The sequence below is a fragment of the Escherichia sp. AM3 genome, assembly GCF_032029835.1.
Lineage (GTDB): Bacteria > Pseudomonadota > Gammaproteobacteria > Enterobacterales > Enterobacteriaceae > Escherichia > Escherichia coli.
The window spans coordinates 1-57,671 of the sequence record NZ_JAVUPQ010000001.1 but is presented as its reverse complement, the minus strand read 5'-3'; the positions used below and the strand labels follow the sequence as shown (position 1 = coordinate 57,671).

Genomic DNA, 57,671 nt, shown 5'->3' with positions numbered 1-57,671 from the left:
ATGTTTGCTCAAACCACCAAAGGTGTTCTGGAAACAGGTATCTACCGTGGCGTAGTAAGCATTTATCTGTCTCAGGATATCTAATCCGGATAACAGAATTAACACATAACAAAGGGGGGCTAGCCCTCCTTTATTTTAACTGTTTTAGTATTTGTTATGGATTTCAGGATTGCCATGGATAAAAAATTACTGGCTCTTTTGATCCTGGCGAGTCTCAGCCCGGCAGAGGCGGCATTAACCAAAATCCCCGCAGGGTTTGAGGTTATTGCTCAGGGACAGCAGGAGTATATCGAGGTTTATTTTTCAGGGAAAAATCTCGGTAAATATTATGCAATGGTTAATCTTGATACCGTAACATTTCTTGATCCAGCAAGTTTATATAACAAGCTGGAACTGGATGTCGACGATCAGAAAATCGCGCATATAGTGAAAGAAAAATTATCGCAGCCGCTAGCTCGCCACGGTGAATTGGCTTGCGGTTATGTACGTACTGACTCAGGGTGTGGTTTTCTGAATACCGATACGCTGGAAATAATCTATAATGATGAAGAAAGTTCGGCAACGTTGTTTATTAATCCGCAATGGAATTCAGCTTTCGATGCGAAGTCATTATATTTAAATCCAGACAAAAATACGGTTAACGCTTTTATACATCAGCAAGACATCAATGTTCTGGCACAGGATGATTACCAATCGTTGTCTATTCAGGGAAACGGTGCGCTGGGAATAACAGAAAATAGCTATATTGGTGCACACTGGAATTTCAACGGTTATGATGCAGATGATGTCAGTGACAGTAATGCTGATGTCAGCGATCTCTATTATCGTTATGATTTTTTACGTCGTTATTATGTGCAGGCGGGGCGCATGGACAACCGCACGCTATTTAATGCACAAGGCGGGAACTTTACCTTTAACTTTTTGCCACTCGGTGCAATCGACGGGATGCGTATCGGGTCGACTCTTAGCTATTTAAACCAGGCGCAAAGCCAGCAGGGAACCCCGGTAATGGTCCTGCTTTCGCGCAATTCTCGTGTTGACGCTTATCGTAATGAGCAACTTCTGGGATCGTTTTATCTCAATAGTGGTTCGCAATTTATTGATACCAGTTCCTTTCCGCCGGGTAGCTATAGCGTAGCGTTAAAAGTCTATGAAAATAACCAACTCACCCGCACCGAGCTAGTACCGTTTACCAAAACAGGCGGTCTGACGGACGGAAATGCGCAATGGTTCTTACAGGCAGGTAAAACTACATCACAGGCTTCTGATGATGAAAGTTCAGCTTATCAACTGGGGGTACGCCTGCCATTACATCCGCAATATGAGCTCTACGCAGGGCTGGCGAATGCCGATAATGTGAGTGCTTTCGAGTTAGGTAATGACTGGACGGCAAATTTAGGCGGGGCAGGGAATCTTGCAATCAGCGCCAGCGTGTTCCGTAACGATGACGGCGGCAAAGGTGATATGCAACAGGCCAACTGGAGTAATTCGGGATGGCCGACGTTGGGCTTTTATCGGACCAACTCTGACGGCGATGCTTGTGCAACCGACAGCAGAGAGAGCTATAACGCCTTAAGCTGTTATGAAAGTATTTCCGCGACGGTTTCACAGAATTTTGTCGGCTGGAATATGATGCTGGGTTATTCCCGCACACAAAATAACACTGATGATAGTTTGCGTTGGGATAAACAGCAGAGCTTTGAAAATAACTATCTTCGCCAGACAACTGCGCAAAGTATCTCCGAAACTGTACAACTTAGCGCTTCCCGCGCTTTTGTGATGCGTGACTGGATCTTGAGTACTTCGGTTGGTGTTTTCCATCGTAATGACAACGGTGGCGATAACGACGACAACGGCTTGTACTTATCGTTTTCGTTATCTGACACGCCAACGATGGACAGCAATAACAACAGCCATTCAACCAATGTTTCTACGGATTATCGTTATAGCGATCAGGATGGCGATCAAACGTCATGGCAGTTATCCCATACTTTTTATAACGATTCATTCAGCCATAAAGAACTTGGCGTAACCGTTGGGGGCCTGAACACCGATACCATAAACAGCGCGGTTAACGGGCGTTGGGATGGTCAATACGGAAATGTCTACGCTACCGTATCTGACAGTTATGACCGTAAGAATCATGATCATCTCTCGGCCTTTACGGGGACTTACAGCTCTACACTGGCTGTCAGTCGCTATGGCGTTAATTTGGGTGCCAGTGGTACAGACGATTTGCTGGGTGCGGTATTGGTGGATGTGAAAGGCTTCTCTGAACAGGATGAAGAGAGTCAGGATCTGCAACTCGAAGCGCGGGTGGCAGGCAGCCGAACGTTGCAGCTTGGTCAAAGCGACAGTGTGTTGTTCCCTTATCCTGGATTTCAGTCTGGTTTTGTTGAGGTTAACGACAGTAGCCAGGGCAATCAACAAGGGACAACAAACATCATTAACGGTGCGGGGAATCGTGAATTAATGTTGTTGCCTGGCAAACTGCGCTATCGCGAAGTGTCTGCCAGCTTTAATTACAACTATATCGGTCGCTTGTTATTACCAGCATCGGTAGAGAAATTCCCGCTGGTTGGTCTGAATAGCGCCATGTTACTGGTAGCTGAAGATGGCGGATTTACACTTGAAATTAACGGTAGCGAAAAAGAGCTATATCTGCTTTCCGGGCAGCAATTCCTTAAGTGTCCGCTGAGTGTTGTAAAGAAACGCGCCAGCATTCGTTACAGCGGAGATGTCACATGTAGTGTGGTGACTTATTCACAATTACCGGAGTCCATTCAGGTTCAGGCACAGTTGAAACAGCCTAAATTACGTGGAAACGTTCAGACGGCGCAAAGGGAGGTTGCACCATGAGAAATCGATTGATTGCGGCGATATTGGGCTTGTGTGGTGCGGTTACTGGCGTTCAGGCAGCTCCTAACGTGACCAGTGAAATTACGTACGATTTGGCATCTGGCAGAGCGGATTATTACTTCTGGAATGAGGAGCCCCCACCGGAGGTGAGTTACAGTACAACATTTTCATTTTTTCAATGTAGCTACCCTGATTCACAGCAGACTTGTACATCAGCAGGTAATACTTCTGTCGTGCAAATTTATCTAACTGAAAAACGCAGCGGTATGCGCTGGCCGGTTAAACTGAAAGGGTATATGACAGTTCAGGTGTGGGAGGACGGACCGTGTAAGGGGTGGTACGATAAGAAAAGGCTGGATGATGGGACGGGTTATCAATGTAAAGATACGATTAATAACGTTGGTTATCTGGCTAAAACAAAAGTTTTAACTCTGTATATTGAGCAAGAAGAAATGAAGAAACTGCCGATTGGCGGTTTATGGGAAGGGAAAGTTAAACTCCATTTTAGCTACCCGGCAACAGATTATCAGGCTGATATTAAGCTTAATGTTCTCGACCCCAACCATATCGACGTGTTCTTCCCGGAGTTCGCCCACGCCACGCCACGGGTGCAGTTAGACTTGCATCCAACAGGGAGCGTTAATGGCAGCAACTACGCGCAAGATCTGACCATGTTGGACATGTGCTTGTACGATGGTTTTAACGGTAATGCCATCAGTTATGAAATCATGCTCAAAGATGAAGGGCGACCCGCCGCAGGGCGCAGAGACGGTGACTTCTCTATCTATCGTCAGGGAGGAACCACCACCGACGAGGGAGAACGCATTGATTACCGGGTCAAAATGTACAACCCGGAAACCGGTGGGCAAATTGATGTGCGCAATAATGAAAATATGGTCTGGAACAGCATTAACCTGAAACGTGTGCGTCCGGTCGTATTGCCAGGGATCCGCTATGCCGTAATGTGTGTGCCAACGCCATTAACGCTGGCAGTAGAAAAATTTAGCGTGATGGACAAACAGGCTGGATATTACATGGGGAAATTGTCGGTAATCTTTACGCCTTCCTTGCCAACCATCAATTAACCCTGCAAACCGGACAAACGCTTTTGTCTATATAAACAACGAAGCCGCCTGATAAGGCGGCTTCGTCATTACAACTTACGTTAAATGTTAATGTTGCGGTGCGGGATCGTTATGTGTTTCCTGCGCCACCTCAATCGCCGGTTTGTTCTGCAACACGGTCCAGATAACCAGCGCACCTAACAGGTCGAACACTGCCAGTACTGCGAACAGCGGGCTGAAGCCGATGGTGTCAGCCAGTGCACCGACAACCAGCGCAAATAGCGTACTTGCCAGCCATGCGGACATCCCGGTTAAACCGTTCGCCGTTGCCACTTCGTTACGACCAAACACATCGGAAGAGAGCGTAATCAGCGCGCCAGACAGTGCCTGGTGGGCAAAACCACCGATACACAGCAGCATAATTGCGACATACGGGTTGGTGAACAGGCCGATCATACCCGGGCCAATCATCAGCACTGCACCCAGCGTTACGACCATCTTACGGGAAACGATCAGGTTCACACCAAACCAACGCTGGAACAGCGGCGGCAGGTAACCACCGAGGATACAACCGAGGTCAGCAAACAGCATCGGCATCCAGGCGAACATCGCGATCTCTTTCAGGTTAAAGCCGTAAACTTTAAACATGAACAGCGGGATCCACGCGTTAAAAGTACCCCAGGCCGGTTCTGCCAGGAAACGCGGCAGCGCGATACCCCAGAACTGACGGTTACGCAGGATCTGACCAACGGACATTTTCTTCGCCGTGCTCACCTGGTGCTGGGCTTCCTGACCATTAATAATATAGTCGCGTTCTTCATCGGTCAGATGCTTCTGGTCGCGCGGATGTTTATAGAAAATCAGCCATGCCATCGCCCAGATAAAGCTCAATGCACCGGAGATGATAAATGCCATCTGCCAGCTGTGCATTACGATTGCCCATACCACCAGCGGCGGCGCAATCATCGCACCAATCGAAGAACCTACGTTAAAGTAGCCTACTGCGATGGAACGCTCTTTCGCCGGGAACCATTCGGAGCTGGCTTTCAGACCCGCCGGGATCATCGCTGCTTCCGCGGCACCGACCGCACCACGAGCAACAGCCAGGCCACCCCAGCTACCTGCCAGCGCGGTTGCACCACAGAACACGGCCCACAGCACAGCAAACATTGCATAACCGATTTTCGTACCCAGCACATCCAGTACATAACCTGCTACCGGTTGCATGACCGTATAAGCAGCAGAATAGGCTGCGATGATATAGGAATACTGTTGGGTGGAGATGTTTAACTCTTCCATCAGAGTTGGCGCAGCTGCCGCCACAGTGTTACGCGTCAGGTAACCAAGCACGGTGCCGAGCGTCACCAGTGCGATCATATACCAACGTAACCCTTTAATTTTACGCATGTAAAACCTCATCGTTTTGTTATATCCGCAGGAAGCGCGGCCATCATCCCGCCAGAGGCTGAAGATGTTAGTTACGACCGGGTAACCGAAAAAAAACCGGCACGCCCCGAACGTTGCCATGAAAGTTTCGTGCTAATTCGGCTTCCGTACCGGTTAACCCGATTCATCTAACAAATGAATGAATCGGCAATTTGCATTCCGTCGACTTATGATTTGCGACGGCAGAAAGATAACTTGTCATACAACTTTAAAAGGTGAGAGCCATCACAAATGTGCGAATATTTGTAGGGACATTACCTGACGACAGCGAGGCCAGTACTGGCGCGGCCTGCAGCGAGATTTACCACTTTGAGAGTAATTTTTTTAACTACGTTTATTGATCTAACTCACGAAAATATCTTCGGACTCTGGAAATTGGTGTGATAACTTTGTCAGCATCGCACCATAAGCAAGCTAGCTCACTCGTTGAGAGGAAGACGAAAATGACTCCGTTTATGACTGAAGATTTCCTGTTAGATACCGAATTTGCCCGCCGTCTGTATCACGACTACGCAAAAGACCAGCCGATTTTCGATTACCATTGCCATTTGCCGCCGCAGCAGATTGCGGAAGACTATCGTTTTAAAAACCTGTATGACATCTGGCTGAAAGGCGATCACTACAAATGGCGCGCTATGCGTACCAACGGTGTGGCCGAGCGTCTGTGTACCGGTGATGCGTCTGACCGTGAAAAATTTGACGCCTGGGCGGCGACTGTTCCGCACACTATCGGCAACCCGTTATACCACTGGACGCACCTCGAACTGCGCCGTCCGTTTGGTATCACTGGCAAATTGCTTTCTCCGTCAACTGCCGATGAAATCTGGAACGAATGTAACGAACTGCTGGCGCAGGATAACTTCTCCGCGCGCGGCATCATGCAGCAGATGAACGTGAAAATGGTCGGCACCACCGATGACCCGATCGATTCTCTGGAGCATCACGCAGAGATCGCCAAAGACGGCTCTTTCACCATCAAAGTGCTGCCGAGCTGGCGTCCGGACAAAGCCTTCAACATCGAACAGGCGACCTTTAACGACTACATGGCGAAGCTGGGCGAAGTTTCCGATACCGACATTCGCCGCTTTGCTGACCTGCAAACTGCCCTGACCAAACGTCTGGATCACTTCGCCGCTCACGGCTGTAAAGTGTCTGACCACGCGCTGGATGTGGTGATGTTTGCTGAAGCGAACGAAGCGGAACTGGACAGCATTCTGGCGCGCCGTCTGGCTGGCGAAACCCTGAGCGAGCACGAAGTGGCGCAGTTCAAAACTGCGGTACTGGTGTTCCTTGGTGCCGAATATGCACGTCGCGGCTGGGTACAGCAGTACCACATTGGCGCGCTGCGTAATAACAACCTGCGTCAGTTCAAACTGCTGGGGCCGGATGTAGGCTTTGACTCCATCAACGACCGTCCGATGGCGGAAGAGCTGTCTAAGTTGCTGAGCAAGCAGAATGAAGAAAACCTGCTGCCGAAAACCATTCTCTACTGCCTGAACCCGCGCGATAACGAAGTGCTGGGCACCATGATCGGTAACTTCCAGGGCGAAGGTATGCCGGGCAAAATGCAGTTCGGTTCCGGCTGGTGGTTTAACGATCAGAAAGACGGTATGGAACGTCAGATGACCCAACTGGCGCAGCTCGGTTTGCTGAGCCGCTTTGTCGGTATGCTAACTGACAGCCGTAGCTTCCTGTCATACACCCGTCACGAATACTTCCGCCGCATTCTGTGCCAGATGATCGGTCGCTGGGTGGAAGCGGGCGAAGCACCGGCGGACATCAACCTGCTGGGCGAGATGGTGAAAAATATTTGCTTTAACAATGCGCGTGACTACTTCGCCATTGAACTGAACTAAGGTCTGGGGTTGATATGCAATACATCAAGATCCATGCGCTGGATAACGTCGCGGTCGCTTTAGCGGATTTGGCTGAAGGCACAGAAGTCAGTGTCGATAACCAAACTGTTAGGCTGCGCCAGGATGTTGCTCGTGGACATAAATTTGCGTTAACGAATATCGCAAAAGGGGCCAACGTCATCAAATATGGCCTGCCGATTGGTTATGCATTGGCGGATATTGCGGCGGGGGAACACGTTCACGCCCACAATACGCGCACGAATCTGAGCGATCTGGATCAGTATCGCTATCAACCTGATTTTCAGGATCTGCCTGCGCAAGCGGCAGATCGTGAAGTGCAGATCTATCGTCGCGCTAACGGCGATGTCGGGGTGCGTAATGAGCTGTGGATCCTGCCAACCGTGGGCTGTGTCAACGGCATCGCGCGGCAGATCCAAAATCGTTTCCTGAAAGAAACCAACAACGCCGAAGGTACCGACGGCGTGTTCCTCTTCAGCCACACCTACGGCTGCTCACAGCTGGGCGACGATCACATTAATACCCGCACCATGCTGCAAAACATGGTGCGCCACCCGAACGCAGGCGCAGTGCTGGTGATTGGTCTGGGCTGTGAAAACAACCAGGTTGCCGCATTCCGTGAAACGCTGGGCGATATCGATCCTGAACGCGTTCATTTCATGATCTGCCAACAGCAGGATGATGAGATCGAAGCCGGAATCGAGCATTTGCATCAGCTGTATAACGTGATGCGCAACGATAAACGCGAGCCAGGCAAACTCAGCGAACTGAAGTTTGGTCTGGAGTGCGGTGGTTCTGACGGTCTTTCTGGTATTACTGCGAACCCGATGCTGGGGCGTTTCTCTGACTACGTGATTGCTAACGGCGGTACTACCGTACTGACCGAAGTGCCGGAGATGTTTGGCGCAGAGCAGTTGCTGATGGACCATTGCCGCGACGAAGCAACGTTTGAAAAACTGGTCACCATGGTCAACGACTTCAAACAGTACTTTATTGCCCATGATCAGCCGATCTATGAAAACCCATCGCCGGGGAACAAAGCGGGCGGTATCACCACGCTGGAAGACAAATCACTTGGCTGTACCCAGAAAGCGGGTTCCAGCGTCGTGGTTGACGTGCTGCGTTACGGCGAGCGTCTGAAAACGCCAGGGCTGAACTTGTTAAGTGCGCCGGGTAACGATGCCGTAGCGACCAGCGCCCTGGCGGGTGCGGGCTGCCATATGGTGCTGTTCAGTACTGGTCGTGGCACGCCGTATGGTGGATTTGTGCCGACGGTGAAAATCGCCACCAACAGTGAACTGGCGGCGAAGAAAAAACACTGGATCGACTTTGACGCGGGTCAGTTGATCCACGGTAAAGCGATGCCGCAGTTGCTGGAAGAATTTATCGACACCATCGTTGAGTTTGCCAACGGTAAGCAAACCTGTAACGAGCGTAACGACTTCCGCGAACTGGCGATCTTCAAAAGCGGCGTAACGCTATAAAGTCGAAATGAGTTGTTAATAAAAAACGGCGTTTCATAATGTGAAGCGCCGTTTGCTTTTCCATACCTGCTAAGGATTTATCATGACCGCGTATTGGCTGGCCCAGGGCGTGGGTGTCATCGCCTTTCTGATTGGTATCACAACATTTTTCAATCGTGACGAACGTCGCTTCAAAAAGCAGCTTTCGGTCTATAGCGCCGTTATTGGCGTACATTTTTTTCTTCTGGGCACCTATCCCGCTGGTGCCAGTGCCATCCTTAATGCCATTCGTACATTGATTACCTTACGCACGCGCAGCTTATGGGTAATGGCGATTTTTATTGTGCTGACTGGCGGAATTGGCCTCGCGAAGTTCCATCATCCTGTCGAACTATTGCCGGTTATCGGCACGATTGTCAGTACCTGGGCGCTATTCCGCTGTAAAGGGCTGACCATGCGCTGCGTAATGTGGTTTTCAACGTGTTGCTGGGTGATTCACAACTTCTGGGCGGGGTCGATAGGCGGCACGATGATTGAGGGTAGTTTTCTGCTTATGAATGGCCTGAATATCATTCGTTTCTGGCGGATGCAGAAAAGGGGAATTGATCCGTTTAAAGTTGAGAAAACCCCTTCCGCCGTAGACGAAAGGGGTTAAACAATTAATTACGCAGGGCGCTATTTGCCAGACGATCGTCTTCTGCCTGGCAAGCTGCCGCAGTGAACAGCACGTCAGTTGAAGAGTTCAGCGCGGTTTCGCAAGAGTCCTGCAATACGCCGATGATAAAGCCGACGGCAACCACCTGCATGGCGATATCGTTCGAAATACCGAACATATTACAGGCCAGTGGGATCAGCAGCAGAGACCCCCCCGCCACGCCGGATGCGCCACAGGCACACAGAGAAGCCACCACGCTCAACAGCAGCGCCGTGGGCAGATCGACCGGAATACCCAGCGTATTAACCGCAGCCAGCGTCAACACGGTAATAGTGATTGCTGCGCCCGCCATATTGATGGTGGCTCCCAGCGGAATAGAAACGGAATAGGTATCGCGATCCAGATTCAGCTTTTCACACAGCGCCATATTCACCGGAATGTTCGCTGCAGAGCTGCGGGTGAAGAAGGCATACACACCGCTTTCGCGCAGGCACAGCAGCACCAGCGGGAACGGGTTACGACGAATTTTCCACCACACCAGCAATGGGTTAACCACCAGCGCCACCATTAACATGCAGCCAACCAGCACGAACAGCAGTTGCGCGTAGCCCCACAGTGTGGAGAAACCGGTGGTTGCCAGGGTAGAAGAAACCAGACCAAAAATACCAATCGGTGCGAAGCGAATGACCAGTTTCACCATAAAGGTGACGGCATTCGACATATCGTTGACCAGGTTTTTGGTGGTCTCGTTACCGTGACGCAGTGCGAAGCCGAGGCCGATCGCCCACACCAGAATCCCGATGTAGTTACCTTTCAGCAGCGCGTCGATGGGGTTGGAAACCATGCTCATTACCAGCCCGCGCATCACTTCGACAATGCCTGACGGCGGCGAAATATCACCCGCGCTACTGGATAAATGCAGGGTAGAAGGGAAGGCAAAGCTGAAGACTACTGCGGCCAGAGCAGCAGAGAAGGTGCCCAGTAGATAGAGGAACAAAATAGGGCGGATATTGGTTTTCTGACCGTGCTGGTGGTTAGCAATAGATGCCATTACCAGCATCAACACCAGGATGGGGGCAACAGCTTTCAGTGCGCCGACGAACAAAGTACCTAACAGACCAACAGCTTCCGCCGCGGGTTTTGAGATCCATGCCAGAAGAATCCCCAGAACAAGGCCGACCAGGATTTGTTTTACCAGGCTGCCATGAGCCAGACGCCGGAATAGCCCCGGTGAACGTTGCGTAGTCATTTTTCGATCCTTTCATTGTGTTGTCGCACATCCCTGGTGCGTTCTGTCGACGCATCTTTCAGGATGTAACAAAGTGTTTGCAAGGTCGAGTATAAGGAAAGTTACAGCTTCGGGAAGCGAAAAATGCTGGATTTTAAAGAGAGGTCATGTTTTGCAACTTAATTGTTACATTTGTTTGACATAAACAGAGGGAAGGACTGGCTACTAAGGCTGATTAGATAACATATGGGCAAAACTATTTGGAATATGAGAACGGTTGCGCTCCTTTAATGTGCTATGCCATATAAAGTCACTGGCGCAGGGAGCGCGCAGGGGGCGGCCAATCGCCGCCGCCCCCTGCGCCCCCAGGCTCTGGCGAACAAAATCGCCGCTGCGCGATTCCCTCAGCTTATCCCTTGCGGCTACCGGGTCGGGCGCAAGGGAACGTCCCTGTAAGATGCGCCCTCGCCGCGCATCCATGCGCGTCGCCCCGGCCTCCAGGGAACGCTTCGGCGATTTTGACGCCACCAACACCCGTGCGGTCTTTTTGTAAAGAGCTACAAGCCGATTACATAATTAATAGCTCACCTTTGTCTGGAATGAGTTATCTCTAGGAATGGCTTAATATACAGCGAATCATTCTCCCCGCTGCTTATCATGCCGATAATTCACCCAGGCGTTGATAATAAACGTCATCACCAGAATGCCAAACACCACGCCCAGCGAGACGGCGATTGGAATATGGTAGAAGTCGACAATCAGCATCTTGATACCGATAAACACCAGAATCACCGCCAGGCCATATTTGAGCATCGAGAAACGCTCTGCTACGCCCGCCAGCAGGAAATACATCGCACGCAGGCCGAGGATCGCAAACAGGTTTGAGGTCAGCACAATGAACGGGTCAGTGGTCACGGCGAAGATAGCCGGAATGCTATCCACGGCGAAAATCACGTCGCTCAATTCCACCAGAATCAGTACCAGCATCAGCGGTGTGGCGTACAGCAATCCATTCTTACGCACAAAGAAATGCTCGTTGTCGATGGTGTCGGTCATGCGCAAATGACCGCGTAGCCAGCGCACCAGCGGCTTGTCGCCAATGCCTGATTCATCTTCATGGGCGAGCGCCATCTTCACGCCGGTAAACAGCAGGAAGGCACCGAAGATATACAGGATCCAGTCGAACTGCGAAATTAGCCAGCTGCCAGTGAAGATCATGATGGTACGCAGAACAATCGCCCCGAGCACGCCATACACCAGCACGCGGCGTTGTAATGCCGTCGGAACAGAGAAATAGCTGAACAACATCAGCCAGACAAAGACGTTATCGACCGCCAGCGATTTCTCAATCAGATAACCTGTGAGAAAGGCCAGTGCCTGTGGATCGGCAACGGCGCGACCTTCGGTTTGCACCAGATACCACCAGAAAGCGGCGTTAAACAGTAACGACAGCGTCACCCAGACCAGCGACCAGGCCGCAGCCTGTTTCATGGTCATGGCATGTGCCCCACGACGCCCCTGCAACAACAGGTCGATAGCCAGCATAATGGCGACAACAACAGCGAATCCGCCCCATAGCAACGGCGTGCCGACAGTATTCATAGAAGTTCCTTACACATAAAAAAACGGCCAACGTCGGAAGACGTCAGCCGCTGCTTTTTATGCATAGACCTCGCCTTCCGGCAAGGTCTCACTTACAACAAAAAAGGAATACGTCTGCGTATTCCTTTCGGGTTGCCCGGTGACCGGATGTGGTTTTTCACACATCGTAATGACGATCGACCGGCAATGAAGTTACTCCCCTTTGCAGGTAACAAAGTATGACAGACCATTCAGCCAGTCAATGGTCTGTTACATACCTTTTACACTGTTTTACTTTGGCAATTATAGTTTTACGCTATCTGCCGGAAAAATCACCCCAGTCTGGCGGCGGATCTCGGTCAGCAGTTTGGCGGTGATGCGACTGACCGCCAGCCCTGGATGATCCACCAGATGCTCATCCACCAGGGTAGCGAACAGCTCTGCTTCGTAGAGCATGGTATTAATATGCTGCGGCTGGGTGAGATCCTGCATTTGGCTGCCACGCGGCACGAAGCACACTTTCTGGCATTCAGACAGTTTTTCAATCACCAGCGATCCTGCTTCGCCCTGAATCTCGCTCGCCAGGACAGAATCACTGACTTTTGAGTGCTGCAAGGTGACGCTGAAATCACCGTAATCCATCACCACCACGCCCTGGGCGTCAACGCCGCTTGCCAGCAAACTGGCGGTTGCCTGCACGCTTTTCGGCTCACCAAATAACGCCACCGCCGACGCCAGACAGTAAAAACCGATATCCATAATTGAACCGTTAGAGAATGCCGGATTAAAGGTGTTGGGATTCTCACCATCCAGGTAACGTTGATACCGCGAGGAATACTGGCAATAGTTGAAAAAGACTTTCCGCAGTTTGCCGACTTTCGGCAGCGCCTGGCGCAACAAATGAAAGTTCGGCAGGCAGGCGGTTTTAAATGCCTCAAACAGCACCACCTGATTTTCCCGCGCACAGGCAATGGCGGCATCCACTTCCGCCAGATTCGACGCCAGCGGTTTCTCGCAAATCACATTAATTTTATGGCTAAGGAAAAGTTGTGTCTGGGAAAAATGCAGGGAATTCGGGCTGGCAATATACACCGCGTCAATGGCATCGCTTTCCGCCATCGCTTCCAGCGAGGTAAACAGATGCTCGACAGAAAAATCATTGGCGAAGTGCTGGGCCTGTTCAAGGCTGCGGGAATATACGGCGGTTAACTTGTATTTACCGCTCTCATGGGCGGCCTCGACGAACTGGCGAGTGATCCAGTTCGTACCAATCACAGCGAAACGTATCATAACGCGTGGATACTCCATAAAGGGATTCTGTCGTCAATGTAGCACGCCTTTTTCATCTTCGACGTGCGCAGATACGCATTATTTCTGCGCCGGACAGCCATGCTCACTAAACGGCCCAATCATGACCGAAGGCCCGAGATATTTCGGCTGGCGATGGAGGATTTTGGCGTCAATCACGGCGCTGACACGAGCGAGTTTCTCCCGCAGTTGAGTATAAAAACCGTGCTTCATATTGAGGTCTGGCGCGTTAAAACCGATAGCGTCGATGCCGTACTGTTTTGCCAGCCAGATGGCGCGTTGATTATGAAATTCTTGCGAGATAATGGTGATATGGTTTTCACCAAAAACCTTTTTGGCACGCACTACCGAATCCAGCGTTGAGAATCCGGCATAGTCGCAGAAGATCACTTTTGCCGGTACGTCTTTAGCGATCAAAGCCTGCTGCATACCTGAGGCTTCATCGTAATTTTTACGTCCGTTATCGCCACTTACCAGTAGCCATTTCACTTTTCCGGCGTGGTACAACGCTGCTGCGGTATCAATACGTCGGGTAAAGTAGCGATTACCCGGCCTGGCCCCCAGCAATAAGCCCACGTTACGCGCCGGAACTGCGTTGACATCGCTCCAGGTCAGCTGTTTGCTGGCGTTGACCATAACGCGATCGGCAATAAAAATGGTCGCTCCTGCTATAAGCAACAACAAACAGCCAATCTTAAGAGTCCGGCGAGAAAAACAAATACGGAGAAGAAGGCGGGGCTGCATGGTCGTTATCCTTAACGAAAGGGGGGAGGTCGATTTTAGGCGCTAAAGAAAGAAAAGATAACGCCTGACATCATTTTCAGATTTTGTCCTGCCCAAGCGACAACTGCGTTAGCCACAGCCGGGTGTCGAACTCAAGCTGGTGGTACTGCGGCTCCATATGGCAGCACAACTGGTAAAACGCTTTGTTATGCTCTTTCTCCTTCAGGTGCGCCAGTTCGTGCACCACGATCATACGTAAAAACGGTTCCGGCGCGTTGCGAAACACAGTAGCGACGCGGATCTCTGCTTTTGCTTTCAGCTTGCCGCCCTGCACACGAGAAACAGCGGTATGTAACCCGAGCGCGTTTTTTAGCACATGGATCTTATTGTCATACATCACTTTATTGATCGGCGGGGCATTGCGCAGAAACTGATTTTTTAGATCCTGAGTATATTGCCAGAGGGCTTTATCGGTGGCGTAGTCGTGTGTTCCCGGATAGCGTTTTGCCAGCACATCGCCCAGACGCTGTTCGTTAATCAGCGTTCGCACCTGGGAAAGTAGCTGCTCGGGATAACCCTGAAGATAAGTAAGATTGCTCATAACCACCCACGAAAAAGAGAAAAAGGGTATACTCACGCACCCTTTTCAGGGGCAACGTCGAAATTTTATCATTCAGGAGGGCCGATGAGCCACTTAGACAACGGTTTCCGTTCACTGACACTGCAACGTTTTCCGGCGACGGATGACGTTAACCCGCTACAGGCGTGGGAAGCGGCGGATGAATATTTGCTGCAACAGTTGGACGACACAGAAATCCGCGGCCCGGTGTTGATCCTGAATGATGCCTTTGGTGCGTTAAGTTGTGCGCTGGCGGAACATAAGCCGTACAGCATTGGCGACTCATACATCAGTGAACTGGCGACGCGCGAGAATTTACGCCTAAACGGGATTGATGAGTCGAGCGTGAAGTTTCTCGACAGCACCGCCGACTACCCGCAACAGCCGGGTGTGGTGCTGATCAAAGTGCCGAAAACACTGGCATTGCTGGAACAGCAACTGCGTGCGCTGCGCAAAGTGGTCACGTCGGATACACGTATTATTGCCGGTGCCAAAGCCCGTGACATTCACACTTCCACGCTGGAGCTGTTCGAGAAAGTGCTCGGACCGACCACCACTACGCTGGCATGGAAAAAAGCGCGCCTGATTAATTGCACTTTCAATGAACCGCCGCTGGCCGATGCGCCGCAGACCGTTAGCTGGAAGCTGGAAGGTACTGACTGGACTATCCACAACCATGCGAATGTCTTCTCCCGCACCGGGCTGGATATTGGCGCACGCTTCTTTATGCAACATCTGCCAGAGAATCTCGAAGGTGAGATTGTCGATCTCGGCTGTGGTAACGGCGTTATTGGCCTGACGCTGCTTGATAAAAACCCGCAGGCGAAAGTGGTGTTTGTCGATGAATCGCCGATGGCGGTCGCTTCCAGCCGAATGAATGTTGAAACCAACATGCCAGAGGCGTTGGATCGCTGCGAGTTTATGATCAACAACGCGCTCTCCGGAGTGGAGCCTTTCCGCTTTAATGCTGTGCTCTGCAACCCGCCGTTTCATCAGCAACATGCGCTGACCGATAACGTCGCCTGGGAGATGTTCCACCACGCCCGCCGCTGCCTGAAAATCAACGGCGAACTGTATATCGTTGCCAACCGTCACCTGGATTACTTCCATAAACTGAAGAAGATTTTCGGCAACTGCACCACCATCGCCACGAATAATAAATTTGTGGTGCTGAAAACAGTGAAGCTGGGGCGTCGTCGGTAAGATTGGGAGTTACCTGCCGGATGCGGCGTTAACGCCTTATCCGGCCTACGTTCAGCACGTTACTCCCAGGCCGGATAAGACGCGGCAAGCGTCGCATCCGGCAATGTCTGCCCAGTTCTGGAATCGCGCTTCCATAAAACAAAAAATCCCTCTCACCATCCTCTACATTCTCTTGTTTAGCGTTTTTCTACGTTTATTCTTCCGTCACACAGATAAATTCATCCGTTGCCAATCTGTCAACGGATGTTATCATATTGCCAATTTGTCAACGGACGTGATGAAGAATGCACCTGATAACTCAAAAAGCATTGAAAGATGCTGCGGAAAAATACCCGCAACATAAAACGGAGTTGGTGGCTCTAGGGAACACGATTGCTAAGGGATATTTCAAAAAACCTGAGTCATTAAAAGCAGTATTCCCATCTCTGGATAACTTCAAATATCTGGATAAGCATTATGTTTTCAATGTTGGGGGCAATGAATTACGTGTTGTAGCAATGGTCTTTTTTGAATCGCAAAAGTGCTACATACGTGAAGTTATGACGCATAAAGAATACGATTTCTTTACCGCTGTTCATCGTACTAAGGGGAAAAAATGATTGCGATTGCCGACATCTTGCAAGCAGGAGAAAAGCTAACTGCGGTGGCACCTTTTCTGGCGGGTATTCAGAACGAGGAACAATACACCCAGGCGCTGGAACTGGTAGATCATCTGCTGCTCAACGCTCCTGAAAACCCCTTGCTGGATCTGGTGTGTGCCAAAATAACCGCGTGGGAAGAATCAGCGCCCGAATTTGCGGAATTTAATGCCATGGCTCAAGCCATGCCTGGCGGTATAGCCGTGATTCGTACCCTTATGGATCAATATGGTTTAACCCTTTCCGATCTGCCGGAAATTGGCAGTAAATCTATGGTGTCACGCGTTTTGAGCGGGAAGAGGAAATTAACGCTGGAACACGCTAAAAAATTGGCAACGCGATTCGGCATTTCTCCCGCCTTGTTTATTGATTAACGCGACGTGCCGGATGCGTTGCATCCGGCGCTTCAAATAACGATTTAAATCTCCAGCGCCAGCCGTGTTCCCTGGGCAATTGCCCGTCGTGCGTCCAGCTCCATAGCCACATCGCAGCCGCCAATTAAATGCACAGTTTTCCCGCTATCAATCAGCGGTTGCGCCAGCGCGCGGTTTGGCTCTTGCCCTGCGCAGATCACCACATTGTCCACTGCTAATACCTGCGTTTCGCCGTTGATCACCACATGCAGCCCGTCATCGTCAATCTTCTGATAACTTACGCCTGGGATCATTTTCACACCCCGCGAGAGCAGGGTGGTGCGATGGATCCAGCCGGTGGTTTTGCCTAACCCCTGTCCTGGTTTGCTGGCTTTGCGCTGGAGCATCACAATTTGCCGTGGGCTACGCGGGATCTGCATTCCCTGCGGGCTTAAGCCACCAGCCTGTTGTAGGCTGCTGTCGATCCCCCACTCATTACAGAACCCGGCGATATTCTGGCTGGTGGATTCGCCCGGCTGACTTAAATACATCGCCGTATCAAAACCAATCCCGCCACAACCGATGATGGCAACCTTGTTGCCTACCGGCGCTTTGTCGCGCAGTACATCGAGATAACTCAATACCTTCGGATGATCGATCCCGTCGATAGGCGGAACGCGCGGCACGATCCCACTGGCGAGGATCGTTTCATCGAACGCCTGTAACTGATCCGCCGTCACGGTGTGATTGAGTTTCAGCGTCACGCCCGTCACTTCGATCATCCGGTGGTAATAGCGCAGCGTTTCGTAAAACTCCTCTTTGCCGGGGATCTGTTTGGCGATATTAAACTGCCCGCCGATCTCGCTGTGGGCATCAAACAATGTTACCTGATGCCCACGCGCCGCCGCGTTAATGGCAAACGCCAGCCCAGCAGGTCCCGCACCGACCACCGCCAGATTTTTTTTCTGCACGGCAGGAAGGATTGGCATTTTGGTTTCGTGGCAGGCGCGAGGATTCACCAGGCACGAGGTGACTTTGCCAACGAAGATCTGATCGAGGCAGGCCTGATTGCAGCCAATGCAGGTGTTGATCTCATCGGCTCGCCCCGATTGCGCTTTTGACAGCAGTTCCGCATCAGCAAGAAACGGTCGTGCCATCGATACCATATCGGCATCGCCGCGCGAGAGAATATCGTCGGCAACCTGCGGATCGTTAATCCGGTTGGTGGTTACCAGCGGCAGCGAGACGTGGCCTTTCAGTTTGCGCGTGACCCAGCTAAATGCGCCGCGCGGCACGGGCGTGGCAATGGTCGGAATACGTGCTTCATGCCAGCCAATGCCGGTGTTGATAATGGTCGCGCCCGCCGCTTCAATGGCCTGCGCCAGCTCTACCGTTTCGGCAAAAGTCCCGCCGTCTTCGACCAGGTCGAGCATCGACAGTCGGTAGATAATAATGAAGTCGTTGCCGACGCGTTCGCGCATCGCACGCACTACTTCTACGGCAAATCGCATCCGGTTGCGGTAATCGCCGCCCCACTGGTCACTACGCTGATTGGTGCGCAGCGTCAGAAATTCGTTGATCAAATACCCTTCGGACCCCATTACCTCTACACCGTCGTATCCTGCCTCCCGTGCCAGTTGCGCGCAGTGGGCGAAATCGTCGATCAGTTGCAGGATCTCTTCATGGGTGAGTTCGTGAGGAACGAAACGGTTGATGGGGGCCTGCAATGCGGAGGGAGCGACCAGATGCGGTTGGTAGCTGTAGCGCCCGGTATGCAAAATTTGCAGGGCTATTTTGCCGCCTTCCTGATGTACCGCTTCGGTAATGGTGCGATGGTGTGGGATCTGGCTGGCGTCGTTGAGCATTGCGCCACCTTCCATGCCAACGCCTGTTAAATCTGGTGCAATGCCGCCGCTGACAATCAGCGCCACGCCGTGACGGGCGCGTTCGGCATAAAACGCTGCCAGCCGCTCGGCACCGTCCGGGTATTCCTCCAGCCCGGTGTGCATTGAGCCCATCAACACGCGGTTTTTTAACGTGGTAAAACCTAAATCCAGCGGGGCGAACAGCGACGGGTAGCTCATAAAATTGTCCAGTATGTAAAATAATTGTTATGTGGTCGGATGAGTTCTAATTTAGCCGTCGCCGGAGAAAAGGGAAAAGGGGAGTGCGGGGTTTGTGATGGGATTCAAAAAGAATACGCCCGGTGATAACGCCGGATGCGACGCTTGCCGTGTTTTATCCGGCCTGGGGGATTGCACATGTAGGGCGGATAAGGCGTTCACGCCGCATCCGCCAGTGGCGCGGTGCAGTTGCCGGATGCAACGCTTGCCGCGTTTTATCCGGCCAGGAGGATTGCACATGTAGGGCGGATAAGGCGTTTACGCCGCATCCGCCAGCAGTTGCAAATTATTGCTTACGGAAAAAATCGTTATACAACATATACAAATGCGCGGCACTCCAGGAGAAATTTGGTGCGCCTTGCTGTGCGCCTGTCAGCGGGTTGTAATTTTCCTGAATTGGTCCATCGGCGGTTAACCCTTTGGCGTGCCGGAAGAACGTATCCGCCAGCTTCAGGGCATCATCACGATAACCGTAACGCTCCATCCCTTTCAGACCAAACCAGAACTGATCCACCCATACGCGCCCACGCCAGTAGATATCAGCGCCAAAAGCCGGATTGGTTAACGCCGCCGTTCCCAGCGGGACAAAGGTGTTGAACTCTTTAGGATCGAGCATCACCTTCACCACCGCGTCGGCATTGGCCTGCGTTGCCGCACCGTTAAACAGCGGCGACCAGCCTTCCGGCCCTTTACCGCGCTCAACAATCGGTTTGCCCGCGCAGCCGTTCGCCAGTGGTTTATCTTCAATACGTACGTCATAGTAGAACTGGGTAGTCGGGTCGAACATACAGGTGTTGATGTAGTCCGCGAGCTGCTGTGCCAACTGGCGATAGCGTTTGGCCTCTTCTGGCTTACCGAGGATGGTCGCCATCTCCGCCAGATAATGGTTATCGCTGTACATATAGCTGGCCTGATCCACCGACTCCTGCAATAGCGAGTAGCCCAGCAACGTTCCGTCCTGACTGCGGTTTTCGGCGAATTTCACCGTCCAGTCGCTACGTTTGCCGCCATTAGCGACATATTTATCCAACTGTTCTTTGTCGATAAAACCAAAGACGGCGGCGTCATCACGGCCCGATTCCCACGATGCAGCAACCTGTGCCGGAATTTCCAGACTGTCGTACTGGCCTTTCTCCACCACGCGGGCGTAGTTGTTCAGCCCAGACTGCGTCTCTTCTTTATCGCCTTTTTTCACCGTAAACAGCATCTCGCCGCTCTCAGTGTTGTGGGCTTTGTCGCGGGTCGCGCCATATTCCGGCACGCCGTTGCCGTTGTGATCGCGGTTACGTAACCACCAGTCGTGATAGGCCACCAGTTTCGGGTACATCTCTGCCAGCCAGGTTTTATCCTGGGTGACGTTATACACTTCCATCACCGACCAGGCGGCAAGGCTGGGTTTGGTATTACGTTCGTTCCAGTTGCCGCCATCGCCACCACGCTCGGGGCTAAGGTTCCACGCTATCAGGTCGGGGACAAAGCCCACATCCTGCGGACGCACGCTGTCGCCGGGCTGGATCTGCCAGGAGAAGACCGCGCGGATATTCTCTTTGGCGATGTCCGGATTGAAATGCGCCATCGCAAACGCCTGCTTCCAGGTACCCCACGGCCAGGTCTGATTGCCGGAGAACCAGCGCCCGGTCACCGACGGCGTGACGGTGTTGTATTTCACCGCGCCGCCAGGCGAGCGCCAGTTACCGTTGAGCGTTTCGATCGCTTTCACCGCGACGCGCGTCTGTTCCGGCGTCGCATCCGGATTGGTTAACCCTTTCTTCAGATACTCTTCCCAGCGTTGCTGCGAGGCGGTGAGATAAAACGCCGGACGCGCCAGAATATCGCGGATCTGCATTTGCTCTTTGCTAACTTCCTGAGCGGTCAGCAGATGGGAATAGGTGGTATAGAGCGTCGTCGAACCGTTGATATGCGCCTTACTGGTAAAGCGATTACCGTTGATTTCAGTCTGCACCGGCAGGGATTTATGCACCTGATATTCCGATTCGCCGGAGGTCAGCAGATCCCAGGTGGCGCGCACTTTGCCAAAGGTGACTTTCAGGCCATCACGGGTGGCGCTGATTTTGCGCTGATAGTCAGGGTATTCGCCAGCAATGGTTTTATCGGAAAGCGGTTTCCCTTCTTTCGCTTCCAGTTTTTCCAGCAGTTCGCCGTCCCACACCAGATCCAGCGGTTTATTGCTGGTGATTTTGGTTTCCAGTAGTGACGTGCGCGGCGTGGCGAAGCGCAGAGTCATTTCGACTTGCACATCTTTTGCTGTCAGTTTTTGCACCAGCGCACCGGGAATACTGTATGCCTCCAGCGTAAAGTCGACTTTCTTGCCGTCCTGCCAGACGGTCAGGCGGTCGAAATTGCTGGCCATAAAGTTGATGTACTCTTCCGTCAGCAGCGCAACGCCCGGAAAGCCGCCCATGGTGTTAGGGCCGTCTGGCAACAGATGACCATGCCAGGCTCCGAGATCGAAAAACGGATTAAAACGCTGGTGATCGTCGTAATCGTAATCCTTCATGTACTGCGGCGCGCCAGTACGGTTAATCACGTTTTTATAATTGTCGGCGTTAGCGGCATGGGCGGAAAAACTTATCAGCAGAGCGCAGGTTACTGGCGTTAAAATAGTTTTTATTTTCATGAAATTACAGTCCTTATTACCAGTAGAAATATTGCATCAGGAAGATTTGGTCGCTGGGATCGTGAGAGGCATTTTTCATGTAGAAGCGGCTATCAAAAGCCGTGGCGAAACGTCCGCCGCCGTATTCGTACCAGATACCAAACTGCATGAAAGAGGTGGTTTCATCGTCAGCGTGGTCAGGGCGATGTTTGGCGTAGGTGTAAGCGGTGGAGAGATAAACGCCCTTTAACGCTTCATACATGGCGCTCACCATCATCCCACTTTCACTTCCCGGTACGTCCAGCCCGTCGGCGCGTCCGGTATGGTGCCAGGCGCGAGCGGCAAAGTTAGGAGTTAGCAGGCCCGTGAGATAGAGCTGTCCTGTGCCGTCGGTGATTTCCAGACCGTTCATCCAGGTGATGCCTTCGGCAAGGTCATACTGGATGTAACCGTTCATCATTGCCGGATAGGTGTATTTGTCGTCATAGCGATCGTACTTGCCAAAATGTAGCCAGGCTTTGCTTTCGTCATGATGTCCGGCAGGTGTGGCGGTGACGCTATAACGAAAGTTGCCGCTTAAGTTCTGCACCTTCAGCGCGGTCATAATGTCGCGGGTATTGGGAATGACGTAGCCCAGATCGGGGGTGAAGTCGCCCCACCATTGCAGGTCATCCAGCGAGGAATCCTGACGCAGACTGAGCATGATTTCGGTGCCATCATTGGTACGATAACCGCCATAGAAACGGTTAATTCCTCCCTCGAAACCACCCCAGCTATGGTCTGGCACCCAGGCATTGCCGTCGTGGTCGGCCTGCACGGTCCAGCCTTCGCCGTAAATCAGGCCGAACCAGGAGCCGTACTTCATCTCCAGGCCACCTTCAATATAGGTGCCGTCGCTGTATTTATGTTTATTCTCACCCTCTAAATCCATATATCCACCAACCCCTAATTCGCCGTAAAAACGAAATGAAGGAGAAGATGTCGAGGTAATTGCAGGTGTTTTTGTGTCGTCATGTTCTGCCGGACGTGCTTCTTCTCCTGCCGCAGAAAAGGCGTAGCAAAACGGCAGAGCAAGTAATGCTCTGCATGGTGCAGTGATTAATTTCATTGTGTTAATCCATGAGCTAAAGAAAAAGTACAGCCTTTTATCGTTGTAATTATAAAAATATAAAGGCAGAAACTATTTTCCCTCTCCTCATCCAGGAAGAGGGAAAATGCCTGCTCATTTTTTATTATTCTGCTTAATCAACATTGCTGGCTGGCGTCGCTTCAATATGGCGCTCTTCAGCCGTTAATCCCTTTATATATTTACTGTATTTCCACCACGCAAAGCCAAGGAAGATAACAATACCGCCGACGTTATAAAAAATGATGGTCAGAATATTCGCGCCAGTCGGGAATGTCGAAGCGACAAACCCTACGGCAAATATCGCAATCAGCATTGAAACAACGATAATACCGGTGCGGCGGGAGCCCATACGGAAATCGCGTGGCAGGTGATCTAATTTGGCGCGTAAATTCAGGTAAGCCAGCATGATGAATAACGGCGGAAGCATGGACGCTGCGGCGGTCATATTAATAATAGTATTCATCAGATCCTGCACGGTATTGGAACCGAGCATCGGGATAATCATCAGCGGGATGACGATCAGGAACTGGATCCACGCTGCGCGCGCCGGAACGCCGTTTTCGTTCAGTTCGACGGTTTTCTTACCAAAGATGCCTTCCGGGATTTCGGAGAAGAAAATTTTCACCGGCGTTGCGGTCCACATCAGCAGGGAACCGAACATCGCGGTAAAGGACACCAGACCGACAAAGCGATTCATCAACGCTTCCGGTAGACCAAAATACGCCGCCATGCCGTGGAATACCTGCACCGATCCGCCGGTAAATTTCAACTCTTTGCTGCTGACGAAGACGTTAATCAGCACCGAGGAGACGGAATACAGTACGCCGATAAAAATCCCGGCGAGGATGATCACTTTAACGAACGATTTCGAACCGCCTTTGACGTCGTTAACGTACACCGCGACGGACTCCGCGCCACCTGCGGCCATAAAGATCCAGGTGGTAACGCCGAGGAACGCCCAGTTGAAGTTCGGGATCATCGCGTCAACGGTGATGGGGTCAGCAGGCTGTACGCCGCCAACCAGCGCCGTACCTGCCAGTAAAATGTAGGAGAGCGTTAACAGCAGCATCAGCGTTGAAGTGACGGAGGTAATTGGCCCCAACATTTTCGCCCCGTTGGTGGAAACCCAGGTGGAGAAGGCGAACAGCACCATACTGATAATGGTGGTGGCAACCGGCGTCATAATATATTCGTAGCCGAGGAAGGCATACGAAGCATAAGCAATAACGCGCGGCAACAGCGAGGTGAAAAAGAACAGGTTTACGAACCAGTAGGTATAGGCAGTAATAAATGCCCAACGCCCGCCCAGCGAACTTTTTACCCACGCGTAGACACCGGCTTCTGAGTTTTTATTTAACGAAACAAATTCTGCGATGATCAGACAGAAGGGAATAAAATAAAAAATCGTCGCGAGGAAAAACATCGGTGCCGAGGCCAGTCCAAGCTCAATATTATTATTGATAACGTTGTTAAAGCTGTAAACGGCGGCAAAAGTCAGCGAGAGCAAGCCGAATTTGCCGATTGTATTACGTTTGGTATCAGACATAACACATCTCCGAAAATGTGTAGGGTAGCGGTGGCGGCAAACTCCTTTTGCCGCCGTAGTTGTTATTTGTTATGGAAATAACCATCTTCGATGGTGACTTTGAGAACCACTTTTTTGACCGCGTTATTGCAGATAAACCGATATGCTTCATGGATATCGCAAATAACGATTTGCCCTTCGTGGACCTCTACGGTTTCTCCGCAGCCTTTTAAATATTCGCGGTCAGTTTCGTCACGATAATATTCCACTACCTGTAATGTCTCTTTCGGCGCATATTCAATTTTTTGCTGCCCTTGCAGGTAGTAATGCACTTCAAAATAGCGTCGATGCCCGGTAAATAGCGCATCGGTCGCGGAGTCTGTCTCCACGCGGTAAGTCAATGAGTCACCGATGGAGTGGGCGACGCCAGGCTGAATGTTGTCGATATTTTCAATCGCTTCAACGCAGCGTTGCCACTTCTTACCAGAGGCGTAAATCTGGCGGAACTGTTCTAAGTTATCGATGATCCTCATTGCTTATTCTCGCTGTGCAAATTTGTGGAAAAGAACCCTGCGCCGAACTCATACGACGCCAGGCTTTGCGCGGTAGCTTCTCCGCCAGAAACCGGCAGCAACGTAAAGCCGTAGCTGAAGTCACGGAACCAGACGCGCCAGGAGTCCAGCACCTCGCTGCCCCAGGAGTTGGAGCCGAGGCCAAGCAGCTGGTGGTCGAGATTCAGGGTGATGTCATCACTGCGCTGCAGCTCGTTACAGTGCTGGGCAGCGTGGATGTTTTCCTGGGGATAGTGCCAGGCGCTGAAGTTAATTGGGCGCTGCGGAACCACCAGCAGACCGTTGCCGTGGCGGTTAGTCAGTGCCGTCCAGCGGACATGCTGACGGTTGCCGTTGTTCTGCGGGAAGGGATAGTTCTCGAACATGGCATCGACGGTGCTGCGCCAGATATCGATGATGTTAGCCTGCTGGCTGTCGGCGTAGTTTTCGCCCGGTCCACGACCGTAATACGCCACCTGATCGTATTCGCCGTTAATCCCCATGGTGAAACCGATGCACGGAATGATGTGCGGATAGTCGCCGTAACGCTCGCCGGAAAGCGCCACGTTAACCTGGCCATCGGCAGCGATGCGCCAGATGTAGGTGCAGCGCATCCCGAAGTCAAACACCGGCGGTGCTATAACCGTGCGGCTGATGATCAACACTTCACCATCGCTCTGTTCTACGGCAAAGTCGCGCAGATGTTCCTGCATGATCTGCAAATGATTCGGCTGCCACAGCCCTTCGTACTCCTGCTTGTGGTTGTCGATCATCGGCTTGAAGAAGTTGATCTTTGGCTCGCGAGTCAGCAGCGACTCGCCATTTACCTGCCAGGATGTCGGTTTGCCACTCATTTTTGAGAAGGTGATCGCGAAGTTGTAGCCGCGAACGGTGCAGCTCAAACGATCGTCTTCCAGCGTCAGCGGACGCGCATTATTTGGTGCGAAAGGCACTGGCTGCGCGGTGTTTTCCTTCAGCGGGAACTGATAAGTGGCGATAGAATGCCCGGCTTCGCTGTAGCGGGTGCGGGAATCTTTGGTCACCGTAATGTTGAGGAACGCTTCGCGGGCGTCCAGCTGCGGCAGCGTGATCTGCAAGGGGGCTTCGCTGTTCGGCGCAACGTCGCGCAGTTTAATCTGCTGCGTTGCGAGCGTTTCACCTTCGGCGCGCACCTCTGCGTGCAGGGTGTAGTCATCAAGCGTGGTAAACCACAGTTTATTTTCGACTTTCAGCTCGCCGCGAGTCAGATCCAGCGCGTGGATTTTTACCGGCGCGATAACCTGTTTGTACTCTTTCAGGCCTGGTCCCGGCGTCTGATCGGAATAGATCAAACCATCAAGACAGAAGTTATAGTTGTTGGGATAGTCGCCGTAGTCGCCGCCGAATTTATACCAGACATTGCCGTTGTCATCCTGCGCCTGGATCCCGTGGTCGCACCATTCCCAGACATAATGTCCCTGAATACAATCGTGCTTATAGAAGACGTTCTGGTACTCCGTCAGCCCGCCCGGTCCGTTCCCCATCGCATGAGCATATTCACAGATGATGCGCGGCTTCGGATGCGGGTATTCACCAAACTCATTCATCAGCGGCACGCGGGTGTACATGGTGGAAATAATATCGACCACTTCAGCATCGCGATCTTCTTCGTAATGCACCAGTCGCGTGTCATCCAGCGCTTTAGCCGCATGGTACATCGCGCGGATGTTACAGCCATAGCCGGATTCATTGCCCAGCGACCAGATGATGATCGACGGATGGTTTTTCTGCGCGTGAATATGGCGAACAATGCGCTCGACGTAGACTTTTTCCCACTGCGGATCGTCGGTAATACGGCTGATATCGCCGACATTAGCAAAGCCGTGCGATTCGACGTCGGTTTCCGCCATCACAAACAAGCCGTAGATATCACACAGTTCGTAAAAACGCGGATCGTTCGGGTAGTGAGCGGTACGCACGGAGTTGATATTGTGCTGCTTCATCAACTGGAGATCTTTCTCGACGCGATCCATTCCAACGGCGCGGCCTTTGCGATGATCGTTGTCGTGACGGTTGACGCCGTGCAGCATCACATAACGGTTATTGATCCAGAACAGACCGTCGCGCACTTTGATATCACGGAAGCCAACGCGTTGTGGTACCACTTCCAGAACGTTGCCGTCGGCGTCTTTCAGCGTCATGACCAGATGGTAAAGATAAGGGGATTCTGCTGACCATTGCTGGGGCTGTTCGACAGTAAAAGCAAAGCTGGCGCTGGTCAGTTTTTCAATTGCCAAATGATCAATGGTGCTGCTGTGCACCACGCGTTCGCCATCAAACAGGGTATATTCCAGCGTCGTTACGACAGGGGAGGCTGCGAGATTTTCCAGCACCACTTCGCAGGAAAGCGTGGCATCGCAATAGGCTTCGTCAAAGTCGGTACGCACAGTGAAATCGTTAATATGCGTTAGGTGTTTTCCGACCAGATAAACATCGCGGAAGATCCCCGCCGACCACCACATATCCTGGTCTTCCACGTAGGTAGAGTCCGCCCACTGCATCACGCGCACACACAACAGGTTGTCGCCGGTTTTAACCATCGCGCTGATGTCAAACTCTGCGGTCAGGCGACTGCCCTTGCTGAAACCCACATACTGACCGTTAACATAGACTTCAAAATAGGTTTCGACGCCGTCAAATTTAATCAGCGTCTGTTTACCCTGCCAGCCGTCGCTGAGGGTGAAAATACGTTGATAGGCACCGGTTGGGTTATCGCTGGGGACAAACGGCACATCGATGGGGAACGGAAAACCTTCGTCGGTATATTGCAGTTTGCCGTGACCTTCCATTTGCCACATGGCGGGGACGGTAATATGCCCCCAGTCAGCCATTAACTCAGAGGTGAAGGCTTCAGGCACTTGCAGCGGGTGGTCAAAAAAATGGAAATTCCACTGACCGCTTAAGGGCAGAAACAGGCTGCTGGTTTCGCGGGCAAAGGTACGCGCCTGTGCAACAGAATCATATGAAAAAAAGTACGCACGCGGCGCAAGTCGGTTTTCGTGGGTGAGCTGAATGTTTTCCCAGCGATTCATAGGGCCTCCCGGTAGAGAGAAATCGGAACCATTCATGGTGATGGTAGTTTGTGTAATTGCTGGGGAGTTTAGTAAAATTTTTACTAAAAAGTAGCAGTTAAATGCATTTACTTTAACTGGATCACGAAAATAAACGGCAGCACTGTCCGGCAAAAACGACTGCCGGACAGTGTGTAAGGGGATTTAACGGGTCGTGCCGCGCAGTTTTAATTTGCTGGGAACGAAGACTAACAGCGGCAGCGCGCGACCATCGCGGGCTTTTTCATACACCAGGTTAACGCCCTGACTTCCCATCATCTCGGAATGGATGCGCACGGTGGAGAGCGGCGGAAAGGTAAATCGCGCGGTGGGGATATCGTTAACGCTGATAAGCGAAATATCCTGTGGGATGTTCAGGCCACGTTCATGAATTGCCCGCAGTACGCCGATAGCAATGGAATCGGAAGCAACAAACAGTGCCTTCGGATAGTCTTCCCGCGACAGCATCTGTTTTGCCAGTTCATAGCCCGACGAACTGGAAAAACCGCCGCGCCAGATATCCTCTTCGCGTACCACTTGTTTCAGTCGGCCATATTCCACAAAGGCGACCTCACGAATATCCGCCTTGCCAGGCTCATCTTCACCGCCAATAAAACCAATGCGATTAACGCCCTGGTTGATATAGAAGTCGATGATTTCTTTACTGATGCGTGCCAGATCGATATCCACCGCATCGTAACCGCTGCCGGGTTCGTGAAAGTCGATAAAACAGATATTGTCGGTCAACGCGCTGGCAGCGGCGCGCAGGGCGGGCGTGGGTTTGCCGACAATTAAAATACCGGTGACGTTTTTAATGTCTGGTAATCCGCTGTGTTCATAACAGTTGGTGAGCTCGATGCCCAGCTTTTCGCACTGGGTTTCAATGCCGTGGCGGATCGCCAGATAGTAAGGATCGTTGATCTCCAGCTCCTGCTGGTAGCTGTAGATAGCCAGAATATGGTGTTGGTTGACTGCGCCTGTCTGTAGTTTACGGGCGCTACTGGTCTTGTACTCCAGCTTTTCGGCGATCTCGAGAATGCGATGTTTCGTCTCTTCTTTCACATTCAATGTCGGATCGTCATTTAAGACCCTGGATACTGTCGCCAGGGATACGCCAGCTTCGATTGCGATGTCTTTTAGTGTTGCCATGTTTACCTTTTTTACTTTCCCTGATGTGCGCTTCCATTGTAGAGGAAGTGCTTATTGGGTCACCTGTTTTCAGTAAATAAAGCGCGTTTCTTTGACGCTGTAACGGTAACACAGCGGCTCACGAATGTGATCACGCCTGCATTCTCCATTTTTAGCCTACAGGATTGAGAAAAACTTTTTCTATAGTTTAGTAAAATTTTACTCGAAGGGAGGAAGCAATGGAAACCGTGGCTTACGCTGATTTTGCACGTCTGGAAATGCGCGTCGGAAAGATTGTGGAAGTGAAACGCCATGAAAACGCCGACAAGCTGTACATCGTACAGGTTGATGTGGGGGAAAAAACACTGCAAACCGTGACCAGCCTGGTGCCGTACTACAGCGAAGAAGAGTTGATGGGAAAAACGGTGGTGGTCTTATGCAATCTGCAAAAAGCGAAAATGCGTGGTGAAACGTCGGAATGCATGCTGTTGTGTGCGGAAACCGATGACGGCAGTGAAAGCGTGCTGTTAACGCCGGAGCGGATGATGCCTGCGGGCGTACGCGTCGTATAAAAAGATCGGATGGCGACGTCGTATCGCCATCCGATTTGATATTACGCTTCTTCGACACTTACTCGCATGGCCGCCAGCGCCTTACGCGCCGCTTTGATCACCAGTTCACACTGTTCAATGGTCAGTGTCAGTGGCGGTTCAATGCGGATCGTTTTGGCGTTATTGAGCGTTCCGGCCACCAGTACGCGCTGGCGGAACATCTCGCTGGCAAAGTTATAGCCGATTTCGTTATCAACAAACTCAATCGCCATCAACATCCCTTTACCACGCGCTTCCTGTACCAGATCGGGATATTCCCGCGCCAGTTGACGGAAACCGTCCAGCAACATATCGCCTTTTTGCTCAGCCTGAGCCGGTAAGTTCTGCTCCAGCAACACATTGATGGTCGCCAGCGCCGCCGCACAGGCCAGCGGGTTGCCGCCAAAGGTGGTGGTATGCAGGAATGGGTTGTCGAACAGAACTGAAAACACCTCTTCAGTGGCGATGGTCGCGCCAATCGGCATCACGCCGCCGCCGAGCGCTTTGGCAAGGCAGAGGATATCCGGCTGTACGTTCTCATGCTCGCAGGCGAACATCTTGCCCGTGCGCCCCATGCCCGTTTGTACTTCATCGAGGATCATCAGTGCGCCGAACTCATCGCATAGCTTACGTACGGCGGTGAGATAGCCCGGCGGCGGCAGAATTACGCCACCTTCACCCTGAATCGGTTCGAGGATCACCGCAGCCACATCATCACCGGTTTTTTTGCACTCGTTAAGAGCCGTGCGCATGGCTTCGATATTGCCAAACGGCACATGACGGAAGCCCGGCAGTAACGGCATAAACGGTTTGCGGAAGGTCGATTTCGCCGTGGCCGACAGCGCGCCAAGTGATTTACCGTGGAACGCGCCGCTGGTGGCAATAAAAGTAAACTTGCCGCGCGGTGACTGGTAAGCTTTCGCCAGCTTCAGCGCTGCTTCAACGGACTCGGTGCCGCTATTACAGAAGAAGCTGTATTTCAGTTTACCGGGCGTTAGCGCAGCAAGGGTTTTCGCCAACATCGCCCGTAACGGATCGAGCAGCTCCTGGCTGTGCAGCGGTTGTTTCGCAAGTTGATTCTGTACGGCGGAAACCACAACTGGATTACGGTGCCCCACGTTGAAAATTCCAAAACCTCCCAGGCAGTCGATAAACTCCTGGCCCTGGGTGTCGACAAGCGTATTTAAACTTCCCGCTTGCCACTCTACGGCTCCGTAATCCCCGCCGGCGGTAACAGATTTGCGATACTCTAAAAACCCCGGATTGACATGCTCTTTGAAGTATTCAATCACCTCTCGGTTAAGTGCTTTCATCTCCTCATGATCCAGCGTTCGCTTCTCAATGAGATTCAGGGCGTGGGCGCTGCACGCTAAAGCCGATGCGCTCGAAGGTAACCTGTTCAAAATATGCTCCGGAGGCTCGCGTATCACATGATACCGATTTAAGTATTGCAGGGATTGCGCCACTCCGGCTGCGATCGCGAAAATCGGGATAAACACAAATTCGGTTATCATTTGTGCAATATTTAATGCTATCTGTTAACATTTGTTGTTATTTTGCACGGTTTTTGTCGGGTATGGATTTGATGATTGCTGCGCAAATGCACGTTTTCAGGGCAATAATTGCCTGATTTTTGGGCAAGATAATTAACGTTTTCGTATAGTAACAGAGTGAAAGTATTTTAAATCAAGGAATTAGATTTGTGTTTAAATCGCAAATTGCGATCTAAATCAAATTAATCGGTTAAAGATAACCGCAGCGGGGCCGACATAAACTCTGACAAGAAGTTAACAACCATATACCCTGCACAGGACGCGAACATGTCTTCTCATCCGTATGTCACCCAGCAAAATACCCCGCTGGCGGACGATACCACTCTGATGTCCACTACCGATCTGCAAAGCTATATCACTCATGCTAATGACACTTTTGTGCAGGTGAGCGGCTATACCTTGCAAGAGTTACAAGGGCAGCCGCACAACATGGTGCGTCACCCGGATATGCCAAAAGCGGCGTTTGCGGATATGTGGTTCACCCTGAAAAAAGGGGAGCCCTGGAGCGGCATCGTGAAAAATCGCCGCAAAAATGGTGACCATTATTGGGTGCGGGCCAATGCGGTACCGATGGTGCGCGAGGGAAAAATCAGTGGCTATATGTCGATTCGTACCCGGGCGACGGATGAAGAGATCGCGGCGGTGGAGCCGCTGTACAAAGCGTTGAACGCCGGACGTACCAGTAAGCGTATTCATAAAGGCCTGGTGGTGCGTAAAGGCTGGCTGGGTAAACTGCCTTCATTACCGCTTCGCTGGCGGGCGCGTGGAGTGATGACCCTGATGTTTATCTTGCTGGCGGCCATGCTTTGGTTTGTTGCTGCCCCGGTGGTGACGTATATCCTCTGTGCGTTAGTGGTATTGTTGGCAAGCGCCTGTTTTGAATGGCAGATTGTGCGCCCGATAGAAAATGTTGCCCATCAGGCACTGAAGGTGGCGACCGGAGAACGTAATAGTGTTGAGCATCTGAATCGCAGCGATGAGCTGGGGCTGACATTACGTGCGGTAGGGCAACTTGGCCTGATGTGCCGTTGGCTAATTAACGATGTCTCAAGCCAGGTGTCCAGTGTCAGAAATGGCAGTGAGACGCTGGCGAAAGGCACCGATGAACTGAACGAACATACCCAGCAGACAGTTGATAACGTTCAGCAAACGGTGGCGACCATGAACCAAATGGCGGCGTCGGTGAAACAGAACTCTGCCACGGCGTCGGCTGCCGATAAACTGTCAATCACTGCCAGTAATGCGGCAGTGCAGGGTGGGGAGGCGATGACCACGGTGATCAAGACAATGGACGATATCGCCGACAGTACCCAGCGCATTGGCACCATTACTTCGCTGATTAACGATATTGCGTTTCAGACCAATATTCTGGCCCTGAATGCGGCGGTGGAAGCGGCGCGTGCCGGCGAACAGGGCAAAGGTTTTGCAGTGGTGGCAGGGGAAGTGCGTCATTTAGCCAGCCGCAGCGCTAATGCTGCCAACGATATTCGCAAGCTGATTGATGCCAGTGCTGATAAGGTGCAATCCGGTTCGCAGCAGGTACACGCCGCCGGACGGACGATGGAAGATATTGTGGCACAGGTGAAAAACGTCACCCAGTTGATCGCCCAGATTAGCCATTCAACGCTGGAACAGGCCGATGGGCTTTCCAGCCTGACCCGTGCAGTGGATGAGCTTAACCTGATCACCCAGAAAAATGCCGAGCTGGTGGAAGAGAGTGCGCAGGTGTCGGCGATGGTGAAACACCGCGCCAGCCGACTGGAAGACGCGGTGACGGTACTGCATTAATCGGTATGCCGGATCCGGCGGTTGGAGCACAATGCCTGATGCGATGCTGGCGCATCTTATCAGGCCTGCGGGGTGTGTAGCGGGTGTAGGCCGGATAAGGCGCGTCAAGCGTCGCATCCGGCAATTGCACCGCGCCACTGGCGGATGCGGCGATTAATCCAGTTGCGTAATATCAAAAGCGGCGCGGTCGATCACCGCAATGATCTTTTTTATTTGTGCATCACTGATATCGCTCTGGTTGACGCGTAAATCCAGCACCGCTTTAAAATTATCCAGCGCCCGCTTCATTTGCGGGTTCTGGCGCAGCGCCGCGCCAACGCAACGCGCTTTGATGCGTTCTTCAATCATCTCCACCTGTTCGCGGTTTTCTTCCAGCCACTGCGCGCCTTGTTCGGTCAGCGCAATCTGCTTCTTACCTCCTTCCTCTTCGCGGATGGTAATCAGCGACTGCTCCTGCAGAAAATCCAGCGTTGGGTAGATGACGCCCGGGCTTGGGGTGTAATTCCCCTGGGTTAGATTCTCAATCGCTTTAATCAATTCGTAACCGTGGCTGTCATCGCGCGAGAGAATATCCAGAATCACCAGACGCAATTCACCGTGACCAAAGAAACGTTGCCGACGACCGCCGCCGCGACCGTGGCGACCACCGCAGCATTGACCGTGTTCATGCTGGTGACCGTGTCCGCAGTGCTCGTGTTCTGACTTCTCACCTTTGCAGCAGCCCTCATGGCGTGGCTGGCCTTCATGTTTACAACACCCTTCGTGATGATGGCTCATATCAGCCTCCTTTTGCTTAATTAGATATATCTAATTTATATCTGATATAAGTATTACTGCAAGTACAAAAATGATTTTTAAACGCAGGTTTACTCAACATGTAGGCCGGATAAGGCGTTCACGCCGCATCCGGCATTGAGCAATGATGCTTGATAAGAGGTTGCGCGTCTTATCAGACTACAGATATATCAGTTCTACAAATCGCTTGCATTTATCATGATTAACAATCATTATCATTTGCGAGTTTTATTTAGATATATCTAATTACCATCACGAAGGCGATAACAATGAATAACTCCCCCCGCTACCCGCAGCGCGTTCGCAATGATCTGCGCTTCCGTGAACTGACTGTGTTACGCGTTGAGCGCATCAGCGCCGGTTTTCAGCGCATTGTCCTCGGCGGCGAGGCGCTGGACGGTTTTACATCGCGCGGCTTTGACGATCACAGCAAACTCTTCTTTCCTCAACCTGACGCTCACTTTGTGCCGCCAACGGTAACGGAAGAGGGCATCGTCTGGCCGGAAGGACCACGCCCACCGTCGCGTGACTATACGCCGTTGTATGACGAACTACGCCATGAACTGGCGATTGATTTCTTTATTCACGAAGACGGCGTCGCCAGTAGCTGGGCAATGCAGGCCCAACCGGGCGATAAACTCACGGTGGCAGGTCCGCGCGGTTCGCTGGTGGTGCCGGAAGATTACGCGTATCAGCTGTATGTCTGCGATGAATCCGGAATGCCCGCATTGCGCCGCCGCCTGGAAACGTTGAGCAAACTTGCCGTTAAACCGCAAGTTAGCGTGCTGGTTAGCGTGCGGGATAACGCCTGTCAGGATTATCTCGCGCACCTTGATGGTTTTAATATCGAATGGCTGGCACATGATGAGCAGGCGGTAGATGCGCGTCTGGCGCAGATGCAAATCCCTGCCGATGATTACTTCATCTGGATAACCGGCGAAGGCAAAGTCGTTAAGAATTTAAGCCGCCGCTTTGAAACGGAACAGTTTGACCCACAGCGGGTTCGTGCAGCGGCCTACTGGCACGCAAAGTAACTGATATGTAAAAGAAAAAGGCTGACGATTTCTCGTCAGCCTTTGCTATATCTGGTGGCCCCTGCTGGACTTGAACCAGCGACCAAGCGATTATGAGTCGCCTGCTCTAACCACTGAGCTAAGGGGCCATGGTAGCGGATTATAAAGTAACTCCGTGTCGCAATCCAGCCATTACCGCGCGCCTGCTGTTTTTATAAACAATGTATTTTCAATCCGTTATACTTTTCCTGGTGATGTTAGAAAGGAGTAAATATGGTTGAGGATATTTTGGCTCCAGGGTTACGGGTCGTGTTTTGCGGTATCAACCCTGGGCTTTCATCCGCCGGGACTGGTTTTCCCTTTGCTCATCCGGCAAATCGCTTCTGGAAGGTGATATATCAGGCCGGGTTTACCGACCGTCAGTTGAAGCCGCAGGAGGCACAGCATCTGCTGGATTATCGTTGTGGCGTCACCAAACTGGTTGACAGGCCAACGGTGCAAGCCAGTGAAGTTTCAAAGCAGGAGTTGCACGCAGGTGGGCGTAAGTTGATTGAAAAAATTGAGGATTATCAGCCGCAGGCGTTGGCGATTCTGGGCAAACAAGCATATGAACAGGGATTCAGCCAGCGCGGTGCACAGTGGGGGAAACAAACGCTCACCATTGGTTCGACGCAGATTTGGGTGCTGCCAAATCCCAGCGGTTTAAGTCGCGTTTCACTAGAGAAACTGGTTGAAGCGTATCGCGAGCTGGACCAGGCGCTGGTAGTGCGTGGGCGATAAAAAACGCCACCGAAAAGGTGGCGTTTGTGCAGAGGGACTAGTGCCGGGTGCGGCGTAACGCCTGATCCGGCCTACCGATTAATCGTCCAGGAAGCTACGCAACACTTCAGAACGGCTCGGGTGACGCAGTTTGCGCAGCGCCTTCGCTTCGATCTGACGGATACGTTCGCGGGTAACGTCGAACTGTTTACCCACTTCTTCCAGCGTGTGGTCGGTGTTCATATCGATACCGAAACGCATACGCAGAACTTTCGCTTCACGCGCGGTCAGGCCAGCCAGCACGTCGTGCGTTGCCGCACGCAGGCTTTCGGTGGTCGCAGAATCCAGCGGCAGCTCGAGGGTGGTATCCTCGATGAAATCCCCCAGATGCGAATCTTCATCATCACCGATCGGCGTTTCCATGGAGATTGGCTCTTTGGCGATCTTCAGCACTTTGCGGATCTTGTCTTCCGGCATCAGCATACGTTCAGCCAGTTCTTCCGGCGTCGGTTCACGGCCCATCTCTTGCAGCATCTGGCGAGAAATACGGTTGAGCTTGTTGATGGTCTCAATCATATGCACCGGAATACGGATGGTGCGCGCCTGATCCGCGATAGAGCGGGTGATCGCCTGACGGATCCACCAGGTTGCGTAGGTGGAGAACTTGTAACCACGGCGGTATTCGAATTTATCAACCGCTTTCATCAGACCGATGTTGCCTTCCTGAATCAGGTCAAGGAACTGCAAGCCACGGTTGGTGTATTTCTTAGCGATAGAAATAACCAGACGTAAGTTCGCTTCAACCATCTCTTTCTTCGCACGGCGGGCTTTCGCTTCACCGATGGACATACGACGGTTGATATCTTTAACCTGCTCGATGGTCAGGCCGGTTTCTTCTTCAATCTGCTGCAGTTTTTGCAGGGCGCGATGCACTTCTTCAGAGACATCGTGCAGTTTTTCCGACCACGGCTTGTTCATCGCAATTGCCGCGTTGAACCAGGTATCGCTGGTTTCGTTGCCGGTAAACAGGGTAATGAAGTTTTTCTTCGGCATTTTGCACTGCTCAACGCAGAGCTTCATGATCAGACGTTCTTGCGTACGAACGCGGTCCATCATGACGCGCATGCTGTTGACCAGGTAGTCAAACTGCTTCGGCACCAGGCGGAACTGTTTGAATACTTCAGACAGTTTCAGGATCTCTTCCTGAGCGGTAGCGTGACTGCGACCTTTCGCTTTGATGGTGTCACGCGTTACAACGTACTGAGCGCGTAGTTCCGCAAATTTTTCGCGAGCCAGTTCCGGGTCGATGCTGTTGTCATCATCGGCGCTGTCGTCATCGCCATCTTCTTCGTCTTCATCTTCGTCATCGTCCAGATCTTCCTGGGAAAGCTCAGAACCGACGTGAGTGGCGGTAGGTGCCAGATCTTCTTCTGCGTTCGGGTCAACAAAGCCGGTGATCAGATCGGACAGACGCGCTTCTTCTGCTTCAACACGATCGTACTGTTCCAGCAGATAGGTGATCGCTTCCGGATATTCAGCAACGGAGCATTGAACCTGGTTGATCCCGTCTTCAATACGCTTAGCGATGTCAATTTCGCCTTCGCGGGTCAACAGTTCAACGGTGCCCATTTCACGCATGTACATGCGTACCGGGTCAGTCGTGCGCCCGATTTCAGATTCCACGCTGGAAAGCACCTGCGCGGCGGCTTCGGCAGCATCTTCGTCCGCGGTGTTTTCAGCCAGCATCAGATCATCGGCATCCGGTGCTTCTTCCATCACCTGAATGCCCATGTCGTTGATCATTTGGATGATGTCTTCGATCTGATCTGAATCGACGATATCTTCCGGCAGATGGTCATTGACCTCGGCATAGGTCAGATAGCCTTGCTCCTTACCACGGGTGACAAGAAGTTTCAGCTGTGACTGCGGGTTTTGCTCCATAAGACGGTATCCACACTTATTTCATGAGGTTGGTGTTGGGCGATTGACCCGATGTCCTTCAGCCGTTAACGCTGAAATCCAACGGTTGTTTACCGCCAACGATAATTACGAGGGCGTACTTATATATTTGCCGCTGCCTCTCAGTGCGGCTGTCGGGGGCTTCCCGATCGCTCTTCGGCACTTAAGCCGTTAAATCACTTTTTCGCCAGCTCCTGGTTTAATGTCCAGAGCTCCAGGCGTTCTTCGTTGCTTAAACCATGCGTGCGCTCACGAGCGATTAACTCTTCCTGGCGCAGTTCAAGCAGCGAATCAAACATATGGTTGAGTGAGTCGGTGAAGGTTTGCTCAGCAATATTCTTATCTGCTATATCGTCCCACATCGACAGTTTTTCAAGGGTGGCAGCATTATTTGTACCACGATAGTGCTCTAAAAGTTGCCCGGTGGTCAGACCTGGCTGGGAGAGACAAGTGTTGACCAGTTCTCTGAATAAGCCAAGTCCAGGGAGCTTATTTTCATCCAGATTCTCAAGCGGCGGGACCAACGTCGCTAATTCTGGATTTTGCACCAGCAACCCTATAAGTATACGCATGGTCGTGCGTTTTAGCTGCGGAACAGGGCGAGAAACGCCGCTCTCTGCCGCTTTTGGCATTAATCGTTCAAGCTGGCTGTCATCAAGTATGCCTAATTTGTTGCCTAATTCCTGACGAAGATATATTCGCAGCGTTTCGCCCGGCACTTGCGATATCAATGGCAGTGCCAGCGTACTCAAACGTGCGCGCCCGTCAGGGGTACTCAGATCAACTTGCGGCATCAGACTGTTAAACAGAAATGCGGAGAGTGGCATCGCCTGCTCCATCCGCGCTTCAAACGCTTCTTTACCTTCTTTTCGTACCAGCGTGTCAGGGTCTTCGTCATCAGGCAAAAACATAAAGCGTAGCTGACGGCCGTCTGTCATGTAAGGCAGCGCCGTTTCCAGCGCTCGCCAGGCGGCATCGCGGCCTGCACGGTCGCCGTCATAACAGCAAATGACATTGTTGGTCGCGCGGAACAACAGTTGTATGTGATCGGCGGTGGTTGACGTACCTAACGACGCAACGGCGTAATTAATGCCGTATTGCGCCAGCGCCACCACGTCCATATAGCCTTCGACCACAAGCAGACGATTGGGTTCAGCGTTATCCTGCTGCGCTTCATAAAGACCGTAAAGCTGGCGGCCTTTATGGAAAATGTCTGTTTCCGGCGAGTTCAGGTATTTGGGGGTATCGTTGCCCAGCACGCGCCCGCCAAAACCAATCACCCGACCGCGTTTATCGCGAATGGGGAACATCACCCGCTCGCGGAAACGATCGTAACTGCGTCCCTGATCGTTAGTGACCAACATCCCCGCATCAATCAATGACTGGCGATTTTCTGGATTGCCGCCAAACCGCTTCAGGACGTTGTCCCAGCCGGGGGGCGCAAAACCAATCGCAAAGCGAGCGATAACCTCGTGGCTTAATCCGCGTTTTTCCAGATACTGGCGCGCAGACGTGGCAACAGGTTGTTGTAAAGATTGTTGGTAAAACGTATTCAGACCGTCCATCAACTGATAAAGCGTTTGCCTCTGATGGCGCTCGATCTGGCTGGGGCCGCTGCCTGCTTCAAATGGCACTTCAAGATTGTGCATTGCTGCCAGCTCTTCGACCGTTTCGACGAACTCGAGCTTGTCGTAGTTCATCAGGAAGTCGATCGCGTTGCCGTGCGCGCCACATCCAAAGCAGTGGTAAAACTGTTTCTCACCGTTAACGGTGAAGGACGGGGTTTTCTCGTTGTGGAATGGACAACACGCGTGGAAATTCTTGCCCTGCTTTTTCAGCTTCACACGGGCATCGATCAGATCGACGATGTCAGTGCGTGCCAGCAGATCATTAATGAATACGCGTGGGATTCGTCCAGCCATAGGCCCCGATTTTTAGCAATTCATAAACGAAAATAAGCCGCGCATTCCTTTCGGAAGCACGGCCTTACAACTACAACTCGGTCTGATCGGAGAGCAACGCTCTCGGGGAATTAGTACAGACGAGTGCGGCGTGCGTTTTCGCGAGCCAGTTTCTTCGCGTGACGTTTCACTGCAGAAGCTTTAGCGCGCTTACGTTCGGTAGTCGGTTTTTCATAGAACTCACGACGACGAACTTCCGCCAGAACACCTGCTTTTTCGCAGGAACGCTTGAAGCGACGCAGAGCTACGTCGAACGGCTCGTTTTCACGTACTTTAATTACCGGCATGTGCCTCTCACCTTTGATTAATTCGGTTTGCCGCTGGCATCAACGCCAGCTTATTTCAAAATGGTGCGGAATTTTACTGCAATTGCTGCTGCTTTGTAAAGCACCGCGGCCTTTTTGAAAGGGACTTTTATAAGGGTGAGGAGTATACACGAGGCTTTCTCCGGGGGCGAACAAAGTTTTACATCAACCCGCATTGGTCCTACACTGCGCGGTAATAAAGCGAGGTAAAACAAGTCATGCGTGTACTGGGTATTGAAACTTCCTGCGATGAAACCGGCATCGCCATTTACGACGATGAAAAAGGTTTGTTAGCCAACCAATTGTATAGTCAGGTGAAATTGCACGCTGACTACGGCGGCGTCGTGCCTGAACTGGCCTCCCGCGATCACGTGCGCAAAACCGTACCGTTGATCCAGGCGGCGCTAAAGGAGTCTGGCTTAACGGCAAAAGACATTGATGCTGTGGCCTATACCGCAGGCCCTGGATTAGTCGGCGCACTGCTGGTTGGCGCAACCGTGGGGCGTTCTCTGGCGTTTGCCTGGAACGTTCCGGCAATCCCGGTACACCATATGGAAGGGCATCTGTTAGCGCCGATGCTGGAAGATAACCCGCCGGAATTTCCGTTTGTCGCGCTGCTGGTGTCCGGCGGTCATACGCAGTTAATCAGCGTGACTGGCATTGGTCAGTACGAGCTGCTCGGCGAGTCTATCGATGATGCCGCCGGTGAAGCGTTTGATAAAACCGCGAAGCTGCTGGGGCTGGATTATCCTGGCGGACCGTTACTGTCGAAAATGGCGGCTCAGGGTACTGCCGGGCGCTTTGTCTTCCCGCGTCCGATGACCGACCGTCCGGGGCTGGATTTCAGTTTCTCCGGTCTGAAAACCTTCGCGGCAAATACCATTCGTGACAACGGCACCGACGACCAGACGCGTGCTGATATCGCCCGCGCCTTTGAAGATGCGGTGGTCGATACGCTGATGATTAAGTGCAAGCGAGCGTTGGATCAGACTGGCTTTAAGCGACTGGTCATGGCAGGCGGCGTGAGTGCTAACCGTACGTTACGGGCGAAGCTGGCTGAAATGATGAAAAAACGCCGCGGCGAAGTGTTCTACGCGCGTCCGGAGTTTTGTACTGATAACGGCGCGATGATCGCCTATGCCGGAATGGTGCGGTTTAAAGCAGGCGCGACGGCGGATCTCGGCGTTAGCGTGCGTCCGCGCTGGCCGCTGGCGGAGTTACCGGCCGCGTAAAACTATCGGGTGCCGGAGAGCAATTTCCGGCACCGTCCTTACTTAAAGCAACACCACGGGCATCCACAGTAAGCCGGTAATCACCAGCAATACGAGGAATATCAGCCCAAAAATCGCCCCCAGTCGCCAGTAATCCGCCGTTGGCAGATAACCACTACCGTAGTAAATCGGACTGGGTCCGGTGGCGTATGGTGTAAGAATGCTCCCCAGACCAATTGCCGCGCCAACCATCAGGCAGAACACCGGCAGCGGGATTTCCGGCATCGCCAGCACGGCGGCGATCATCATCGGTGCGAGGGCGGAGGTATACGCCGTGGCGCTGGCGAAAAAGTAGCGCAGTAGATAAAACACCAGAATCAATGCCACCATCACCATCGTCGGCGAATAACCACTTAAGCTGCCTGCTAACAGTTTGCCAAACCAGCTAATAAAACCGGTGTTGTTGAGTCCGGTAGCGAGGGTGATAAGCGAGGCCAGCCAGAAGAAAACGTTCCACGCCGCTTTATTACTGACAATGTCGTCCCAGCAGATAATGCGCAGAAGCAGCATCAGTGCCACTACGCTGTAACCAACCATCGCAGCATCAATATAATCACCGCCGAAAATCCACAGCACCAGCGCGCCTACCATCAGCCCCAGCATCCGTTTTTCACGAGAACAGAGCGGGCCCATTGCCTGCAGTTCCGTCTCTGCCCAGCGCGGCACCTGATCACCAGACTTCAGTACCGGTGGGTACAGCACGTAAGCCATCCAGGGAACCAGCAGAACCAGTAAAATGCTGAGCGGCAACATCCCGAGGAACCAGTCGCCCCAACTCAGCGTGGCGTGAGATGCACTTTTCATCAGTCCAATTAACAGCAAGTTTGGTGCCATCGCCGTCAGGAAAATGGCGCTGGTCACGCAGTCGGCAACAATCCCCATCCACATGATGTACGAGCCAATGCTGCGTGAACTGCTGTCGTTTGGTTGTGATTGATAGAGCGGTGGCAGGTTACGGATGATGGGATAGATAATCCCCGCACCACGCGCCGAGTTGGACGGTGTTACAGGTGCCAGGATCAGCTCGGAGAACATCACCGCATAGCCGAGAAACAGCGTACGATGCCCCATCTTTTTCACCAGAATCAGCGCAATGCGGCGTCCAAGCCCGGTTTTTTCATAGCCTGTGCCAAACATAAAGGCGGCGAAAATCAGCCAGATAACCGAATTAGAAAAACCGGAAACGGCCCACGAGAGGGATTTTGCAGTGAATTTAAAGCCTGGCTGAGCGAGCTGCTCCGGGCTGAACAGCAGCCAGGGAGAGAGTATGGCGATGATGGATATACCCACCATCGCCACCACGGCACCCGGCACGGGTTCGAGGATCAGTCCAACGATCACGCCAGTAAAAACGGCAAAGTAGAGCCAGGTATGACTCTCCAGCCCTGCGGGAACCGGAATTAGAGCAATAATGGCGATGACCGCCAGCGGCGCAAGGTATCGCCACCATTCAGTGGAAGGTTTCATCGTGTTATGCCTGCGAAAAAGGAGAGGGGGTGAGCCTCTCCGGGAGGGTTATTTGATGTAATGGACGTGCTCGCAGATCTCTTCCACGATGGGATCGCGGCGTTCGGCGAATAGCTTTTTGTTTTCGGCTATCAGGTTGTTGCCGTGGGTATCAATAGAGACAATCAGCGGGCCGAACTCTTTGACCCGGCAGACCCACAGTGACTCCGGCATCCCGAGTTCTGTCCAGTGCACTTCTTCAATCTCTTCTACCTGGGTTGCCGCCAGCACCGCGCAGCCTGCCGGGAAAATCACATGTAGCGCCTTGAATTTCTGGCAGCCTTCTTCGGTCAGCGGCCCCATATCACCTTTGCCAACCACCAGTTTCACGCCGGTCTGCTCGATAAATTCACGTTCAAAACTTTCCATACGCATACTGGTTGTCGGGCCAACGGAAACCATCTCCCATTTATCGCCGTTTTTACGCACGATGGGGCCAGCGTGGAAAATCGCTTTGCCGTTGAGATCGTAAGGGATCGGACGTTTGAGTTCGATCAAGCGGCGGTGACAAACGTCGCGGCAGGTCACCAGCGTACCGGTCAGGTAGATCACATCGCCGACGCGAATATCTTGCAGATCTTCAGCTTTGATCGGGGTTGTCAGGATCTTTTTCATAACGCGCTCCGGGTGTGAGACAGATTTTCAAAGGAGAGATCGGCATGAACCAGCAGCGTGCCGCGACGATGCGCCCAGCAGCCGGTAGAAACAGCAACGCCGATGGTTGACGGATGGCGGGCGGCAGATTCGATATGTACGCCCATCACTGAACTGTTGCCGGTCAGCCCTTGTGGACCAATCCCCAGACGGTTGAGTCCTTCTTCCAGGCGTAGCTCCAGTTCTGCCGCTTTTGGATTGGGATGGCGGCTGCCAATCGGGCGCAAAATGGCTTTACGCGAGAGTACGGCGGCGGTTTCCACCGAGGTGGCGATGCCCACGCCCACCAGTACCGGTGGACAGGCGTTTACGGCGAGGGTGGAGATATTTTCGAAGACGAATTTCACCACGCCTTCGTAGCCTTCTGACGGCATTAACACTTTCGAGCGGCCAGGTAGCGTGCAGCCGCCGCCTGCCATGTAAACTTCGATTTCCGCATCGTCATTGTCGGGGATGATGTCCCAGGTGACCCACGGTACGCCGCTACCGGTATTTTTGCCGGTGTTTACTTCGTCAAAAATTTCTACCGCATTGTGACGTAGTGGCGCTTTGACGGTTGCCTCTTCCACGGCTTGTTTGAGTATGCTTTGCAGCTCGCCAAGCAGTGGGAAGCGGGAACCGACTTTAACGAAGAACATAATCTCCCCGGTGTCCTGACAGGCAGGACGATTCAGGTCAATCGCTTTTTGCATGTTGTCGAACATCGTATGGTAGATAATTTTCCCCATCGACGACGTTTCGGCATCCTTTAGCTGTTTTAGTTTATCCACCACGTCATCAGGCATTCGGGTAGAAATCATGGCGGTAAAGTTAGCGACAATCTCTGTCAACTTATTCACTGCCTGTTGCTTATTACTTTCGCTCATCATGGCAACTCCAGTTTTTGTATTTGTCTGGAAAAATTCACCGCCACAAACTACCACTAAAAATGTGGTTTTATATTTTTTGCCACCGTGAATATGTAATTAACAGTTCGTGAATCAACGCGAAAATAAGAATGAATATTGCGCCAGAGCAGGGAATGGCAATGTTTTGCGAAATACACTGCGCTTATCACAACTGCGGATAATTAACGATGCTGAATAGCTGGCCTTTAGCCAAAGACTTGCAGGTACTGGTAGAAATCGTTCACAGCGGGAGTTTTAGCGCCGCAGCGGCGACGCTTGGGCAGACGCCTGCATTTGTCACCAAGCGGATCCAAATCCTTGAAAATACGCTGGCAACAACGCTGCTGAACCGCTCCGCTCGCGGCGTGGCGCTGACTGAAAGTGGCCAACGTTGTTACGAACATGCGTTGGAAATCCTCACCCAATATCAGCGACTGGTCGATGACGTCACGCAAATCAAAACGCGCCCGGAGGGGATGATTCGTATTGGTTGCAGTTTTGGTTTTGGGCGCAGCCATATTGCGCCAGCTATTACCGAACTGATGCGCAATTATCCTGAGTTACAGGTGCATTTTGAATTGTTCGATCGGCAAATTGATTTAGTGCAGGATAATATTGATCTGGATATTCGTATTAATGACGAAATTCCTGATTATTATATTGCGCATCTTTTGACAAAAAATAAAAGAATATTATGCGCAGCACCTGAGTATCTGCAAAAATATCCGCAGCCACAATCCCTACAGGAATTAAGTCGTCATGACTGTCTGGTGACCAAAGAGCGCGATATGACCCATGGAATATGGGAGTTGGGGAACGGTCAGGAGAAAAAATCGGTGAAGGTAAGCGGGCATCTTTCCTCCAATAGCGGCGAGATTGTGCTGCAATGGGCGCTGGAGGGCAAAGGGATTATGCTGCGTTCCGAGTGGGATGTGTTGCCGTTTCTGGAGAGTGGCAAACTGGTGCAAGTATTGCCAGAGTATGCACAAAGCGCCAATATCTGGGCTGTTTACCGGGAGCCGCTCTATCGCAGCATGAAATTACGTGTCTGCGTGGAATTTCTGGCGGCATGGTGCCAGCAACGGCTGGGCAAGCCCGATGAAGGCTATCAGGTCATGTAGATCCACCAGAAATCACTCGGGATCCTTTTCGCGCTTTCTTTTGAATTTCGTCCAGATTTTTGTCTCCTGACGACGCCACAGACGTTGGATGTTGTCATGATGACGCAGCAGGATCAGGCAAGAGAGCATCGAAACCGGGAAGGTGAATTGTGGCTTAAACCACCAGACATAAAACGGAGCAATCAGTGCACTGACAATCGCTCCCAGCGACGAGTATCCGCTCAATAGCACGGTCAGTAACCAGGTTCCCGCCATTACTCCGGTGAGATCCCAGCCAATGGGTGCGATGGCACCAAAAGCGGTAGCAACGCCTTTTCCTCCTTTAAATCCGAAGAAAACGGGCCAGATGTGTCCAAGACAGGCGGCGATGGCAATTAAGCCTAGCCAGAAGGGGCTGACACCTAATTCATACGCGCCCCAGACGGGCAACATTCCTTTCAGAACGTCGAAAATCAGTACTGCTACGGCTGCTCCCTTGCCACCGATACGTAACACATTGGTTGCGCCTGGATTGCCGGAGCCGCTGGTTCGCGGATCGGGCAGCCCACACAAGCGGCAAACCAGAATGGCACTGGAAATGGAGCCGCAGAGGTACGCGATGAGGATCATTCCAGGCGCGATTGCACTCATAAGCTGTTCCGTTTTGAAAATTCGTGTTCAACGATGAATCTGTGGATAATACGCACATTTCGCCGGAAGTGGTATCCGGTTAGCCAAAAAGCAGGCAGGACGTGATGGATATTGTATTTATAGAGCAACTTTCGGTAATCACCACTATTGGTGTTTACGACTGGGAACAGACCATCGAACAGAAGTTAGTGTTCGATATCGAAATGGCGTGGGATAACCGTAAAGCGGCGAAAAGTGATGATGTGGCGGATTGCCTCAGTTACGCTGACATTGCAGAAACGGTGGTCAGCCACGTCGAGGGGGCGCGTTTTGCGCTGGTGGAACGCGTGGCTGAAGAGGTGGCGGAGCTGCTGTTAGCACGCTTCAACTCGCCGTGGGTGCGTATCAAACTCAGCAAGCCAGGCGCAGTGGCGCGGGCGGCGAATGTTGGCGTAATCATTGAGCGTGGCAATAATCTGAAAGAAAATAATTAATTTTACAGCTGTTAAACCAAACGGTTATAACCTGGTCATACGCAGTAGTTCGGACAAGCGGTACATTTTAATAATTTAGGGGTTTATTGATGAGCGATATGCACTCGCTGCTGATAGCGGCAATATTGGGTGTGGTCGAAGGATTGACAGAATTTCTGCCGGTATCCAGCACGGGCCATATGATTATTGTCGGTCACTTGTTGGGGTTTGAGGGCGACACGGCGAAAACCTTTGAAGTTGTGATCCAGTTAGGATCAATTCTGGCGGTAGTAGTGATGTTCTGGCGGCGTCTGTTTGGCCTGATTGGCATCCACTTTGGCCGCCCGTTGCAGCACGAAGGTGAAAGCAAAGGTCGTTTAACGCTGATCCACATTTTGCTGGGGATGATTCCGGCGGTGGTATTGGGGCTGTTGTTCCACGACACGATTAAGTCATTGTTTAACCCGATAAATGTGATGTATGCGCTGGTCGTTGGCGGTTTGTTGCTGATTGCCGCCGAATGCCTGAAGCCGAAAGAGCCGCGTGCGCCGGGTCTTGATGATATGACCTATCGTCAGGCATTTATGATTGGCTGTTTCCAGTGTCTGGCGCTGTGGCCGGGTTTCTCCCGTTCCGGGGCGACCATTTCAGGTGGGATGCTGATGGGGGTGAGCCGTTACGCTGCTTCCGAGTTTTCGTTCCTGCTGGCGGTGCCGATGATGATGGGCGCAACGGCGCTCGATCTCTACAAAAGCTGGGGCTTCCTGACAAGCGGCGATATCCCGATGTTTGCCGTTGGGTTTATCACCGCTTTTGTGGTGGCGCTGATAGCGATTAAAACCTTCCTGCAATTGATTAAGCGCATTTCGTTTATCCCGTTCGCCATTTATCGCTTTATTGTGGCGGCTGCGGTGTATGTCGTGTTCTTTTAATTGAGGAATAGTGTCGGATGCTTGGCGTTGTCAACGATTGCGTAGGCCGAATAAGGCGTTCACGCCGCATCCGGCAATCAACGCCTGATGCGACGCTTGCGCGTCTTATCAGGCCTACAACTGTCGTTGACATGTAGCCGGATAAGGCGTTTACGCCGCATCCGGCAAAATGCCCAATACTCATTCAGGCTTTGGGCAACGTTGTTCCTTCCAGCTGGCTACCGCCGCAATCCGCCGTCGGGTCAGCTCCTCGCGAATCTCCACACCTTTAAATCCCGCTTCAACGACGGCTTTTGTCGGCACTGACTGCGCCACTTCCCAGGCTTCGCGCAACCAGCGGCCTTGCGGGTAGTCCGCTGATTCAAAACCGGTTCTGCCGCGCACGTCAGCCTCGCTGGTCAGCGCCAGTTGCTCGACACGCTGCGGTTTACGCCAGGCATCGATGGAATCAAATAATTTGACGATGGTTTTTGGGTTCAGCATTGGGAAGGTGTGGATGAGATCGTGAAACTCAGCCACCAGTCTGGCTAAATCGCGAATTTCATTTGGCACGCGCAGACGCTGGCATAGTTGTTCCACTAACTTAACACCCGCCGGGCCATGACCATGATGACGCGGCCAGAGTTCTGGCGGCGTCAGCCCTTTACCGAGATCGTGGCATAAAGTTGCGAAACGGACATCGACCTGCGGACTCAGCATCGCCGCCATTGAGAGCGTCATTAAGGTATGAATACCCGTATCGATTTCCGGATGCCACTTGGCAGGGGCCGGAACGCCAAACAGTGCGTCAATTTCCGGGAATAAAACGCGCAGTGCGCCGCAATCGCGCAGTACCTGGAAGAACACCTGTGGATTGCGGGTGGTGAGGGCGCTTTCCGTCTCTTTCCATACCCGTTCAGGCGTCAGGTGTTCCAGTTCACCCGCATGGGTCATCTCGCGCATCAACGCCAGAGTTTCATCGGCAATACGAAAACCGAGGTGGGCATAACGCGCAGCAAAACGCGCCACGCGCAATACGCGTAACGGATCTTCGCCAAAAGCGGGGGAAACATGGCGCAACAGACGATTTTGCAGATCGCCCAGACCATTGTACGGGTCGATAATCTCGCCGTTATCGTCCTGGGCCAGCGCATTAATGGTCAGATCGCGACGCTTAAGATCATCTTCCAGCGTGACATCCGGTGCGGCATAGCAAGTAAAACCGGTGTAACCGGAACCGGATTTCCGTTCGGTACGTGCCAGCGCATACTCTTCATGCGTTTGCGGATGCAGAAACACAGGAAAATCGCGGCCTACCTGCTGGTAGCCCGCGTCGAGCATCTCCTGTGGCGTACTGCCGACCACCACCCAATCTCTGTCTTTGACCGGTAGCCCTAACAATGCATCCCGAACAGCACCACCGACCAGATAAATCTTCACGCCATCATCCCTTCGTCAAATACACAATTCCTAATAATAAGACAGTGCAACGAAGAAGGCGATTTAGTTCATCCAGCGATCTTTGCGTTTGCGGCTTGGGATCAGGTGCGGCAGTACCAGACCGAGCAGCAAGCCAAGCCCCAGCACGCCACCGCCATACATAAACCATTGCATGATGATGGTGCGCTGTTTGTCATCCAGCTGTACGCTGGCGGCATCGACCTTTTTCTGCGCGACAATCAGCTCGTTTTTCAGTTTCTGATTTTCTTCTTTTAACCCGTTGATCACGCTGTCGCTCTGCGCCACTTTTTGCTGCATTTCTGCGGTGCGCTGATTCCAGGTGTTATCGATATTGGTGAGTTTATCGGTCAGGGTTTTGACCTGATTTTCCAGATCTGGCACACGGGAGCGCAGGCTTGGCTCAGTGCTAAGTTGTTTCAACGGGATCCAGGCGGTACGGCCAGAGCTGTCTTTCACCTGGGCATAATTGGTGTTGGCGTCAGTTTGTAATAAGGTCACTTCCTCGCCGGCGTTAACCGTGCCCACGAGGCGATAATGATCTCCCGGACCGCTGCGGACCCAGGTATTCAGTTCGTCGGAAACATAGCGCGTTTCTTCAGCGTGTGAGACGGCAGTCGCGCTAAGTGCGAGTAAAGTTAATCCGATCAGGCGTAATTTTGGCATCAGGCTGTCGTTATTGTCATGGAAAGTGGAACGATAGTAGTGGCATCAGTGTCGCTACGCAAAGCATTCGACATCAATCGGAATCCTCTGTGTCAGGTCTTGCCACTGCTTCAAACTTTTACGCCCGTCAAATTGCCCGTTGCATGGCAATTTGGCGCAAAATACTATCTACTGACAAAAAAGATCGCATTAAGTTCGCCGTTCATCGTCACTTATGTGACATAACCGATAAGTAAAGGCCATGGCTCAGGAAATCGAATTAAAGTTTATTGTTAATCACAGTGCCGTTGAGGCGTTGCGTGACCATCTCAATACGCTGGGCGGCGAGCACCATGACCCCGTGCAGTTGCTGAATATTTACTACGAAACGCCGGATAACTGGCTGCGTGGGCACGATATGGGCTTACGTATTCGTGGCGAAAACGGTCGCTATGAGATGACCATGAAAGTTGCAGGAAGAGTGACAGGCGGCTTACATCAGCGCCCGGAATATAACGTGGCGTTGAGCGAACCGACGCTCGACCTGGCGCAGTTACCGACGGAAGTCTGGCCGAACGGCGAATTGCCCGCCGATCTCGCCTCCCGCGTGCAGCCGCTGTTCAGCACCGATTTTTATCGCGAAAAATGGCTGGTGGCGGTCGATGGTAGCCAAATTGAAATCGCCCTCGACCAGGGGGAAGTGAAAGCGGGTGAATTTGCTGAACCTATCTGTGAGCTGGAACTGGAACTGCTTAGCGGCGACACGCGCGCGGTGCTGAAACTGGCGAACCAACTGGTATCGCAAACCGGATTACGCCAGGGCAGCCTGAGCAAAGCGGCGCGTGGCTATCATCTGGCGCAGGGCAATCCGGCGCGTGAAATCAAACCGACCACCATTTTGCATGTTGCGGCAAAAGCCGATGTGGAACAGGGGCTGGAAGCGGCGCTCGAGCTGGCGTTAGCGCAATGGCAGTATCATGAAGAACTGTGGGTACGCGGCAACGATGCGGCGAAAGAACAGGTGCTGGCAGCCATTAGCCTGGTCCGTCATACGCTGATGCTGTTCGGTGGTATTGTGCCGCGTAAAGCGAGCACTCACTTACGTGATCTGCTGACTCAATGCGAGGCGACCATTGCTTCTGCGGTGTCTGCCGTGACGGCGGTCTACTCTACCGAAACGGCAATGGCGAAGCTGGCGTTGACCGAATGGTTGGTAAGCAAAGCATGGCAGCCATTTTTAGATGCCAAAGCGCAGGGCAAAATCAGCGACTCCTTCAAACGCTTTGCCGATATCCATCTTTCCCTCCATGCCGCTGAACTGAAAAGCGTTTTCTGCCAGCCGTTAGGCGATCGCTACCGTGACCAGTTGCCACGCCTGACGCGTGATATTGACTCAATACTGTTGCTGGCGGGTTACTATGATCCTGTCGTCGCGCAAGCCTGGCTGGAGAACTGGCAGGGGCTGCATCACGCTATTGCGACCGGGCAACGCATCGAAATTGAACATTTCCGTAATGAGGCAAACAATCAGGAACCGTTCTGGTTGCACAGCGGAAAACGTTAATCAGGCAAGGATAAAATCGCTTATGAAGCCGCTCTCTTCACCGTTACAGCAGTACTGGCAGACCGTTGTTGAGCGGCTGCCAGAGCCTTTAGCCGAGGAATCACTTAGCGCACAGGCGAAGTCAGTACTTACTTTTAGTGATTTTGTGCAGGACAGCGTGATTGCGCATCCAGAGTGGCTGACGGAACTGGAAAGCCAACCGCCGCAGGCCGACGAATGGCAGCATTACGCGGCATGGTTGCAGGAGGCGCTCTGTAATGTGAGTGACGAAGCCGGGTTAATGCGCGAGCTGCGGCTATTCCGGCGGCGCATTATGGTGCGCATCGCCTGGGCGCAAACGCTGGCACTGGTTACTGAAGAGAGCATATTGCAGCAGCTCAGCTATCTGGCGGAGACGCTGATTGTTGCGGCGCGTGACTGGCTGTATGACGCCTGCTGCCGCGAGTGGGGAACGCCGTGCAATGCGCAGGGCGAAGCGCAACCGCTGCTGATTTTAGGCATGGGTAAGCTGGGCGGTGGGGAGCTGAATTTCTCCTCTGATATCGATCTGATTTTTGCCTGGCCGGAACATGGTTGTACGCAGGGTGGACGCCGGGAACTGGATAACGCGCAGTTTTTTACCCGCATGGGGCAGCGGCTGATTAAAGTGCTGGATCAACCAACGCAGGATGGCTTCGTCTATCGCGTGGATATGCGGCTGCGTCCGTTTGGCGAAAGTGGCCCGCTGGTGCTGAGCTTTGCCGCGTTGGAAGATTATTACCAGGAGCAGGGGCGCGACTGGGAGCGTTACGCGATGGTCAAGGCGCGGATTATGGGCGATAGCGAAGGCGTCTATGCTAACGAGTTGCGTGCGATGCTGCGCCCGTTTGTTTTCCGCCGTTACATCGATTTCAGCGTGATTCAGTCGCTGCGCAACATGAAAGGGATGATTGCCCGTGAAGTGCGTCGACGTGGTTTGACCGACAATATCAAACTCGGCGCAGGCGGCATTCGCGAAATTGAATTTATCGTTCAGGTGTTCCAGCTCATTCGCGGTGGGCGCGAACCGTCGCTGCAGTCGCGCTCTTTACTGCCAACGCTCAGCGTCATTGCTGCGCTGCATCTGCTTTCTGAAAACGATGCTGAACAATTGCGAGCGGCGTATCTGTTCCTGCGGCGTCTGGAAAACCTGCTGCAAAGCATTAACGACGAACAAACCCAGACGCTTCCTTCTGATGAGCTTAATCGTGCGCGGCTGGCGTGGGCGATGGACTTTGCTGACTGGCCGCAACTGACCGGGGCGCTGACCGCACATATGACCAATGTGCGCCGGGTGTTTAATGAATTGATTGGCGACGATGAAAGTGAAACTCAGGAAGAGTCGCTGTCGGAACAGTGGCGTGAGCTGTGGCAGGATGCGTTGCAGGAAGATGACACTACGCCAGTGCTGGCGCATCTTAGCGAGGATGATCGCAAACAGGTGCTAACGCTGATTGCCGATTTCCGCAAAGAGCTGGATAAGCGCACCATCGGGCCGCGAGGACGTCAGGTGCTCGACCATCTGATGCCGCATCTGCTAAGTGATGTCTGTGCGCGTGAAGACGCTGCCGTTACGCTGTCGCGCATTACCGCCTTGCTGGTGGGGATTGTTACCCGCACCACCTATTTAGAATTGCTCAGTGAATTCCCCGCGGCGCTTAAACATTTGATTTCTCTGTGTGCCGCGTCGCCGATGATTGCCAGCCAGCTGGCGCGTTATCCATTATTGCTGGATGAATTGCTCGATCCAAACACCCTTTACCAGCCGACGGCGACCGATGCCTACCGCGATGAGTTGCGCCAGTATTTGCTGCGCGTGCCGGAAGATGACGAAGAGCAACAGCTTGAGGCGCTGCGTCAGTTCAAACAGGCGCAGCTGTTACGCATCGCCGCAGCGGATATCGCCGGTACGCTACCGGTGATGAAAGTGAGCGATCACTTAACCTGGCTGGCGGAAGCCATGATAGATGCCGTCGTTCAGCAGGCGTGGGTTCAAATGGTTGCCCGCTACGGTAAGCCGAATCACCTGAACGAACGCGAAGGGCGTGGTTTTGCGGTGGTCGGCTACGGCAAGCTGGGCGGCTGGGAGTTAGGCTACAGTTCCGATCTTGACCTTATCTTCCTCCATGATTGCCCAATGGATGCGATGACTGACGGTGAGCGGGAAATCGACGGGCGGCAGTTTTATCTGCGTCTGGCGCAACGCATTATGCATCTGTTCAGTACGCGTACCTCTTCCGGCATTTTGTATGAAGTGGATGCTCGACTGCGTCCGTCCGGGGCGGCGGGAATGCTGGTGACATCCGCAGAAGCATTTGCCGATTATCAGAAAAACGAGGCCTGGACGTGGGAACATCAGGCGCTGGTGCGTGCGCGTGTAGTGTACGGCGATCCGCAGCTCACCGCGCACTTTGACGCAGTGCGTCGCGAGATTATGACGCTGCCGCGTGAAGGTAAAACTCTGCAAACGGAAGTGCGGGAAATGCGCGAGAAAATGCGCGCTCATCTCGGCAATAAACATCGCGATCGCTTTGATATCAAAGCTGATGAAGGGGGAATTACCGATATCGAATTTATTACCCAATATCTGGTGTTGCGCTACGCTCATGAAAAACCGAAGTTAACGCGCTGGTCAGACAACGTGCGTATTCTGGAACTACTGGCGCAAAACGACATTATGGAAGAGCAGGAAGCGATGGCGCTGACCCGTGCTTACACTACGCTTCGCGATGAACTTCATCATCTGGCATTACAGGAATTGCCGGGCCATGTGTCGGAGGATTGCTTCACCGCAGAGCGTGAACTGGTGCGGGCAAGCTGGCAGAAGTGGCTGGTGGAAGAATGAAGTATGGTATTATCGCGCGCAAATTTTGAATCTCTCAGGAGACAGGAATGAAAGTAACGCTGCCAGAGTTTGAACGTGCAGGAGTGATGGTGGTTGGTGATGTGATGCTGGATCGTTACTGGTACGGCCCCACCAGTCGTATCTCGCCGGAAGCGCCGGTGCCCGTGGTTAAAGTGAATACCATCGAAGAACGTCCGGGCGGCGCGGCTAACGTGGCGATGAATATCGCTTCTCTCGGTGCTAATGCACGCCTGGTCGGGTTGACGGGCATTGACGATGCAGCGCGCGCGCTGAGTAAATCTCTGGCCGACGTCAACGTCAAATGCGACTTCGTTTCTGTACCGACGCATCCGACCATTACCAAATTACGGGTACTTTCCCGCAACCAACAGCTGATCCGTCTGGATTTTGAAGAAGGTTTCGAAGGTGTTGATCCGCAGCCGCTGCACGAGCGGATTAATCAGGCGCTGAGTTCGATTGGCGCGCTGGTGCTTTCTGACTACGCCAAAGGTGCGCTGGCAAGCGTACAGCAGATGATCCAACTGGCGCGTAAAGCGGGTGTTCCGGTGCTGATTGATCCAAAAAGTACCGATTTTGAGCGCTACCGCGGCGCTACGCTGTTAACGCCGAATCTCTCGGAATTTGAAGCTGTTGTCGGTAAATGTAAGACCGAAGAAGAGATTGTTGAGCGCGGCATGAAACTGATTGCCGATTACGAACTCTCGGCTCTGTTAGTGACCCGTTCCGAACAGGGTATGTCGCTGCTGCAACCGGGTAAAGCGCCGCTGCATATGCCAACCCAAGCGCAGGAAGTGTATGACGTTACCGGTGCGGGCGACACGGTGATTGGCGTCCTGGCGGCAACGCTGGCAGCGGGTAATTCGCTGGAAGAAGCCTGCTTCTTTGCCAATGCGGCGGCTGGCGTGGTGGTCGGCAAACTGGGAACCTCCACGGTTTCGCCGATCGAGCTGGAAAATGCTGTACGTGGACGTGCAGATACAGGCTTTGGCGTGATGACCGAAGAGGAACTGAAGCTGGCCGTAGCGGCAGCGCGTAAACGTGGTGAAAAAGTGGTGATGACCAACGGTGTCTTTGACATCCTGCACGCCGGGCACGTCTCTTATCTGGCAAATGCCCGCAAGCTGGGTGACCGCTTGATTGTTGCCGTCAACAGCGATGCCTCCACCAAACGGCTGAAAGGGGATTCCCGCCCGGTAAACCCACTCGAACAGCGTATGATTGTGCTGGGCGCACTGGAAGCGGTCGACTGGGTAGTGTCGTTTGAAGAGGACACGCCGCAGCGCTTGATCGCCGGGATCTTGCCAGATCTGCTGGTGAAAGGCGGCGACTATAAACCAGAAGAGATTGCCGGGAGTAAAGAAGTCTGGGCCAATGGTGGCGAAGTGTTGGTGCTCAACTTTGAAGACGGTTGCTCGACGACCAACATCATCAAGAAGATCCAACAGGATAAAAAAGGCTAACCGGAAAGCGGTTCACAGATCTCGCTTCGTACATGGCAGGCCTATTGACGCTGTTGTTTTTTCAACCTAGAGTAAAGGAACAAGGGTAAGGGAGGATTTCTCCCCCCTCTGATGAGTTGTTAGTAAGTCGGGAAACTTAACAGTAACAACACAACCAGTATGATGACGAACTTCATCATAACCCTTTCCTTATACAAGGCCCCTTCTTCGGGAGGGGCTTTCCCGTTTCAGCCCCTTGCTGCCCCCCGATTGTTGATGAGCGCCGGACCCCGCGCAATGCTTTCCCAGAGGCAATTTTGCCTTCCCCGAGCGGTCACGCAAAACGCTGCAACGTCCTGAGCATTTGCACCTTTTAGCGGAACGCAGATATAAAAAATCCCCGGCTTTTTGGGCCAGGGATATGTGTTAATGAAACCTTCTTGACGCTGATTTTTTTTCAACCTAAAGTAAAGGAACAAGGGTGAGGGAGGATTTCTCCCCCCTCTGATTGGCTGTTAATAAGCTGCGAAACTTACGAGTAACAACACAATCAGTATGATGACGAGCTTCATCATAACCCTTTCCTTCTGTAAGGCCCCTTCTTCGGGAGGGGCTTTCCCGTTTCAGCCCCCTGCTGACTCCCCGATTGTTGATGAGCGCCAGACCCCACGCAATGCTTTCTCTGATGCAGTTTTGCCTTCCCCGAGCCGTCACGCAAAATGCTGCAACAACCTGATCATTTGCACTTTTTAGCGGAACGCAGATATAAAAAATCCCCGGCTTTTTGTGCCAGGGACGTTCATAGCTGAAAATTTATTCTACGTTTTCGGCGACGGGAGTTGTTGAGGTTAAGGGTGAAGTCAATGCCGTCAGTGAGCCGCCTGAAACACCAATTTCATTGAGCAAGGAGTCAATCAGCGGTGCCTGTGTGCGGTAAGAAAGGGCGGCAGACAATGCCTGCTCTGCAAGGTTTCCTCCACTAACGCTACCTGTACTCGCATCACCCGCAGCGCCGCCACGATTCAGACCATCGACCTGAATAATCTTGATACCGTCGATTGACTTCATCGGCTCAACGGATTTCTCTATTACCGCAGGCAGCGCCTGCAACAAGGCCAGTTTGAATTTAAGGCTGGTTTGTTCATCAGAAAGTACGTTGATAGCATCGTTCAGCGCACGTTGTGCTTCTGCTTCCGCCAGACCCTTTTTACGTGTAGCTTCGGCTAACTCAACGATAGCCGCCGCCTGCATCTCTGCGGCTTCTTTTTCTGCTTTCGCCCGCACGGTCAGTTCAACCGCTTTGGTTTCTGCATCCTGCGCGGCAGCGATTAGGGCAACTTGTTTAGCACGATCGGCTTCGGCAGTCTGGCGAGTGGTTTCTACGTTTTGTTGGGCGCTTACCGCTTCTGCAAGTGCGAGATTAGCACGCGCTTCTGCCTGGGACTGTTGTTCCAATTTGGCGGCAATAGCGATCGATTTCGTCTGGTTAGCGATTTCGGTGACCTGCTGCTGTTCGATCTCTTTAATGCGAACTTCACGTTCAGCTTCAACCTTTCTTGAGCGGACGGCCTGTTCGCGGTCGATTTCTGTTTCCTGAATCTGTCGTTCAGCCAGAATTCGTGTCTGCTCTGCTTCACGACGACGTTCAGCTTCAAAAGCCGCAATACGTGCATTCTGTTCGGCAGTACGGGTTTTAACCTGCTGCTCCTGCTCAAGCGTCATAAACGCTTCTTGCTGTTCAATCTCCAGCTTGCGCGATAGCGCATCGCGATTTTTTTCACGCACCGCAACTTCTACATCCTGTTCAACTTCGTTACGTTCGCGGCGACGGCGCTCTGTTTCCTGAGTCAGTTTGGTTAAACCTTCGGCGTCAAAGGCATTGTTCGGATTGAAATGTTCTTTCGAGGTCTGGTTAAAGTTGGTAAGTGAAACGCTCTCCAGTTCCAGACCGTTTTTCGACAGGTCTTCTGCCACTGTATTTTGCACCCCCTGCACGAAGTTCTCGCGGGTATCCTGTAACTCATGCATGGTCATTTGCGCAGCTGTTGCACGGAGGGCATCGACAAATTTATCTTCAACCAACATACGTAAGTCTTCAGGCGACAGGGTGCGTTGCCCCAGCGTCTGGGCAGCGGTGGCAATCCCTTCTACTGAAGGTTTTACCCGCACAAAGAAAGCGACTACTACATCGACGCGCATACGATCTTTCGTAATCAGGCTATCAATGGTTGAGCGGCTGACTTCCAGCTTCAGAGTATTCATATTGATGGGGAGGTAATGACTCCAACTTATTGATAGTGTTTTATGTTCAGATAATGCCCGATGACTTTGTCATGCAGCTCCACCGATT

General features: G+C 52.4%; 47 protein-coding genes, 1 tRNA gene and 1 pseudogene (1 of these 49 running past the window's edge). 20 read left to right on the top strand and 29 right to left on the bottom strand.

The window, feature by feature from the left end; translation table 11 throughout:
- From RTW80_RS00240 to RTW80_RS00230, 3 genes are all read left to right on the top strand, one after another.
- Nucleotides 1–84: the 3' portion of a CS1 type fimbrial major subunit gene (locus RTW80_RS00240; protein ID WP_000755097.1), read on the top strand. The gene continues 417 nt to the left of window position 1, outside the view; 84 of the gene's 501 nt are visible here — the last part of the coding sequence; its start codon lies off the left edge, out of view; the stop codon is at nucleotides 82–84.
- 90 nt (nucleotides 85–174) lie between these two features.
- Nucleotides 175–2,859 carry a TcfC E-set like domain-containing protein gene (locus RTW80_RS00235; RefSeq protein WP_000358646.1) on the top strand — a complete coding sequence of 895 codons (2,685 nt, stop codon included), beginning with the start codon at nucleotides 175–177 and terminating at the stop codon, nucleotides 2,857–2,859.
- Nucleotides 2,856–3,944, top strand: a complete 1,089-nt coding sequence (locus RTW80_RS00230) for a CfaE/CblD family pilus tip adhesin (protein ID WP_001352146.1) — start codon at nucleotides 2,856–2,858, stop codon at nucleotides 3,942–3,944. The genes RTW80_RS00235 and RTW80_RS00230 overlap by 4 nt, the downstream gene beginning before the upstream one ends.
- Nucleotides 3,945–4,031: 87 nt before the next feature.
- On the opposite strand, the gene exuT is transcribed toward RTW80_RS00230, so the two are convergent.
- Nucleotides 4,032–5,330: a hexuronate transporter ExuT gene (gene exuT, locus RTW80_RS00225; protein ID WP_001226465.1), complete on the bottom strand. Its 1,299-nt coding sequence runs from the start codon at nucleotides 5,328–5,330 to the stop codon at nucleotides 4,032–4,034.
- A gap of 482 nt (nucleotides 5,331–5,812) precedes the next feature.
- Here exuT and uxaC point away from each other — a divergent pair, with 482 nt between their 5' ends.
- The 3 genes from uxaC to RTW80_RS00210 all read left to right on the top strand — a co-directional run bounded on the left by uxaC (nucleotide 5,813) and on the right by RTW80_RS00210 (nucleotide 9,361).
- Entirely contained in the window at nucleotides 5,813–7,225 is a 1,413-nt protein-coding gene (gene uxaC, locus RTW80_RS00220; RefSeq protein WP_000187442.1) for a glucuronate isomerase, read from the top strand.
- Nucleotides 7,226–7,239: 14 nt separating this feature from the next.
- On the top strand, nucleotides 7,240–8,727 hold the full coding sequence (gene uxaA / locus RTW80_RS00215; protein WP_001199352.1) for an altronate dehydratase: 1,488 nt from the start codon (nucleotides 7,240–7,242) through the stop codon (nucleotides 8,725–8,727).
- Nucleotides 8,728–8,809: 82 nt separating this feature from the next.
- Nucleotides 8,810–9,361: a YgjV family protein gene (locus RTW80_RS00210; protein WP_000128138.1), complete on the top strand. Its 552-nt coding sequence runs from the start codon at nucleotides 8,810–8,812 to the stop codon at nucleotides 9,359–9,361.
- A 4-nt stretch (nucleotides 9,362–9,365) separates the two neighbouring features.
- On the opposite strand, the gene sstT is transcribed toward RTW80_RS00210, so the two are convergent.
- The 5 genes from sstT to RTW80_RS00185 all read right to left on the bottom strand — a co-directional run bounded on the left by sstT (nucleotide 9,366) and on the right by RTW80_RS00185 (nucleotide 14,802).
- Entirely contained in the window at nucleotides 9,366–10,610 is a 1,245-nt protein-coding gene (sstT, locus tag RTW80_RS00205; protein ID WP_000211650.1) for a serine/threonine transporter SstT, read from the bottom strand.
- A gap of 615 nt (nucleotides 10,611–11,225) precedes the next feature.
- Complete coding sequence (alx, locus tag RTW80_RS00200; protein ID WP_001098816.1) at nucleotides 11,226–12,191, bottom strand: TerC family membrane protein Alx; 966 nt, start codon at nucleotides 12,189–12,191, stop codon at nucleotides 11,226–11,228.
- 282 nt (nucleotides 12,192–12,473) lie between these two features.
- Nucleotides 12,474–13,460, bottom strand: coding sequence for a Gfo/Idh/MocA family protein (locus RTW80_RS00195; RefSeq protein WP_000617698.1), 987 nt, complete (start codon nucleotides 13,458–13,460; stop codon nucleotides 12,474–12,476).
- Nucleotides 13,461–13,538: 78 nt separating this feature from the next.
- Entirely contained in the window at nucleotides 13,539–14,222 is a 684-nt protein-coding gene (locus tag RTW80_RS00190; protein WP_001183041.1) for a vancomycin high temperature exclusion protein, read from the bottom strand.
- Between the two features lie 76 nt (nucleotides 14,223–14,298).
- Nucleotides 14,299–14,802 (bottom strand): M48 family metallopeptidase, encoded by a 504-nt coding sequence (locus RTW80_RS00185; protein ID WP_001295542.1) that lies wholly within the window; start codon nucleotides 14,800–14,802, stop codon nucleotides 14,299–14,301.
- Nucleotides 14,803–14,886: 84 nt separating this feature from the next.
- Between RTW80_RS00185 and rlmG the strand changes: the two genes are divergently transcribed.
- The 3 genes from rlmG to higA all read left to right on the top strand — a co-directional run bounded on the left by rlmG (nucleotide 14,887) and on the right by higA (nucleotide 17,035).
- Nucleotides 14,887–16,023 carry a 23S rRNA (guanine(1835)-N(2))-methyltransferase RlmG gene (gene rlmG / locus RTW80_RS00180; protein WP_000018690.1) on the top strand — a complete coding sequence of 379 codons (1,137 nt, stop codon included), beginning with the start codon at nucleotides 14,887–14,889 and terminating at the stop codon, nucleotides 16,021–16,023.
- A 284-nt stretch (nucleotides 16,024–16,307) separates the two neighbouring features.
- Nucleotides 16,308–16,622: a type II toxin-antitoxin system toxin HigB gene (gene higB, locus RTW80_RS00175; RefSeq protein WP_000550189.1), complete on the top strand. Its 315-nt coding sequence runs from the start codon at nucleotides 16,308–16,310 to the stop codon at nucleotides 16,620–16,622.
- Nucleotides 16,619–17,035, top strand: a complete 417-nt coding sequence (gene higA / locus RTW80_RS00170) for a type II toxin-antitoxin system antitoxin HigA (RefSeq protein ID WP_000560255.1) — start codon at nucleotides 16,619–16,621, stop codon at nucleotides 17,033–17,035. Before higB ends, higA begins: the two co-directional genes overlap by 4 nt.
- Nucleotides 17,036–17,079: 44 nt before the next feature.
- On the opposite strand, the gene fadH is transcribed toward higA, so the two are convergent.
- The 7 genes from fadH to ebgR form a co-directional block, all read right to left on the bottom strand.
- Nucleotides 17,080–19,098: an NADPH-dependent 2,4-dienoyl-CoA reductase gene (gene fadH / locus RTW80_RS00165; RefSeq protein WP_096967493.1), complete on the bottom strand. Its 2,019-nt coding sequence runs from the start codon at nucleotides 19,096–19,098 to the stop codon at nucleotides 17,080–17,082.
- Between the two features lie 325 nt (nucleotides 19,099–19,423).
- The gene (ygjK, locus tag RTW80_RS00160; protein ID WP_032248009.1) at nucleotides 19,424–21,775 is read right to left on the bottom strand and encodes an alpha-glucosidase; all 2,352 of its coding nucleotides are present in this window, start codon (nucleotides 21,773–21,775) and stop codon (nucleotides 19,424–19,426) included.
- Nucleotides 21,776–21,791: 16 nt separating this feature from the next.
- A complete protein-coding gene (gene ygjJ, locus RTW80_RS00155) occupies nucleotides 21,792–22,862 on the bottom strand; it encodes a protein YgjJ (RefSeq protein ID WP_000767652.1) in 1,071 nt (356 codons plus the stop codon).
- A gap of 133 nt (nucleotides 22,863–22,995) precedes the next feature.
- On the bottom strand, nucleotides 22,996–24,429 hold the full coding sequence (locus RTW80_RS00150; protein WP_001285446.1) for an amino acid permease: 1,434 nt from the start codon (nucleotides 24,427–24,429) through the stop codon (nucleotides 22,996–22,998).
- Nucleotides 24,430–24,491: 62 nt separating this feature from the next.
- Nucleotides 24,492–24,941, bottom strand: a complete 450-nt coding sequence (locus tag RTW80_RS00145) for a beta-galactosidase subunit beta (protein ID WP_001219954.1) — start codon at nucleotides 24,939–24,941, stop codon at nucleotides 24,492–24,494.
- Entirely contained in the window at nucleotides 24,938–28,030 is a 3,093-nt protein-coding gene (gene ebgA / locus RTW80_RS00140) for a beta-galactosidase subunit alpha (RefSeq protein ID WP_001082893.1), read from the bottom strand. The genes RTW80_RS00145 and ebgA overlap by 4 nt, the downstream gene beginning before the upstream one ends.
- Nucleotides 28,031–28,213: 183 nt before the next feature.
- Entirely contained in the window at nucleotides 28,214–29,197 is a 984-nt protein-coding gene (ebgR, locus tag RTW80_RS00135; RefSeq protein ID WP_000212477.1) for a transcriptional regulator EbgR, read from the bottom strand.
- A 218-nt stretch (nucleotides 29,198–29,415) separates the two neighbouring features.
- Here ebgR and RTW80_RS00130 point away from each other — a divergent pair, with 218 nt between their 5' ends.
- The gene (locus tag RTW80_RS00130; protein WP_000450589.1) at nucleotides 29,416–29,748 is read left to right on the top strand and encodes a tRNA-binding protein; all 333 of its coding nucleotides are present in this window, start codon (nucleotides 29,416–29,418) and stop codon (nucleotides 29,746–29,748) included.
- A 41-nt stretch (nucleotides 29,749–29,789) separates the two neighbouring features.
- Here RTW80_RS00130 and ygjG read toward each other — a convergent pair whose 3' ends face one another.
- Nucleotides 29,790–31,169, bottom strand: a complete 1,380-nt coding sequence (gene ygjG, locus RTW80_RS00125; RefSeq protein WP_001301395.1) for a putrescine aminotransferase — start codon at nucleotides 31,167–31,169, stop codon at nucleotides 29,790–29,792.
- A 417-nt stretch (nucleotides 31,170–31,586) separates the two neighbouring features.
- Here ygjG and aer point away from each other — a divergent pair, with 417 nt between their 5' ends.
- Complete coding sequence (gene aer / locus RTW80_RS00120) at nucleotides 31,587–33,107, top strand: aerotaxis sensor receptor Aer (RefSeq protein WP_000094721.1); 1,521 nt, start codon at nucleotides 31,587–31,589, stop codon at nucleotides 33,105–33,107.
- 153 nt (nucleotides 33,108–33,260) lie between these two features.
- Here aer and nfeR read toward each other — a convergent pair whose 3' ends face one another.
- Nucleotides 33,261–33,884 carry a DNA-binding transcriptional regulator NfeR gene (gene nfeR / locus RTW80_RS00115; RefSeq protein ID WP_000018003.1) on the bottom strand — a complete coding sequence of 208 codons (624 nt, stop codon included), beginning with the start codon at nucleotides 33,882–33,884 and terminating at the stop codon, nucleotides 33,261–33,263.
- 287 nt (nucleotides 33,885–34,171) lie between these two features.
- On the opposite strand from nfeR, the gene nfeF reads away from it, so the two are divergent.
- Nucleotides 34,172–34,936, top strand: a complete 765-nt coding sequence (gene nfeF, locus RTW80_RS00110; protein WP_001065901.1) for an NADPH-dependent ferric chelate reductase NfeF — start codon at nucleotides 34,172–34,174, stop codon at nucleotides 34,934–34,936.
- Between the two features lie 52 nt (nucleotides 34,937–34,988).
- Here nfeF and RTW80_RS00105 read toward each other — a convergent pair.
- Nucleotides 34,989–35,064 (bottom strand) — tRNA-Ile (locus tag RTW80_RS00105).
- Nucleotides 35,065–35,188: 124 nt separating this feature from the next.
- Here RTW80_RS00105 and mug point away from each other — a divergent pair.
- A complete protein-coding gene (mug, locus tag RTW80_RS00100; protein ID WP_000228941.1) occupies nucleotides 35,189–35,695 on the top strand; it encodes a G/U mismatch-specific DNA glycosylase in 507 nt (168 codons plus the stop codon).
- A 78-nt stretch (nucleotides 35,696–35,773) separates the two neighbouring features.
- Here the strand turns inward: mug and rpoD are convergent, their stop codons facing one another.
- The 3 genes from rpoD to rpsU all read right to left on the bottom strand — a co-directional run bounded on the left by rpoD (nucleotide 35,774) and on the right by rpsU (nucleotide 39,881).
- On the bottom strand, nucleotides 35,774–37,615 hold the full coding sequence (rpoD, locus tag RTW80_RS00095; RefSeq protein ID WP_000437375.1) for an RNA polymerase sigma factor RpoD: 1,842 nt from the start codon (nucleotides 37,613–37,615) through the stop codon (nucleotides 35,774–35,776).
- A gap of 194 nt (nucleotides 37,616–37,809) precedes the next feature.
- Nucleotides 37,810–39,555, bottom strand: coding sequence for a DNA primase (gene dnaG, locus RTW80_RS00090; protein WP_000918819.1), 1,746 nt, complete (start codon nucleotides 39,553–39,555; stop codon nucleotides 37,810–37,812).
- 110 nt (nucleotides 39,556–39,665) lie between these two features.
- Nucleotides 39,666–39,881: a 30S ribosomal protein S21 gene (gene rpsU, locus RTW80_RS00085; protein WP_001144069.1), complete on the bottom strand. Its 216-nt coding sequence runs from the start codon at nucleotides 39,879–39,881 to the stop codon at nucleotides 39,666–39,668.
- 236 nt (nucleotides 39,882–40,117) lie between these two features.
- On the opposite strand from rpsU, the gene tsaD reads away from it, so the two are divergent.
- Nucleotides 40,118–41,131 (top strand): tRNA (adenosine(37)-N6)-threonylcarbamoyltransferase complex transferase subunit TsaD, encoded by a 1,014-nt coding sequence (tsaD, locus tag RTW80_RS00080; protein WP_001264365.1) that lies wholly within the window; start codon nucleotides 40,118–40,120, stop codon nucleotides 41,129–41,131.
- A gap of 42 nt (nucleotides 41,132–41,173) precedes the next feature.
- Here the strand turns inward: tsaD and ttdT are convergent, their stop codons facing one another.
- Genes ttdT through ttdA form a run of 3 tightly spaced genes read right to left on the bottom strand, consistent with a single transcriptional unit; the run spans nucleotide 41,174 to nucleotide 44,199 of the window.
- Nucleotides 41,174–42,637: an L-tartrate/succinate antiporter gene (gene ttdT / locus RTW80_RS00075; protein WP_312718088.1), complete on the bottom strand. Its 1,464-nt coding sequence runs from the start codon at nucleotides 42,635–42,637 to the stop codon at nucleotides 41,174–41,176.
- A gap of 48 nt (nucleotides 42,638–42,685) precedes the next feature.
- On the bottom strand, nucleotides 42,686–43,291 hold the full coding sequence (ttdB, locus tag RTW80_RS00070) for a L(+)-tartrate dehydratase subunit beta (protein WP_085448462.1): 606 nt from the start codon (nucleotides 43,289–43,291) through the stop codon (nucleotides 42,686–42,688).
- Nucleotides 43,288–44,199 carry a L(+)-tartrate dehydratase subunit alpha gene (ttdA, locus tag RTW80_RS00065; RefSeq protein WP_000986796.1) on the bottom strand — a complete coding sequence of 304 codons (912 nt, stop codon included), beginning with the start codon at nucleotides 44,197–44,199 and terminating at the stop codon, nucleotides 43,288–43,290. The genes ttdB and ttdA overlap by 4 nt, the downstream gene beginning before the upstream one ends.
- A 206-nt stretch (nucleotides 44,200–44,405) precedes the next feature.
- Between ttdA and ttdR the strand changes: the two genes are divergently transcribed.
- The gene (ttdR, locus tag RTW80_RS00060) at nucleotides 44,406–45,338 is read left to right on the top strand and encodes an L-tartrate utilization transcriptional activator TtdR (RefSeq protein WP_000935206.1); all 933 of its coding nucleotides are present in this window, start codon (nucleotides 44,406–44,408) and stop codon (nucleotides 45,336–45,338) included.
- A 12-nt stretch (nucleotides 45,339–45,350) separates the two neighbouring features.
- Here ttdR and plsY read toward each other — a convergent pair whose 3' ends face one another.
- Nucleotides 45,351–45,968, bottom strand: coding sequence for a glycerol-3-phosphate 1-O-acyltransferase PlsY (plsY, locus tag RTW80_RS00055; protein ID WP_001272796.1), 618 nt, complete (start codon nucleotides 45,966–45,968; stop codon nucleotides 45,351–45,353).
- A gap of 104 nt (nucleotides 45,969–46,072) precedes the next feature.
- On the opposite strand from plsY, the gene folB reads away from it, so the two are divergent.
- Together folB and bacA are read left to right on the top strand one after the other, a co-directional pair.
- Nucleotides 46,073–46,441: a bifunctional dihydroneopterin aldolase/7,8-dihydroneopterin epimerase gene (gene folB, locus RTW80_RS00050; protein WP_001295541.1), complete on the top strand. Its 369-nt coding sequence runs from the start codon at nucleotides 46,073–46,075 to the stop codon at nucleotides 46,439–46,441.
- 89 nt (nucleotides 46,442–46,530) lie between these two features.
- The gene (gene bacA / locus RTW80_RS00045; protein WP_001281927.1) at nucleotides 46,531–47,352 is read left to right on the top strand and encodes an undecaprenyl-diphosphate phosphatase; all 822 of its coding nucleotides are present in this window, start codon (nucleotides 46,531–46,533) and stop codon (nucleotides 47,350–47,352) included.
- 180 nt (nucleotides 47,353–47,532) lie between these two features.
- On the opposite strand, the gene cca is transcribed toward bacA, so the two are convergent.
- The gene (cca, locus tag RTW80_RS00040) at nucleotides 47,533–48,771 is read right to left on the bottom strand and encodes a fused tRNA nucleotidyltransferase/2',3'-cyclic phosphodiesterase/2' nucleotidase/phosphatase Cca (protein ID WP_000708487.1); all 1,239 of its coding nucleotides are present in this window, start codon (nucleotides 48,769–48,771) and stop codon (nucleotides 47,533–47,535) included.
- A gap of 63 nt (nucleotides 48,772–48,834) precedes the next feature.
- Nucleotides 48,835–49,455, bottom strand: a complete 621-nt coding sequence (locus RTW80_RS00035; RefSeq protein WP_001125331.1) for a TIGR04211 family SH3 domain-containing protein — start codon at nucleotides 49,453–49,455, stop codon at nucleotides 48,835–48,837.
- A 241-nt stretch (nucleotides 49,456–49,696) separates the two neighbouring features.
- Here RTW80_RS00035 and ygiF point away from each other — a divergent pair, with 241 nt between their 5' ends.
- The 3 genes from ygiF to hldE are packed head-to-tail and all read left to right on the top strand — an operon-like array spanning nucleotide 49,697 to nucleotide 55,342.
- Nucleotides 49,697–50,998, top strand: a complete 1,302-nt coding sequence (gene ygiF / locus RTW80_RS00030; RefSeq protein WP_096967592.1) for an inorganic triphosphatase — start codon at nucleotides 49,697–49,699, stop codon at nucleotides 50,996–50,998.
- A gap of 22 nt (nucleotides 50,999–51,020) precedes the next feature.
- The gene (gene glnE, locus RTW80_RS00025; protein ID WP_033548769.1) at nucleotides 51,021–53,861 is read left to right on the top strand and encodes a bifunctional [glutamate--ammonia ligase]-adenylyl-L-tyrosine phosphorylase/[glutamate--ammonia-ligase] adenylyltransferase; all 2,841 of its coding nucleotides are present in this window, start codon (nucleotides 51,021–51,023) and stop codon (nucleotides 53,859–53,861) included.
- Nucleotides 53,862–53,908: 47 nt separating this feature from the next.
- Nucleotides 53,909–55,342, top strand: a complete 1,434-nt coding sequence (hldE, locus tag RTW80_RS00020) for a bifunctional D-glycero-beta-D-manno-heptose-7-phosphate kinase/D-glycero-beta-D-manno-heptose 1-phosphate adenylyltransferase HldE (protein WP_000869191.1) — start codon at nucleotides 53,909–53,911, stop codon at nucleotides 55,340–55,342.
- A gap of 119 nt (nucleotides 55,343–55,461) precedes the next feature.
- Here the strand turns inward: hldE and ibsE are convergent, their stop codons facing one another.
- The 4 genes and pseudogenes from ibsE to RTW80_RS31220 form a co-directional block, all read right to left on the bottom strand.
- On the bottom strand, nucleotides 55,462–55,521 hold the full coding sequence (ibsE, locus tag RTW80_RS00015) for a type I toxin-antitoxin system Ibs family toxin (RefSeq protein ID WP_001387082.1): 60 nt from the start codon (nucleotides 55,519–55,521) through the stop codon (nucleotides 55,462–55,464).
- Between the two features lie 315 nt (nucleotides 55,522–55,836).
- On the bottom strand, nucleotides 55,837–55,896 hold the full coding sequence (locus tag RTW80_RS00010; protein WP_001387081.1) for a type I toxin-antitoxin system Ibs family toxin: 60 nt from the start codon (nucleotides 55,894–55,896) through the stop codon (nucleotides 55,837–55,839).
- Nucleotides 55,897–56,134: 238 nt separating this feature from the next.
- A pseudogene (locus RTW80_RS00005) lies at nucleotides 56,135–57,595 on the bottom strand (flotillin family protein); the annotation flags it as partial.
- 14 nt (nucleotides 57,596–57,609) lie between these two features.
- The coding region (locus tag RTW80_RS31220; RefSeq protein WP_071528444.1) for an IS1 family transposase at nucleotides 57,610–57,671 on the bottom strand (62 nt) is incomplete at its 5' end.

Coding starts and splice junctions, on each gene's coding strand:
- RTW80_RS00235 (WP_000358646.1), top strand. CDS start 175: ATGGATAAAAAATTACTGGCTCTTTTGATCCTGGCGAGTCTCAGCCCG.
- RTW80_RS00230 (WP_001352146.1), top strand. CDS start 2,856: ATGAGAAATCGATTGATTGCGGCGATATTGGGCTTGTGTGGTGCGGTT.
- exuT (WP_001226465.1), bottom strand. CDS start 5,330: ATGCGTAAAATTAAAGGGTTACGTTGGTATATGATCGCACTGGTGACG.
- uxaC (WP_000187442.1), top strand. CDS start 5,813: ATGACTCCGTTTATGACTGAAGATTTCCTGTTAGATACCGAATTTGCC.
- uxaA (WP_001199352.1), top strand. CDS start 7,240: ATGCAATACATCAAGATCCATGCGCTGGATAACGTCGCGGTCGCTTTA.
- RTW80_RS00210 (WP_000128138.1), top strand. CDS start 8,810: ATGACCGCGTATTGGCTGGCCCAGGGCGTGGGTGTCATCGCCTTTCTG.
- sstT (WP_000211650.1), bottom strand. CDS start 10,610: ATGACTACGCAACGTTCACCGGGGCTATTCCGGCGTCTGGCTCATGGC.
- alx (WP_001098816.1), bottom strand. CDS start 12,191: ATGAATACTGTCGGCACGCCGTTGCTATGGGGCGGATTCGCTGTTGTT.
- RTW80_RS00195 (WP_000617698.1), bottom strand. CDS start 13,460: ATGATACGTTTCGCTGTGATTGGTACGAACTGGATCACTCGCCAGTTC.
- RTW80_RS00190 (WP_001183041.1), bottom strand. CDS start 14,222: ATGCAGCCCCGCCTTCTTCTCCGTATTTGTTTTTCTCGCCGGACTCTT.
- RTW80_RS00185 (WP_001295542.1), bottom strand. CDS start 14,802: ATGAGCAATCTTACTTATCTTCAGGGTTATCCCGAGCAGCTACTTTCC.
- rlmG (WP_000018690.1), top strand. CDS start 14,887: ATGAGCCACTTAGACAACGGTTTCCGTTCACTGACACTGCAACGTTTT.
- higB (WP_000550189.1), top strand. CDS start 16,308: ATGCACCTGATAACTCAAAAAGCATTGAAAGATGCTGCGGAAAAATAC.
- higA (WP_000560255.1), top strand. CDS start 16,619: ATGATTGCGATTGCCGACATCTTGCAAGCAGGAGAAAAGCTAACTGCG.
- fadH (WP_096967493.1), bottom strand. CDS start 19,098: ATGAGCTACCCGTCGCTGTTCGCCCCGCTGGATTTAGGTTTTACCACG.
- ygjK (WP_032248009.1), bottom strand. CDS start 21,775: ATGAAAATAAAAACTATTTTAACGCCAGTAACCTGCGCTCTGCTGATA.
- ygjJ (WP_000767652.1), bottom strand. CDS start 22,862: ATGAAATTAATCACTGCACCATGCAGAGCATTACTTGCTCTGCCGTTT.
- RTW80_RS00150 (WP_001285446.1), bottom strand. CDS start 24,429: ATGTCTGATACCAAACGTAATACAATCGGCAAATTCGGCTTGCTCTCG.
- RTW80_RS00145 (WP_001219954.1), bottom strand. CDS start 24,941: ATGAGGATCATCGATAACTTAGAACAGTTCCGCCAGATTTACGCCTCT.
- ebgA (WP_001082893.1), bottom strand. CDS start 28,030: ATGAATCGCTGGGAAAACATTCAGCTCACCCACGAAAACCGACTTGCG.
- ebgR (WP_000212477.1), bottom strand. CDS start 29,197: ATGGCAACACTAAAAGACATCGCAATCGAAGCTGGCGTATCCCTGGCG.
- RTW80_RS00130 (WP_000450589.1), top strand. CDS start 29,416: ATGGAAACCGTGGCTTACGCTGATTTTGCACGTCTGGAAATGCGCGTC.
- aer (WP_000094721.1), top strand. CDS start 31,587: ATGTCTTCTCATCCGTATGTCACCCAGCAAAATACCCCGCTGGCGGAC.
- nfeR (WP_000018003.1), bottom strand. CDS start 33,884: ATGAGCCATCATCACGAAGGGTGTTGTAAACATGAAGGCCAGCCACGC.
- nfeF (WP_001065901.1), top strand. CDS start 34,172: ATGAATAACTCCCCCCGCTACCCGCAGCGCGTTCGCAATGATCTGCGC.
- mug (WP_000228941.1), top strand. CDS start 35,189: ATGGTTGAGGATATTTTGGCTCCAGGGTTACGGGTCGTGTTTTGCGGT.
- rpoD (WP_000437375.1), bottom strand. CDS start 37,615: ATGGAGCAAAACCCGCAGTCACAGCTGAAACTTCTTGTCACCCGTGGT.
- dnaG (WP_000918819.1), bottom strand. CDS start 39,555: ATGGCTGGACGAATCCCACGCGTATTCATTAATGATCTGCTGGCACGC.
- rpsU (WP_001144069.1), bottom strand. CDS start 39,881: ATGCCGGTAATTAAAGTACGTGAAAACGAGCCGTTCGACGTAGCTCTG.
- tsaD (WP_001264365.1), top strand. CDS start 40,118: ATGCGTGTACTGGGTATTGAAACTTCCTGCGATGAAACCGGCATCGCC.
- ttdT (WP_312718088.1), bottom strand. CDS start 42,637: ATGAAACCTTCCACTGAATGGTGGCGATACCTTGCGCCGCTGGCGGTC.
- ttdB (WP_085448462.1), bottom strand. CDS start 43,291: ATGAAAAAGATCCTGACAACCCCGATCAAAGCTGAAGATCTGCAAGAT.
- ttdA (WP_000986796.1), bottom strand. CDS start 44,199: ATGATGAGCGAAAGTAATAAGCAACAGGCAGTGAATAAGTTGACAGAG.
- ttdR (WP_000935206.1), top strand. CDS start 44,406: ATGCTGAATAGCTGGCCTTTAGCCAAAGACTTGCAGGTACTGGTAGAA.
- plsY (WP_001272796.1), bottom strand. CDS start 45,968: ATGAGTGCAATCGCGCCTGGAATGATCCTCATCGCGTACCTCTGCGGC.
- folB (WP_001295541.1), top strand. CDS start 46,073: ATGGATATTGTATTTATAGAGCAACTTTCGGTAATCACCACTATTGGT.
- bacA (WP_001281927.1), top strand. CDS start 46,531: ATGAGCGATATGCACTCGCTGCTGATAGCGGCAATATTGGGTGTGGTC.
- RTW80_RS00035 (WP_001125331.1), bottom strand. CDS start 49,455: ATGCCAAAATTACGCCTGATCGGATTAACTTTACTCGCACTTAGCGCG.
- ygiF (WP_096967592.1), top strand. CDS start 49,697: ATGGCTCAGGAAATCGAATTAAAGTTTATTGTTAATCACAGTGCCGTT.
- glnE (WP_033548769.1), top strand. CDS start 51,021: ATGAAGCCGCTCTCTTCACCGTTACAGCAGTACTGGCAGACCGTTGTT.
- hldE (WP_000869191.1), top strand. CDS start 53,909: ATGAAAGTAACGCTGCCAGAGTTTGAACGTGCAGGAGTGATGGTGGTT.